We start from the raw sequence: 42,832 nt of genomic DNA on the forward strand, positions 1-42,832 counted from the left end.
AATCACTTTTTTTTAGTGGTCACTTTTTGGGGCTGGCCTCTCCGATGCGATCGCACCTCTGAGTATTCTATCTCAGGAAGAGGGCATTGCTCCTACTGGTCACTTATTTCTGCCATCCTGCACTAGTCCTCAGTCAGCCCTTTTTAGACTATGGTACGCAGCGAGATGGCAGACATGTTTGTAATGACAACGGTATAATGGTGGGAATACATGTTTCAGACAACATATTAGTATGTAGAACTGTTTTGCGGCGTTAGTACGCGGAATTATAACGGAACGCTGTTAGATCCAAGTTGCTGAGAAAGCCAACCACAAAACGCAGGGTTTGGACAAAATTTATCCTCTGCTCTATCAACTACTTTTGACCACACCCGGATTTAATCGATAAATACAGAATCACCCATAGCTAGGCCCCAAATTTTGCCTATTCTCTGATTAATGACTTGCTGGAACAAGAACCAAATCTACTGGCAGATAAGCTTCCGGCTGATAATAATCGTAATAACTAATAAAATATTCCACAGAATTATCAGGGAAAAAATCACGCAACTCATTACACAATTGAGCCGCTAAAGTTTTATTATGAGCTAAAACTAATGTCGGTCTGCCTGCTTTTTCTATGACAGAAGCTATGGAAAAAGTTTTACCAGTACCTGTAGCTCCTAGTAATGTTTGAAATTTATGTCCAGCTTGAATATTAACAGTTAATTGAGCGATCGCTCCAGGTTGGTCACCAGTAGGTTTAAAGGGAGCTTGCAAACAAAATTTTGCCATAATAATTTTAGCAGTATTTATATTATTCTCAATTGTATATTTTAATTTCAAACTTAGGAGCCATGTAAAAATAAGTTGTACAAATTTTATCTGGGATAAATTGTGAAATATAGCTTCTATCAAAAAAACTGTTCAGGTTATTTTTGCACGAGTCCTTAGGATTAATGCCACTATATTCGGTAAACTTATCCAATTTTCGCCAGTTGATGTCCCTCCATTCATACATCGGTTTTGGTTCCGTGTTCATAAATCTACAATTACATCTGTGCTAAAAATCTTGCTTTCAACTTTAACCTACCTCTCAACCGCACTAGGAGTAAACCGAACTTCTATCCGACGTCTGCTCTGATTTGGATTACGATTTGCCCCCGCAAAATCTCCCCCAGGGTTATATAATTGTGCTGCAGAATAAGCTCGAAATTTTAACCCCAATTCTTTCAAACGAGGGTTTTTTTGAAGTTCTTGTACAACAGATAAAGCACGCATCAAACCTAAATCTGCATTTGAACCTGGTACTAAACTATTAACAGATTCATTACCCTTAGCAACTTGTTCTAACTGAGTATCTAAATTACTTCCACTTCTCTGATTTACTTGACCATCAGTATGACCTATTACTTCAACAACATAACCTTTATATTCCTTAGCAAAATCCTCTATTTGTTTGATTAAATCTCCCTCAATAAAACTTTTTAAATCTCCCGATATTTCCGCACTTCCTGATTCAAATCTTCGAGACTTAGAATCTCTAATTACTATTACAGGTGGAGACTTCAATTTTTCAATTTCTGTTTCTAGTTGTGTGACTCTATTTGACTTTTGCTCTAGTTCATTTTCAGAGGTAGTTACTAATCCTTGTAATTTTGTTACTTGATTTTGTAAGTTACCAATTTGTCCTTGTAATCCTGTTACTTCACCAGTCTTTTGTTGAATTTGATTTTGTAAATTAGTAATTTCTTGTTGCAGTTGTAGGGCGCGATTTTCGTTGGCATCAGAAATTGACTCTATAAACAGAGATTTAATAATAGCTAATAGCAATAATAAACTTAATATCATAAAAGAGTTAGACATTAAGTCTGTAAATGCCGGCCAAATTTCTAGGTCGCGATTATCTTCAACAAGTCGTGAACGATGACGCATAATTATTTTAATTCCTATTAATAATCAAATTATTAAATATATTAGACTCCTGGCAAAAGTCGGGAGCAGGGAACAGCAGTGCGACCCCGCGACGACTACAGTTGCAAGCGGTCGAGGGATGGCGTTTTGCTCCGCAACATATAAAGTGTTAGCGTTTGCGCAGCATGACCATAGGAAAGCTCCTCTTCCGGAGGAAAGAGGCAGCGACTCTGTCAAGGGTGGGTCTCCTCGCTGTCCGACCATCGACAAAGAGAGGGAATGCACACTCCTGTGAGGGAGCAGGGAACAGAGAACAGGGAAAACATAGCAGAAAACATAAATAGACATCTGGTAAAAATCAAAAATCAAATCAATTCTTATCCATAAATTATCAGGTAGTCCTGCATGGGTTTTGGTGAGGATATATATTTTTTAATTTTTCCCACACTCCCACACTCCCCCCATCTCCCCAAATTCCCCTCCTGGGAGGGGGAGGGGCGAGGGGTGAGTCCCCATCTCCCCACACTTCCTTTACTATTATATGCACCACCACCAATTATCAATTATTTCTCCCTGTTGCCAGATGAGCTATTGCCTGTTGCCTCTTTTCTGGAGATGTCTAATCTATAGAGATGCTTAATAAACAAGGGTTGAAGAAGGAGACAGGAGACAGGAGACAGGAGACAGGAGGAAAATTACATGGGGATTCGCTCCCCCAAGTAATTTTGAACACCCCCGTTGACGGTGGGGTATTAAACCCACAAAGAAAATGATAAAAAAAGATTTATTTTTTACTTTGGCAATAGTTCTATTTGTAGATAACTTATTTCAATAATTGATAATTGATAATGGATAATTGATAATTACCTCTCCCTAAAAGGAAGAGGATTGAATAAAAGGAAAATTTTTTTCTTGTTTCTCCTTTAAAGGAGAGGCTTTAAACCTTAATTATTCGGTAAAAAAAAGGGGTACTTAAAAGTCTTGAGCTTCCCAAGAGAAGGTTTGAAGCAGCGAGCTGTCACACCTATTTATTTGCTAATTTATCGATAGTATGTGTCAACCGATAAATTTCATTTTTAGTTTCTTGCATTTGATTGATATATTCCTGTAAATTTGTGGCGATGACGCTTAAATGGGAATTATTCAGATTAGCTTGATTACTCATACCTTTTCCTATTTGGTCTCCTAAAGATTTAATGCTCTGACTAATACCATCTGTAGAATTATTCAAGGCATTTGCTAAAGTTTTTAGTTGAATTTGTACTTCATCTAAATTATCTGCTTTAGATACTACTCTTCTTTGTAAACTATCCAGAGTTCCCACCGCTAATTGAAAACCTTGTGATGCTTCTTGTAATTGTCGAATCATCTCAGCCAAAGATTTTTGATTACTTTGATGAGATTCTAATAGTTTTAATGAAGTTTGATTATTACTGGTAATTTGTTCTCCAAATTTTGCTAGTCTCTTACTATATCCCTGTAGTTCAATTACTACTATTTCTATTGCTTGAACAGCAGTAGCTAGAGTCGAAGTTGATTGAGAAAAATTACTTTGAATATTGGCTAATTGTGCTGTTGAATTAGCTAACTTTTGCGGAAATTGACTATGTTCAAATATCTGTGCTATTTCTAGAAATCTATCCCCTGCTATCTGAAAATCTTTAGAACTTTTTGCCACTGTAGCAGCAGCTTCTCCTAATCGCACAAAAGTCTGTTCTGCTAATTTACTGGTAGTAGTATTAGCATTATGAATTTCTTGAATTTTATCTTGCAGAGCTGACTCTACTCCTACTCTGACTGTTTGACCAAATCTTGTTAAAAATCCTTCAAAAGAATAAGCAACAGCTTTTACTACTTTATCAAGCTGAGTTTGACCTTCTATTGTTTGTAAGTAAATGTTATCTAAATAGTCTTCTATTGAACTGATTAATCTAGTTTTGGCAAGGCTAGTATTAAAAATGAAATTAACTGATGTAACTACTGCACTAAATAATATTGCTACTAAGCTGCTAGTAAAGGCAATTCCCATGCCTTGTAATGGTACTTGTAATTCCCTGAGCAAACTACTAACATCAGTAGCATTAGTATCACTAACTGTTTGACTTAAAGAAGTCAAGTTAATGGTAATGCCGATAAAAGTACCTAATAATCCAAAAGACACCAGTAGATTAGGTAAAATTCGACATAAATATTCTATTTGTTCATAAGATATTAATCCAAATAATCTTTGTCTACTATAAACTTGGTCTATTAATGCTCCTGTATTAACTTGCTCTAGTTTACTACTTGCATCTGTAAATCTGCCCTCTAAATATTCGATAAATCTTGGCTTATTTACTGACTGCTGATTAATTAGTCTTCTAACTTTATTTCCTTGATTTACTAAGTCAAAATGAAGTATTATTCTTAATAATATAGCAACTACAGATGGAACAATTACTAAAACAATTACTAGAGGGATTAAATAAGATGGTATTGGTGGCATAGTAACATCTCTGATGTTTCAATAGTTAATTAATTGAGAATTATAATAATTCTGCTTATCTCTCGATATCAGTCAATTCTAAACAAAGCTAGTGTAGGAGCAATATAGTATTCAATAATTACTAATAGATAAATAGAGCAGGCAAAAAAAAGACGTTGCATTTTTAATCAAAAAACTCCTAAAAGCAATTAATATAAACTTTTGAGCTAATTTACAATTTGATACATAGTGCCCAAAAATTACTATGTTCTACTTAATGAATAATTGGTAAAAGTATTACTTACAATTGCTTAAATTAAGACAACCATTTTGACAAATCTCGGTCTATTAGTTTTTGTAATTTTATGATATCAGGTTTATACATCTCGAATATGACTTTTCTCATTTCTGAGGGTAGAGGAGGCCGAGATAAATTTCGACTTATTAGATTTGTCCACAATGCTCTTCTTTTTTCACGGTTAGGAAATAAAGTTCTCATAATTGGACGTAAAGCTTTTCTAAGGAAATTATCTTTATAAATAAAATTATAAATAGTCTTATTTTTTGGGATTCCTGAAGAAGCATCTTTGAGGTACAAAGCTACTGTCTACATTTAAAAATGTAAATATATCCTTGACAACCTTTAGAGAATCTGAGGTAAAATCTTCAAATAAAAAAAGTTTAATATTTTGAAGGTCAAATATATCAAAATATTTTTTTAGGTAATAGTAGTACAACCCTTTTTCAAAATATTGCTCGGGATATCCTTGCTTTTGGTCAGCTTCTATTGCTTTTAACAAAGATTTTTCACCTTCGTGTTTATTGTTTCTTTGATTAAATAAATAATCAGAATAGACACGAGACACAGGATCGCGTAATAAAGCAATTAATTTAACATCAGGTAATCTTGATTTAATTACTAATAGGAGCTTGTTCATTAGCTATGTAAGATACAGAAGCTTATCCAATAGCTTTCTCTTGTGGTTTTCTAAACCAATACTTGTACCAATCTATAGTATAAACTGTAATCTTTCCTTTTTGATTAGTTATAATGCTACCTTCATCATACAAGAAAAAATTAGGTTCTTTCTTTTTACTAATAAAAATATCTGGATGCTGAACAAGATAGTTACAAAGCGAAGTAGAGCCTGATTTACTAGAGCCAAAAATAATAAAATTAGGTAATTTATGATTTAGACATAATAACTAATTTACTACAAATAATCACTACATACTAACATATAGCGTTTCTCAAGTTACTGAGATACAGTTGTTTTTCTATTCCCTACTCCCTACTCCCTAAAACACAGGAATTTTGTACCTCACGCTTCTTGGAAATTGCTATAGCTCTTTTTGTTATTGTTGAAAATAGAGTTTATTAGTAAAAATTAAGACTTTTGTTTGATATTCATAGAGTAACTTTAATGCCAGATATTAGAACAATAATTACTAAAAAAATTGAGAGAGGGGACAGTCATTAGTCCCTAATATTTGATATTTGAGCAATGACTAATCTCCCTCACCATTACCTGCAATTTGATTGGCTTCCCAAGGCCCGAATTTAGATTGATAATAGGCCAATATTTGGTCTACTTTTTGACGGACAGCATCTTCAGCATCTTCTGTATACTCTAAGCACAGACTTCCTATTTGGCTTTTTTCATAGTCAAATGGTTCTGAGACAGGAAGAAAAAATAAGTCCACTTCTACTTTGCCGACTTGACGCAAATGAGCTGCTACTTCTCGATATACTGCTAGTGGTAGTCCTTGACAGCTAATTTGATAACGTTGTTGTTTTTGTTTCGCAGTCTGCATCTTGATATTTACCTTCCCAATATATCGCCCTCTAAGCTATGATCTACCAATTGTTCCGTTGTATCTGGTAAATTACAACAGTTGATACTATCTAAACATACTTTGCCCCACTGCAAAGCCCAACGAACCAGTTCTACTCGATTATGGGTTGAAGTCTTACTCAGAATATTACTGATATGATTATCTACCGTTCGCTTACTAATTTCTAGCTTCTCGGCGATTTTTTCATTAGTCAACCCATCTGCCACTAGCTCCACAACTTGAAGTTCCCTTTCTGAAAGGGATATTTTGGTTTGAGACTCGCAACCAGTCATAACTTTTGTCTATATATGTATATCTGCCTAATTATAATTTTAGAGACATCTTGACAAAATTCACCTTAATGACAATCTATAAGTGGGAAAAGTATGAAAAAGCTGAGGGAGGATAAAATTAGTTAATTATGTTTTTTCAAAAAAAATTATTGATTTTAAATATACCTTAGATTTTAATCACCACTAAAATATTCCGAATTTCCCTACCTATATATAACTTGAGATACTCTAATCAATATGACCCATCTTCATGTTCTCTGTCTCGGTGAAATTTTATTTGATTGTTTGGCCGACAGACCCGGAATACCTCTAAATCAAGTTCAGTCTTGGACAATCTACCCTGGTGGTGCCCTGGCCAATGTTGCTTGTGGTTTAGTCAAACTAGGGACTCCTAGTGCTTTAATTAGTGCAGTAGGTCAAGATACAGAAGGCAAAACACTGGTAAAATTTTTGCAAGAAGTGGGAGTAGACACTACTGGTATCCAGCAAAATTCTGACGCACCAACACGGAAGGTTTATGTATTACACTCTACAACAGGGGAACGTGAATTTGTTGGTTTTGGCGATCGCCAGACAACAGAATTTGCTGATACCCATTTACAAGCTGAACTTTTGCCAGAATCTTTATTTTTAAATGGTGATTTTTTAATATTAGGAACCCTTGGACTAGCTTACCCTGAAACTAGACAAGCAATTTACCAAGCTCTTGAATTGGCTGACCAATACCATCTCAAAATCATGGTAGATGTCAACTGGCGTCCTTCATTTTGGCCAAATCCAGATGAAGCTAAAGAGCTTATATATTCTTTACTAAAAAGAGTGGATTTTGTCAAACTCTCTATAGAAGAAGCTAAGTGGTTATTTGAATCTACCGAACCTGCTGCAATTACTTACCAATTAAATTCAGTGGAAGGGACATTAATAACTGCTGGCGATCTAGGTTGTGCTTATTACTTGTCAGAAAATGAAGGGAAAGTACCAGCTTTTTCAATAGATGTGGTGGATACTACTGGTGCTGGTGATAGCTTTGTCGCAGGTTTTGTACATCAGTTGCGCCAATATGGTATTCGTCAACTACAGCAACCAGGGGTAGCAAAAAAAATTGTTACTTATGCTAGTGCGGTGGGTGCTTTAAGCGCTACTAAAAAAGGAGCGATGTCTGCTCAACCTACTGTAGATGAAGTTGAGGCATTTTTTAGTAGCTATTTGGGTCACTAAGATAGATAATTAAAGACGACTTCAGTAGAGGTTATTGGCCTTTCTGAAGCTCGTTGTCAAAAATTATTACAGTTTAAAAATAATGGGACTTTTCGATCAAATTGTTGGTGCTATTAATAACCCTAATCAAGAAGCTAGTACGAGTCAATTGAGCAGTATTCTTGGTACAGTGCAGCAACTAAGCGGCAATCTCGGAGGAGATTCTGGTGCAACTCAAGTTGCTATGTCAATGTTGGGTGGTTATGTACGTTCAGCTTTACAGCAGAAGCGAGAAGAGTCTGGTAATGGAGCAGTTCAAGCAATTATCAATCAGTTTGCAGGTACAGATCCTAATCCCCAAGCTGTTGAATCTCTATTTTCAGCTAATCAAATTACTGGAATTGTTCAGAGTATATCTGAAAAAACAGGTTTTGACCTCTCACAAATCCAGAATTTATTGCCTACTTTAGTGCCACTAATTCTGAATTTATTGAAAACGGGTAATGACACTCAAAATCCTAATCAGGCATCTAATAATGTTTTAAATAGCTTTTTGGATGCTGATGGAGATGGGGATGTTGATATTTCAGATATGATGGGGATGGCAAGTCGTTTTTTGAAGTAAAGGAAAAGTGTTAGGTTTTAGGTGATTGAAGAAGGAAGAAGGCAGAAGGCAGAAGGCAGAAGGAAAAATTGCATGGGGATTAAAACCCCAAATAATTTTAAGCACTCCCGTTGATGGTGAGGTATTAAACCCGTGAAAGAAAAGATAATATTACTACTTTTACTGGACTATTCAAGGCAGGAATTGTACCAAATTCATTTCTAAGCTGCATAGAATAATATCTTGATCGGGGTTGACTGTAGATACAGATAGACAAGTTAACTAGCTATTAGCTTTTAGCATTCAGCTATCAGCTTTTTGAGCTTGGGATAAATAAGTTGCAAAAAGACTTTAAAGCTTTTTCCATCAGGGAGAAAAAAAACAAATATTTGAAGGTAGAATGATTACGCAAATATTCAAACAATTTTGCTCTCCAAATACTTTTTTTTAGATAGTTTTCTATATCCCTGAATTTCCTATCCTCTACCCCCTGCCTTTCCCCGACTTCACTACCTAATATAAATAAAAATTTCTACAAACTATTCCTAATATAATTGATAATATCTTCGGGAGATTTTACAGCATCTATATCTATTATTATCGCTTCTTCTGGTTCTTCAAGATCGTCAAATTGACTTCTTAACATTTCAACTTTCATAAAATGATTTTCTCGTTCCTTTAGTCTTTGGGCAAACAAATCAAAAGACCCTTTTAAGTAGACAAGTTTAATATTTTGTGAGTCTTTTATCAGTAGATGACGATAAGCTTTTTTCAGAGCAGAACAGGCTAATATAATATTTTTATTATTCTCTAACCATTGCTCAATTGCATTTCTCATTTCTACTAACCAAGGAATTCGGTCTGCATCATTTAAAGGATTACCACTACTCATTTTTTTTATATTAGCTTGGGAGTGAAAAGAATCAGCGTCATAAAATTCATAACCTAGAGATTTTGCTAATAATTTTCCAATAGTAGATTTACCAGAACCAGAAACTCCCATTATGATAATAATCATTGTATTAATTCTCAAAAGTTCTTAAATATTAAAATGGCAATAGAAATAGAACGTAAGTTTTTAGTTAAAGGCAACGGGTGGCGTAATCAAGGTGTTGGGCAAGTTTATCGTCAAGGTTATATGTCTACAGAAGATGGCATAACATTAAGGGCAAGAATTGCGGGAGACCAAGGCTATTTAACTATTAAAGGACCTTCTGTGGGTAATTCACGGTCAGAATATGAGTATTCTATTCCAGTTGAAGATGCTCAAGAGATGTTGAATACTTTGTGTAGTTCGCCCTTAATTGAAAAGGTTAGATATAAGGTTTCTCATGGTAATTTTATTTGGGAAGTTGATGAGTTTGCTGGAGATAATCAAGGTTTAATTGTGGCTGAAGTTGAACTTTATAATGAAAATCAAGAAGTTGAATTGCCAGATTGGATAGGGGAGGAAGTTTCTCACGATAAGAGATATTCTAATTCTAATTTATCGAAAAATCCTTGGAAAAATTGGTCTTCAACAATTAATAATTAATAATTAATAATTACCTACCCTCGAAAAGAAGAGGATGGACTCAAAGGAAAATTTTTTCTTGTTTCTCCTTTAAATAAGAGGCTTTAAACCTTGATTATTCAGTAAGTTTAATGGAAAAATATCAGGAAAAAGTTCATAAATAGGGAAATTTTTGGCATTTTTTGAAGAGTTTTGAATTATAGCGTCTGAGTTATGAGATGGTAGATAAATTTTCTGTGTGGCGATCGCTCTGATGTAGATGATAAATTAATTGATGCTTTTTTCGACTATAGCGCCTGGGTTATAAGATGGTAGATAAATTATCTGTGTGGCACTTCCTTTAGTGTGAATGATAAATTGATGATTTTTTTAACTATAGCGCCTTAGTTATGAGATTAAAGTATCATAAACTTTTGCGATCTTAGCAATATGAAAGTAGCCAGGAGTCAAAATTAATTAATGCTGTAGTTGGTAAATTTCCACTAATCAAATATCAATCAATATTAGATTTACTGGAAAAATTTAAACAATATATTCATTTATTTCTACATACATAATTCAATTATGACTCCTGACTCCTAAATTTTTTATTGATAAACTGGCAACAAATTTACATAAATTCTCGTGGGTCGGTAACATATCCAGTCAGTGCGGAAGCTGCTGCTGTATAGGGAGAAGCTAAATAAACTTGTGCCTGTTTATTCCCCATTCGACCAGGGAAATTACGATTAGTTGTAGACACACAAATTTCTGGTTCATTTAATCGCCCAAATGTATCTTTTGGTCCGCCTAAACAAGCAGCACAAGAGGGAGCAGCAGGTTCAATACAACCAGCATCTAAAAATATTTCTGAGAGGGTTTTTCCATCATGTTTTAAGTTAAATAAATCCTCATAAACTTTCTGAGTTGCTGGTACTAAATAAGTAGGAACTTTCACCTGATGACCCTTAATAAGTTTAGCTGCATGAAGAAAATCAGAAGTTTTTCCACCTGTACAAGAACCAATATAAACTCGGTCAATTTTGACATCTTTACAGTTACGAGCAAGTTCCTTATTATCTGGAGAGTGGGGTTTGGCCACCACAGGTTCTAATTTTGTCACATCGTAGGAGCGATCGCTATAAAATGCCGCATTTTCATCTGTCTGAAATGACTCAAATGTTTTATCTGTTCGACCTTGTAAATATTTAACAGTAGTTTCATCGGCAGCGATAACTCCATTTTTACCACCTGCTTCAATGACCATATTGCAGAGGGTCATTCGTTCTTCCATTGTCATCTGTTTCACCGTCTCTCCAGCAAATTCCATTGTTCTATAAGTAGCGCCGGAAACAGAAATATCTCCAATAATTTGCAAGATTAAATCTTTTGCTAATAAATAATTCGGCATTTCTCCATTCAAGACAAACCGCATAGTTGCTGGCACTTTTACAAGTAGTTTGCCAGTACCTAAGATAAAGGCAGCATCAGTATTGCCTATACCTGTGGCAAATTGTCCAAAAGCACCTGCATTACAAGTATGGGAGTCTGTGCCAAACAAAACTTCCCCTGGACGGGTGTGCCCTTCTTGGGCGAGAGCAACGTGGCAAACTCCTTTGTAGTCTGGGTTAGCTTTGAAGTCTGAGCGATCAGTAATGTCGTAAAAGTATTTGATGTTTTGTTCTTGGGCAAAGTCTCGTAAGATATCTACATTACGGTTAGCTCGTTTGTCGGTGGTGAAAATATAGTGGTCTGGGATGAGAACGATTTTTTCCCGGTCCCAAACTTTGGCATCTTCGCCAAATTCTTTTTTGAAAATGCCAATAGTACCAGGACCACACACATCGTGGGTCATTAGTACGTCTACGTTGATCCAAATATTTTCTCCTGGGGTAACGGTAGATTTTCCTGATGCTTTGGCCAGGATTTTTTCAACCATAGTCATTGCCATAAATGCTTCCTCTACTGGTGATAATTTAATTAGTTTACAAATGTATTTTAGACAACCTCATATTGCTTCGGGCAAAGTCATTTCAGTTATCAGTTATCAGTACCTCATGGAATAGGGAGGCAAGAAAATACTGAAGTTGATTTTCTCTTGGTCGATTGGATATGGCGAGGAAACCCGTTCTTACAGACCCGCTCCGCTAACGCCATCCCTCGACCGCTTTTTCATCCCCTTAAAAGGGGAGACTATTGACCTTACTTTTTGGTCAAGGGCGAGGAGGTAATTCTGAGAGTGCCTCAAAATGTCAGAAAGACTCTAGAAAGTAAGCAAAAAATCAAAATTTAAAATTTAAAATTTACAACATTCTACTCTTGACTTCTGATTTCAAAATTGGTTGATTTTTGTGATTTTGAAAGCTAAACATGATACAAAAACAGTCAAATCAATTATTTTAGCGATCGCCTAATCATCAAAATATATTAAAAGATAGTTGTTGTAGGATATAGATGAATGTCCTAACCTAATTTGTGTAGTGCAATAACATTTTTAATTAAGGACTTGGAAGTAGGAAAAAAAATATACTTGTATACTTGAGCAGTAAATATGAAAATCATTTTGCCTATCTATTTAACCTGACCATAAAATATATAATTAATTGTACTTAATTACTTATCACGCCAAGTTGAATAATTGAGCATAAGGGAAAGGAAGCTAAAGTAAGAATAAGACAGGATAAGTTTTTTTTCACGCCAGGAAAACGGAGTTTTATCGTGCTATTAAGCTTACTGATAACTGATAACTGAAATGACATGGGAAATTATAGTACGGTTAATTTTACTTGTGACCATAATTAACTGTAAGAGTTGGCTTTAACAGTATTGAAAGTTGCTGATGATTATGATGATAAAATTGTGGAAAGTTGGGGAGGTAAACGAGGATTAGATATTTCACCTCAATAGTCTATAAATTTATTAGTAGTTTTAGTATTAATTACCGAATAATTAATAATTAAATAATTCTGGTTTAAAGCCGACCCTTTGAAGGGAAAAAAAAGAAATAATATTTCCTTATATTCAATTCCGTAACGGTTTTAACCAGAGGCAATTATCAATTATCCATTATCAATTAATGAAAATGACTTTAACTAATTTAGAAATTTTTGAGCAATTAGATGAACTGGTAAAAGATTTACTATGGATGAGTGAATCTGATTATCCTTTTGAAGTTTTTATTTGGGAATTTGGAGAGGGAATTTCATTAAATAATGAAATTGTTTTGAAAATTACTAAACATTCTTTAGAGACTACAGTTAAAGTAATAGAATTTGAAGTTTTTTTTAGATTGGTAATTAGAGAAAAAGATTGGCATAACGCAGAAGAATATGAAGTGGTAAGGAAATATCAAAAACTTGTCAGTATGATGAAACAATATTTGAGTGATTTAAAGGTTTATAAGGTGGGTGAGGTGAGAAAAGATGTTTATATAGTTGGTAAGACAAATACAGGAGATTATGCAGGTATAGCTACAGTTTCTATTGAAACTTGAATAGGGAAATATTTTTACCATTTTTGTTTATTCCCTGTTGCCTTCTTTAGTTTAACAACTTATCTGGAAACTATATAATATATACTTGAAAATTTTGGTAGTGGTAAAGTAATAATTTTACAGCTTACCTCCTGACAATGGAAAGGATTCATTAATCAATATCCTTACATATTTAGGACTACCAAATTTTTTAATTTACAACCTACAACCTACTAGCTTATTCAAGTCAATTTTGAACCTATTAATTTTAACTTATCTACTGCCGATCAACTCTACTTTCAATTACATCTTGAATTTCTTTAGGAACTTTTGAAAGAAAATCATAACCAGTCTCAGTTTCAATTTTATCCACTGAAACTCGGTAAGCTTTCCAGTCATTTCTAATCCGATTTGAATTAGGCATATCCACTGTAATTACTCTAGTATTTTTATCAACTCCCCTCAAACCAGAACCAGGTTTTACCACTACTATAATTTTCCATGTACGACTAGGAATAGTTACTTTACCTTTGGCAATAGTTGCTTTTTTTCTGTAACCTCCAGCAATAATATAAAGTTCATTTCCTTGTTGTACAAGTTCACGAGAATATTGTTCTAATCCCCGCCAAGTTTCACGATTATTATCTGGACTCTGAGGAATTATATTTGTCATTAAAAATGTGGCTGAATTATCTTCTTCATTAGCAGTACGATCTGCGGAAGGAATTAAATGTCCTCGGTCATAACCAGTATTTCGATAATCACTAGGTCTGACCTGATACCAGTCTTCAGGTAAACTATCATCAGGGCGAAAATCATCCTGTCTTTCTACATTTCCTAACCAAGATTTATTCAGTTGCCAACTTACCCAATTTGCTGTTCCTTTATCCCGGTTATATGACAATACATATTGAGTTTTTTCTAGTAAATAATTATCTGTATTTTCAATAGAAGTTGTGGCATTACTTGGATTTCCTAGAGTTATATGAACTTTAGGAGAAGGTTTTAACAGTAGAGAACATCCACTGGCAAGTGTAAGTACAAGTATTATGATTAAAGTAGTAAGTTTTTTTGATGAAATTAACATTTGTTTGGTCGATCGATAAAAAGTTTTTTTCTGAAGTATAGAATAGCAATCTTAATTTTAGTTTTGAGATATTCTAGACTTTTAAGGAATAGATAATATGGGGATATAAAAAACTGCAGCAATCAAATTGTCGTGAATTATTTTGGATTATCATAGTCTTATTAAAAGTAAAAATATGACTTATTTAGAGTTAAAATTATTATTGTCTAATTAAAACTGGAAGTAATGAATCTAGAAAAAGCAATAGCTAAGAAGTAAGCAGACAAATCTATTCTATTAAAAAAATCACCAACTGAAGCCAGATGCTGGAAATACTGAAGTTTACTTTTTTATCCCCTTGAAAGTGGAGACTCTATTTTTTGGTCGTAGAGGAATTGTATGAAAAATCTCTACATTGCTGTTAATTAATGTTATACCAATTTGATAAATATTATCTACAAATAAATGGGTTATTTTTGAGGAGTTAGGTAGGGGAGGTGTTGGATTGGCGACGTACATAATGAATAGTTTTTATACTATTTATTAGGTCGGAATTTATCTTTTTAGTCCAAGGTAAATCTCCGATAAAGTCTTTTAATTGCCCCTATTATTCGTAACATTCTTTTTTCATGCTTGGTATTACTTGATATTAGGCGATCGGATAAATATTTAAATTAAAATATTATTTTACTATGGCAAGGGTTGGTAATAAAAGAAAATAATTCATAACTTTGTTAATCTTAAATATCTCCAGGAGGCAAAAGCAATAGTATCTTAATTTGGGGCGTTGCTGAAGCGCGTGTATGATATTAACCTTAATTACTTAGGAGTCAACCCACCCCTCGCCCCTCCCCCTCCCAGGAGGGGGAGAACCGAGTCAGGAGTCAGGAGGGAAGAAAGAAGAAGAAAGAGGAATAGAAGGAGAGACGTTGCATATTTGTGGGATGAATTGTATGCTTGGACAAAAAATAAGTATGAAGTATTAAGGATGAGATTTTCCTGTTCAAAAAAGATTCATCCCTTGATTCAGCAACGCCTAATTTGGAAGTATCAATTTAGGAAAACTAGGGTTTGTCGCAAATCTCAAAAATTAACTCTTAAATTTTGAATGTAGCTAAAAATTACTAAACTATTATTTGGAGTAATGTGATTGGGAGAATATTAATAGTAGTGTTTTTCTGTACCATTCTATTGCTAATTCTTCCCCGCAGTCTCTAACTAAATAATCAAATCCTGGTTCAGAGTTCGCTTCAATTAACCAGAGTTTATTATTTGTATCTAGAGCTATATCTAATCCCGTATATTTTAATTCACAATTTTGAAATATGGGTTTACAGAAATATTGTATTTGTTCTAAAAAATCTATATCCAATATAATCTTAGCTTTTGCTCCTTCCCAATGTAGTCTACTTAAATTTCCGACAAATTTTGCTCCAGTAATACTCTTCTCATATACACAATGTAAATCACCTTCTAGAAACAAAGCTCTAAATTCTTTCTGAATATGAATATATTCTTGACTAATAGCAATATAATCGTATTTATAATTGCTTAAATCATAAATTGTATCAAGGGAGTTTATGACTTGACTTCTATCATTACACTTAAATACATTTCTTCCCTTTGAGCCTTTGTTTTTTTTCAATACAACAGGATAGTCAAAGTTTTGCTCAATATTATTTGCTATTTCTTCTACATTAGAATCTTTCACATAACTAGAATATAACTCATTACAATTAGGATTTAAGTAACCCTTAGTTTTGGGAATATTGATATGGGGTTTAAAATATTGATAAAAGTATTCTTTGTCACGACATAAATGAGTAACTGATGATGAGTTTAGTGGTGTTGCCCAATTCACAAATACATGAGATTTACCTTGATTTTTGACAACTACTAAATTTCCAGATTCATGTAGAATTTCATATTCATAGCCTAGATGATTACAGGCTTTAATCAACATTGAAATGTTTTGGTTCATAATTGAAGAAGGAAGAAGGAAGAGGGAAGAAGGAAGAAGGAAGAAGGCTGAAAAGAAAATTACTTATCGATAGTCAACGACCGGCCACTTGCTGTCTACAAACCCCAAACGATTTTAAGCATTTTTGTTAACAACTGATAACTGATAACTGATAATTTATATAGCGTTTCTCAAATTAGTGAGATAAAGTTGTTTTTCTTTTTTTCTATCCCCTGTTTCTCGAATTACCGAATAATTAAGGTTTAAAGGAGAGGGTTTAAAGGAGAAACAAGAAAAAATTTTCCTTTTAGTCAATCCTATCCATTTTCAAGGAGAGGTAATAATTAATTATTAATTATTAATTGAATACTCCCTAAAACAAAGGAATTTTTACCTCACCAATATGATAATTGCTATAACTGATAACTAAAATGACGCTGGGGTATTAAACGCAAAATAAAAGATAAATTAATTAATCAATACAAAAAACCTAATTAAGAAATTCTGCCATACCTAAATAGCGAATTTCTTGGGGAGTAACTTCAAATCTACAGGGCAAAATTTCTACCCCTTCTTTAACAGCTTCTCTCAAGAGTTCACCATAACCAGGCTCAGCAATATCTCCAGGGGAAAACTGATAACAATCTCCACGATTTATAAAAAATAAACATACTGCTCTTTCCCCTTTTTTAACTACTTCAATTAATTCTCGTAAATGCTTTTGCCCTCTTTCTGTAACTGTATCTGGAAATAAAGCAATTCGTTGATTTGCCCAAGTCGTATTTTTTACCTCAAGATAAATATTTTGACTATCGCTAATTAACTTAAAATCTACCCTACTTTTTTTGTCTTTTCCATAAACAACTTCTGGTTTAACTTCACAATAATCTCCCAATTCAGGAAATAAGTATTCTGCCAAAGCTAACTTAATAACTCGATTAGGTAAAGCCGTATTAATTCCTACCCAAGTCGGTTCATTATCTGTTACTTGAATTAATTCCCAAGTATAAGCCAACTTTCGTTTAGGGTTATTACTATGAGAAACCATCACAGGACTACCAGGGTTAGAAACTCCAGTCATCGGGCCTGTATTTGGGCAGTGAGCAGTAATTATTTCTCCAGACTTTAACTCTATATCTGCCAGAAATCTTTTATAACGTTTAATCAAAATCCCAGGCTCAAGAGTAGGATAATTATAGGAGAATTTGGGCGGATTATTCATAATTATTTGACAAGAAACGATGTGACTTTTAAATTAGTTGAAAAAAAGTTGATTAAAATCGAACTGTCAAATTACTTTGAAAATAAAACCAATAGGTTATTGACAATATTTCTTAGACTTGAGTAAAATAATAATTATAGACTTTGATGATTTTTTATAAGTTTAACATGACTTTAACACAAACAATTGGTCAATTGCTAAAAAATCCTACTCGCCTACCTAAAAATGTTATCTGGCGTTTTCCTAAATCAAAATCTCATCAAAGACATATATTTGTTTTTGGCGCTCCTAGAACTGGAACTACTCTCATGAAATTAATATTAGGAGTACATCCAAATTTAACCGGTCCTGGTTATGAAACAGGTATATTTATGTATAAAGAATTATTTAGTATACCATTTTCTGAAATTACTAAATCAGAAATAGAAGATATTCAGAAACAATCGCAAGATATTGTAGATTATTTTGACAGATTGGCTGAATGTACTTTAAAAAAAGTTGGCGGAACAAGATTTATTGAAAAAACACCACCCCATGTATTGAGAATAGATTTTTTAGCTAAATATTTTCCTAATGCACAATTTATCAATATGTATCGGGATGGTCGAGATTGTTATTGTTCAGCTCGTAATCATGTAAATGTAGTTCAAGGAAAAAGCATTGAAAGATATGCTAAATATTGGAAAAAGTGTGTAGATGCTAGGCTAAATCAAGGAAATAATCCAAATATTTTAGATGTTAAGTATGAAGAATTAACCTTAGACCCAGAAACAGTAATTAAGCAAACCATGAATTTTCTAGAAGAAGATTATCATCCTAGCCAATTAGATCCAAATCAATATTCTCAAAATACAATTACTAACAGCAAAAGACCAGAATTTTCTCAACTATCTAAACCAATTAATAGTTCCAGAATAAATAGATATAAACAAGAATTAACTTCAGAGCAAATAGATAAGTTTAATCAAATTGCCGGAAATCAACTCAAGCAAATTGGATATGAAGTTTAATCTCAAGAAAATTCAGCTAATGCAGGAACAATATTTTTCCCAAAAAATATGTTCCTTTTCTGATTACAATCTTCAAGATAGAATTGAGTTAATTGTTATTCACTAATACCAATTCCCAAAAATAATTCTATACTTCATTAAGACTTCAGTTATTAAGCGATAATAATGGTTCAGTAATGTTTGTAACGATTCTTGGCATTGATCTAAGATATGTTATGTCTTTGAACCCTACTCCCTACTCCCTACTCCCAAGGAGATGTAGCAAGACTTTTGATATCTGGTATAAAACATTGGTCAAGTTAGTCTTAAAAATAATATTTTTTCAAATTAATTGAAATACCTGAGATTAGAAGCTAAAGAAGGATAAGACAGGAGAAAGTTTTTTTTTCACGCCAGCAAAACGGAGTTTTATCGTGCTATTAAGCTGACATAGGACATGATAGTATAATTAATTTACTTGTGACTATAATTAACTGTAAGAGTTGGCTTTAGTACCACCTAACTTCCCTCCGTCAACCTTAGTATCTAATTTATAATTATTAGGAAATAAAATTTTAGCTATAGCTTTAGCAGTTCTTTATTCTCGCCAATGCCAGTGATTATCATGCCCTTTTTCTCGAATATGAATTATACCCTCATCTATAAGATTAGAAATTTCATCAAAATTAGAAAAGGTAGAACCAATTTTTTTCGGCCAATTAACTTGATTTTTAATAACAGGATAATCAGAAGCAATAATATAGCATCCACAAGAAGCTGCATCAATAATTACTCCACTTGGTCTGTAGTAATAGCGGTCTTTTTCATAATGAATTACTACAATATCTATTTCATTTAAAACCTGGATATAGTTTTCTTGTTTAGTAGTGTCATAAAGAGTGACATTCAGTTCATCTAAATATTTTGGTTTTTGACGAAAAGGTGTTCCAATTACCAGTTCGCATTTATGCTCTGAAGACTTAATATATTCTTGTAATTTATCGATTGCCTGAATAATTGGTTTATCTCGACGAATCATTCCCACAACACCAATTTTAATCAGAACATTAGAGGATAATCTTTCTCCGGGTAAAAATTTAGGTTTAGCTTCACTGGTATAACTGGAGAAATATTATAGGAATGAGATTATATTAACTCTATCTCCAAACAAATCTCAGATTGTTTTTATCAATCAACTTTTAGAGAGTTGAGTTTCTCTTTCTAACCTTACTAACCTTAAATTTTTCCCGTTCTCAAATTAAGTTGAAAGTTCGTTCAGTTAGAAAAACATCAGATAATTGAAGTAAAGTTTGCTTGGGAAAGTTCTTTAACCTCATCGAGTTTACTTATAATTTTTTCGTGCAAACTTTGTCTTTTATCGATTAATTTATGGACTAATTCCACTAGATCATTTTGATTGGGAACGAATAGTTTTTTCGGTTCAATAAATAAAGGTTCAAGATTAAGAAGAAACGTTTAAAAGCAGAATAAAAATTGACAAACAATATCCAAGCGTTAATATTTTTAATAATCCATAAACCAATTAAATTATCACTAATCATTCAGCAAACCAATTAAATTATCACTCATCATTCAGCTTAAGCACAATTAGTTATCAGCAAATAATGAATAATTCCTTCTAAAGTTAAAAGAGCTTAATTTGCCAGTTATAGTCATTTAAAATAATAATCAAACAGTTTTTTAGCTGAAACCCTTTAACAGCAAGAAACATTCGTCTCAATCTCAACTAAAATGACGATACTTTTAATTCTCTCTCAATTTCAAAAGTTGCTTTTATTTCCTTCTATCAGTTATTAATGATAGCTAATAGCTAATAGCTGAATTCTGATGATTGTCAGTTAAATACTCATAAACTATTTTGATGATTTGCTATATTTTTTTCATCATTCAATTAACTCCTAAATAAAAAGCAGCAAAAAAAACAAATCTCCGGTTCCCTATCCCTGAATACTGAATCGTGATTAAACTTATTGAAGCAACATCACTATTTGTAGTCGTGTCTAAATCAGAATCACAAAAATCTTCTCGTTCCCTAGCAGGAATAGCAGGTATCGTAGCAATAGCCACATTAATCAGTAAAATATTTGGCCTAGTACGTCAACAGGCGATCGCCGCCGCCTTCGGAGTAGGTGCAGCAGTGGATGCCTATAATTACGCTTACGTTATCCCTGGCTTTTTATTAGTCCTATTAGGAGGAATTAATGGACCATTTCATAGTGCCATAGTCAGTGTCTTGGCAAAACGGGATAACTCAGAAGCAGCACCACTAATAGAAACCATCACAACTTTAGTCGGTGGAGTCCTATTATTAGTAACAATTGGTCTGATTATTTTTGCCCATTCATTAATTGACCTGGTAGCACCAGGTTTAAGCCAAACAACAACAGGTCTAGAAATTCGAGCGATCGCCATCCAACAATTCCAAATCATGGCCCCAATGGCTTTACTAGCAGGATTAATAGGTATTGGTTTTGGTGCTCTTAATGCTGCGGATATGTATTGGTTACCTTCTATTAGTCCGTTATTTTCTAGTGTGGCTTTATTAGGAGGAATTTTTATCTTAGTTTTGCAATTAGGAGAAAAAATTATTGAACAAAAATATGCCATGATGGGAGGCTTAGTTTTAGCCTGGGGCACCCTCATCGGAGCCATATTACAATGGTTAATTCAAGTTCCCGCATTGTGGCGAGCAGGTTTAGGAAAATTACGATTAAGATTTAATTTCCGCAACCCAGGAGTACAAGAAATTACTAAAGTAATGATACCTGCAACTTTGTCTTCGGGAATGTTACATATTAATGTTTATACAGATTTATTTTTTGCTTCTTATATTCCTCAAGCTGCTGCTTCTTTAGGTTATTCTGGTTTATTAGTACAGACTCCTTTGGGAATTATTTCTAATGTTATTTTAGTTCCTTTTTTACCAATATTTTCTCGATTAGCTGCACCGGAAAATTGGCAAGATTTAAAATATCGAATTCGTCAAGCTTTGGTATTAACAGGAATTACCATGTTGCCTTTAAGTGCAATTATGGTGATGTTAGCTTTGCCGATTGTGAGGGTAGTTTATGAACGTTATGCTTTCGATCTATCAGCTTCAAAATTTGTTGCTTCTGTATTAATGGCTTATGCAGTAGGAATGTTTGTTTATTTGGGAAGGGATGTTTTAGTCAGAGTTTTTTATGCTTTGGGAGATGGAGAAACTCCTTTTAAGGTTAGTGTCTTTAATATTTTTCTGAATGTGTTGTTAGATTATTTGTTAATTAATGCTTTTGGCGCTCCTGGTTTGGTTTTGGCAACTGTGGGAGTAAATTTAATTTCAATGATAATTTTTCTCTTGTTATTAGATAGGAAACTAGGAGGTTTACCTTGGGGAGAATGGTTAAGACCTTTTACTGGTTTAATTATTGGAACTTTGGCAACTGGTTTTGTTTGTTGGAGTGTGCTTTGGGGTTCTCAGTTAGTGTTGGGAACTGAGGGATTTTTTGTGCAGTTATTGGAACTTGGTTTGGCAAGTTTTTCGGGGTTAGTTATTTTTGGTTTGATAGTAATGAAAATGAATTTGCCAGAGGTTGATATTTTTGTTAGTCGAATTAGACAGAAATTGGGAATTTGAGTTGACATCCTCCTAGCTTTTATCTTTTTTTCTCCACTAACAAAGCGATCGCCAGTTCAACTACTACCCGTAAGTCACAAGTCAAAAGCTAAAGGTATTTTTAACTAAGTTTTTCCGACAGAAACCTTAAATAGGTAGTGCTATGTATCGCATTAAGAAAAAGGTTGATATTTTTATTCCTTTGTGACTACTACATCTATATAGATATATAGGTCAAAAGTAGTTTTGATAATTTACCCTTTGGTTAGTGCTTCATAAAATGAAATTAGCTATACGCAATAGTCGGAAATTCAGAACAACCCTCAGACTTGGAGTGCTTCAGGAAATAAAACTACTATTTCTCTATAGGCAATAGTCGGAAATTTCACAACTTCCCTCAGACTTGGAGTGCTTCATAAAATGAAACTACTATCTCTCTATACGCAATAGTCGGAAATTTCACAACTTCCCTCAGAGGCGGAATTTTTCATAAAATGAAACTACTATTTACCAGAGGCAATAGTCAGAAATTTCACAACTTCCCTCAGAGGCGGAATTTTTCATAAAATGAAACTACTATTTACCAGAGGCAATAGTCAGAAATTTCACAACTTCCCTCAGAGGCGGAATTTTTCATTTCCTGAAGCTTATATTTACCATAGGCAATAGTCAAAAATTCACAACTCCCCTCAGAGTTGGAGTGCTTCAGAGAATAAAATGATTATTTTCCCATCCACAATAGTCAAAAATCTACAACACACCTCTGAGTTTAGTGCTTCAGGAAATGAAACTACTATTTCTCATAGGCAATAGTCAAAAATTCACAACTACTCTCCAAGGCGGAATTTTTCATTTCCTGAAGCTTATATTTGCCATGGGCAATAGGCAAAAATTCAGAACTAACCTCAGAGGCTGAGTGCTTCAGAGAATGAAAAGACTATTTCCCCATACGCAATAGTAGAAAAGTTGAGAATAACAAGACAGAAAAACCTTAAACTATCCTTTTTCATTCAAGAGGAACTAGAAAAGACACCAAAATATCCTCAACACAATATTTTTCAATGGCCTAGAATGACTATCAGGTGCAGGAATTTTATCTTACATAATAGGATTTATTGATACGGGATATCTGATTAAAACAACAAATGATTTTACCTCCGACATAGAAGAAATTGTTAGAGAAAATAGAATTGTAGAGGATATCAAAGAGCGTAGATAGAGATAAAATTTGAAGTAAGCATTCAGCGGCAAACTCTCAGTCATAAGGTATTAACTTATTACTTTTGAAACAGGAATTAATATTGAAACTTTTACTTTGAGAGCGGTTCTCATATTAATGAAATAAAGTATTTTTTCTTTCCTATTGGTACTTAGAAATTTTATGGCAGAAAAAATACCTGAATTTCAGTTTAGGTAAGGGAATTACTTCAATAAACTAAAAATAGCTAGAACTTTTGCTAATTAATGATTCATGCCTTTTTGACATCAAAACATCTACTTGTCTATATTTGAGCCTATTTTTTACTTCTTTTTTGTGTAATTCCCACTATTCCCTACTCTCTACTCCTTACTCCCTAAATTTAAAAGAGCAGACATATTTCCATCTGCTACTAAAACCATAAAAATATCATTATTCGTCACAATAACCTTTTCAACTTCAATTGTTTTAACCTCAATATTTGCATCAATTTCCGAAGGCAACTTTATCTTCTGGATATATTCATTAGCTTCATCTTTAGCTCGAATTAATTCTTGGTCTAAAGGGAAGGAAAGACGTTCTTCAATTTGCTCAAGTAAAACAGGTTTCAAAAGCGAATCTGCTGTTGATAATAAAGTATTTTTTGTATCAACATCATAATCCAGTTCAACCACTTTCAGATTATTAGACTCTTTATCATAAAAAATCTTACCCCAAAGATATAATATTCCTTTTGCTCCCTGAAGCAAACTGCCTTTATCAGTCTTAAAATCAACCTTAACAAGAATTTTTTCACCTGATGCAGATAAATTAATTTCATTAACAATGAGTTTCAGATTTTCATCAACAGACAAAGACTTACCCCTAACTTTAGATTGAAGAGTATTATTAAATTCATCAAGGGAAACTTGCACAGGTAAATTTATTAAAAACTTATCTATTATCTGCTCTTGAATAGTAAGATTAGGCAACGGTTTAAAATTAATAACAGGAGCTTCTTTACATATACAAGTATCGACAAACATCTTAATAGCAATTCCAGATTGAACATTTGCACCATCACTCAAATTAAACTCTTTGAAACTAATACTTTGTGGTTCAGTTTTAATCCAAATTGAAGGGTCTTGATTTATTTTTTCTGACAAATGCAAATTATTCCATTGTTTTGTTACTTCTGCTTTTAGGTTTAAATTTTTAACAAGTTCAGCGATTAATTTAGGCTTCTCTTTATTAATAGCCTTATCCACCTGTTTTTTCAGAAGACTACGAATACTAATAGTACCAATATTTTTTATTGGTACTTCTGCTTTAGTTAAATTAGTCGATACATTTAGATTCGGTTGAATATTCCATTCATTATCTATTCCTAAAAAAAGATCGCCAAAAATTGTACCTGCAATATTTGTCTCCACACTAACTGGTATCTCAAAAAGACGTAAATTAACTTCACCTTTTACTCTTGCAGTTCCTAATATTGGTACTGAAAAAGTTATCAGATTATTTTGAGTACCAATACTTAATTCTTTGCGATTAATTTCGTAGGTAAGATTATCATTAGAGAGCAAATCTGTAGGATCAGCTTCTGTACCCACAAATGTCTGAGGAATATTCAGATTCAATGCTTTCTCAATATCAGTCAAAGGAATTTTTACAGGTAGATTTAATATACTTTCACTACGCTCAGGTTGAAATGTATTAGCTGATGTCAACTCCGGCAGTTTAGGTTGAATATTTATTCCCTTAAAAGCTGCTCTCGAAGAAAAAATAATAACAATTAGCACGAATATCATTAAAATAAAAAATTTTATTACTCGTGGAATAGAGGATATTTTCATTGATTTTATTTGTATAAACTTAAAATATTGAAACTTTGCTTCCCCCCTCAAGTAAATAAGCCGTGGGGTAAACATTCAGTCGTCAGCTATCAGCTATCAGTTATGAGTTATTAACTCATATCTTGGAAGGACAAATTAGTCTCCAAAGAGTGAAATATAAATGAAATTGATCGTTAGCTAACCTTAGTAATTTATACTAAATGAATGCATAGATAGTTACAGTAAAATGATGACAAAACAGTTAGTAAATTTGCTGAAAACGTCGGGAAAAGAATCAAATTATCCCTTGATAAAAAACAATTTATTATAGTTTAATAATTATTTTTAGTCAATCATGGAACTGTTTTAATCTCAGAAAAAATAAATATTATAAATTCTTACCTCCTGAGTTCTGAGTTCCCCTCCTGGGAGGGGGAGGGGCGAGGGGTGGGTTGACTCCTAAAAACAAAGCCACTATAGCAATATTTTATGAAATTAGTATTATTATTACGTTCCAAAGCTGAATGCGAGCGCATTCCCTAGGAAAAGCTAAAACTAATATCTGAATGCTTACGCCGTGGGTTTGACAAATTAGAAAAATATAAGCATAATTTTTCCCATTCCCTACTCCCCTTTCCCCCCTTGTTTACTGTAACTATATTATTTTAGTTCGCAATAAAATCACAAATAAAAATAGATTAACAATAAAGATTTAGCCATCAGCTAGACTCTTACATAGGAACCGCGTTATCAGCTATAAGCTATGAATTATTAACTCATTATCCAGGAAATAGGAATTAGTCTCCAAGAAGTTAAATATGAATCAAATTGATCCTTAGCTAACCTTAGTAAGTTATTACGTTCAAAAGCTGTTTGCGAAGGCATGATCCAGGAAAAGCTGAATGCTAATAGCTGTTTGCGCAGCAGTCCGCAGGAAATGCTTACTATTAACATTTGACAAAACAGAATTTTTATGAATAGAATATTATCCTTCCTGGTTAAATACTCACTAAGAATCAAAGGTATTCTGAGTGGAAAAACTCAGCAAGTCAACTTATCTGAAGTATGTAGAGAAAATTGTCTAAAATTATGTCAAAAGAAACATTCGATTTTGTTATCCCCCTTTACAAAGTGCGTTGGAATACCCAAGCTGTTATAGAAGGAATTACTCACCACTACAAACCTCGAACTATCCACATAATAGCTCCAGAAACTGAGGCACAATTATTAGAACAAAAAGCTAAAGAATGGCAAGTTACTTCACTTTATACCCACAAGGAAGAATACTTTTTTCAAAATAATGGTCTGACAAAAGAAGCAATTTGTTCAGAACTTGATTTAGGTAAATCACTTTATAATCCTGGTTGGTTTTATCAGCAGTTATTAAAACTTGGTGCTTATGAAGGTATTGATAACCTAAGCGAATGGTTTGTTGTTTGGGATAGCGACCTACTTCCTGTTAATACTTGGCAACTCATAAGTACTCATCAAGAAACTACACAACACAAATTTGCACTTTTACAACACAATAAATATGGTAATCCTCATATCGTATCAAAATGGGCTAAATGGATTACCTCGGTACTTGGGGTTGAGCCACTTACAGACCATGAAGGTACATTTATTCCCCATCATATGTGGTTCAAACAAGAACATCTAAAATCATTTAAAAACCAAATAAAAAGCTATTTTCAATCAGACGAAAACTGGTTATTATTGATGATGCGCTCTGCTAATCAATTTGAAACCTTTAGTGAATATTGGTGTTACATTTCATGGGTAGCAGCAAAAGCTCCTGCTGACCTAGCTTTTTATCCATACGAAAATTACGGAGCTACAACTGAGCGATTTTTTGATGATGGTACTGGTCTATTTTCTGCTGCACTGAGAAGTTATCAGTCGAGGGTATTTTCCACTGAAATTAATAGTTACCAATCAATAGTATCTAATCCAGCTATCTTTTCTCCTTCATATATAGATATAGAATCTTTTATTCGAGAAAAATACCAACCAGATGCGCTTCCCTCCTCTTTATCTTTTGAAAGTAGTCCGCGACATCTCAAGAAAGATAGAAAAAATACCCATATTGAAGAGCAACGTTCTCAATGGAACCCGCGCAAATTTAAATCTGACCTATGCCTAAATTTAGGCTGTGGAGGGAGACATCTAGATGGTTATATCAATGTAGACAAATTTGGAGAGCCTGACATTAGATTAGATTTAGAAACATTTCCTTGGCTGTGGGAAGATAATAGCGTGGCAGAAATTGAAATGAGTCATGTATTAGAACATCTCGGACAACAGACAGAAATCTATCTGAAAATTATTCAGGAAATATACAGAATATGTAAACCAGGGGCAAAGGTGCATATCAAAGTTCCCCACCATCGCCACGATAACCTCCTACATGACCCTACTCATGTACGTCCAATTACTCCCTATGGTTTAAGTATGTTTTCTCAAAAACTAAACAAAGAGCGACAGGAAAAAGGGTATCCTACTACACCACTGGGTATATATTTAGGTATAAATTTTGATTTGATAGAAGTTCGCTATATTCCTAGTCAACTTTGGTATGAACATGAAAAAGATAGGATTGACGATACAGAATATCTTCTCCAACAAAGTTCTCTATACAATAATCTTGTCCAAGAATTAGACATGACATTAGTGGCAATAAAATAGTGAAGGAAAAAGGAATCCTTTCTAGCTCATAATTCCTACTCCTGTAAAATCATACTTTTATTCAGCAACGCCAATTTTTTTGTATCTCTACTTATGAGAAATATTGGCACATTAATTGTCTCAATATCAAACATTTGTAGAGGTCGCACTAGAATAGCAGAAACTATAATTTTTGTCTCGAGTATTGCTGAGGAATTAACAAACAAACTGCAACAATTAAAATTAATCCTTCCAAAACAAATATTAAACTTATTCCCATTTTATCAATCAAACTACCAGTAAAAGTAAAGCCAAGAATTCCTCCGACTCGGAGTGCCGTCCTAAACAGAGAAAAACCTCTTCCCAAAAAATCTGGAGCAACTAAATCTGCTACTAGAGCAGAACTAGGACCTAAAGCAACATAAGACAAGAAAGATATTCCACAAGCAGCTAAATAAAATTGCCATAGAGATACTGCACTTGCAAGGGAAAAAATACCAAATGCACCTATTAAATAACATGAAATTAATATTGGTTTATGACCAAATTTATCACTCATCCAACCACTGAGAGGGGAAAATAAAAAAGAAATACTAGCACTGAAACCCATCACAAAAGAAATATGTCTCAACAGAAAACCTTGCTGGTTCATAGCCAAAGAAATACCTAAATTACCCCCAAAAGAAACCGACCCCATTATAACAGTAGCTATTAGCATCAATAAAAATTCTTTCGACCATTTTTTTGTTGACTGTTCAGTTCTTTTCTCTGACAAGAAAGTATTAGAGACAGGTTTATCCTCCAAAAATAATTCCGATAAAGCAAAAAAGCAGGAAAACAAACAAACAAATTTAAACATAGTCGAATAACCCCATAGATCGGCAATAGGACCAAATGTTAAACCTGCTAATAATCCAGCCAAAGCTGCTACAACAGAAAATATGCCAAATACTTTTCCTCTTTCCTCTGGGTGACTAAATAAACCTACTAGGGTAATATTAAGATTAATACCAATACCGAGATAAAAACACCAAACAATACTTGTCAAAGTAGCTAGTTGCCAAATATTATTAACTTGACCTATTAACCAGATAGTTGGAATACTAACTACCGTACTAGCAATAAGCAAAACTTTTTTATTTCCCAGTTTATCTCCTAACCAACCACCCAAAAAATTCCCAGTAATTAAAGCAATTTGCAAAAATGACATATAGTAACCTACTAATTGGGAATTAGCATCTAAATATATTGCATATACTGGCAATAGAGGAGATAAACCTCTAGCTACCATAGCTACTGCAAATCGATGTAAACCAAGAGCTAACATTTGTTTTTTCTTCATCTTAAAGCTATAAATTGAGCATTTTTTTTACTATCGAAAAATTAACTTATTGAGGTCGTTCAAATGAAAACTCAAGATTCTTCTTGGTATTGCATGGTAGATGGCATAGTATATCCTAAATTTGTTACTGAAGAAAAAATAAATACTATACTGACTCGCTTCAAAACCAGAAATGAAGATATTTTTTTTGTTTGTTATATAAAATCTGGTACTACTTGGCTACAGCAGATTCTTTTACTTTTAAATAATCAAGGTAATCAACCTAATTTAACAATGAAAGAAGCTTTTCCCTGGCTAGAATTTTGTTTACCTCCATGTTCAGATATTGCTAGAGAACATTCTTACGAGTATTTTGAATCTCTCCCATCCCCTCGAATCTTAACTTTTCATGGCTGGCCTCATTTAATACCCGAAGGACTTCCGAATACAAAATACATATTTTTAATCAGAAATCCTAAAGATGTTGCTGTTTCCATGTACCATCATTTGAAAGGAAAAAAGAGTATATCTTATCAGGGAAATTGGGATGACTTTTTTGAATTATATTTATCAGGTCAAGTTCATTATGGAAGTTGGTTTGATTTTCACTTGCATTGGGAAAAATTTTTATCATCTCGTCAACAAGTCTTATATCTTACATACGAAGAATTGCAGAAAAATATCAAAATTTGTCTGTGTAAATTAGCCGTTTTTTTGGAAATTAAAGGATCAGAAGAAGTTATAGATAAAGTAGCAATTGGCAGTAGATTAGACGAAATGAAAAAAAATGATCAAGCTGATTGTAATTGGATGATAATTAATCAAAATGAAGCTCCACATTTAAGAAAAGGAATAGTAGGAGACTGGCGTAATTATTTTACAGATGAACAAAATCAACGTTTCAATAACCTATATACTCAAAAAATGTCTGGCTCTAAATTTAAAGATTATTGGGATGAATCTATTTTAGGAATTACCCTATAGCAATCCTATTTAAGTTGTAATATTTTGGTGGCAGTTAAGAGTTAGAATGTTCCAGGTTTTCAGATCAAATTAGCTATTATCAAAATTGTCACAACCAATCTAGGATTACCCTAGAAAATTAGTAAATAAATAGAAGTAGAAAAAATATATTTAATCTGGAAGAGTAAGTCAGCAATAGCTAAGGAAATTCAGTACCTTGAAAACTTTTGCCGTGAGTTAAGCTCGCCTTTATAAAATATAGATATAAACTTTCTATAATTCTCAAAAAACATCAACACTAAAGCAAGTTTTAGGCATAACTAAATATTCCTTTTTTAACTTAAGATAGTTACCCTAAACTACCAAACACTTTCAATCATAATCAAAAATTAGATAGAGATATATTTTTCTGAGTTAACTTCTTTGATGAAAAAACTTTAATGAGGTAGCGATCGCCTAATTTGTTTGAGAGTTAATTAGGAGTCATTGAGTCACGCCTATCAGAATATAAAAGGATTTTGATTCATCTTAAATACTTAAATATAGTGTTTCTCAAGTTACTGAGGTACAGTTGTTTTTCTTCTTTGGTATTCTCACCGAACCAGAATGACTACCCCCTACTCCCTACTCCCTAAAAATTACAAATTTTTTACCTCACTCTTCGTGGGAATTGCTATATTTTCAAATATCTCATAAATCATTCGGCGATCGCTATATAACTAATTACTATAGTAAAATTATCAAGAAAATATCATCTATTTAACTATGAACTTTGCAACCAGAATGAATGGCTTAGGTGGCGATGCTGCCATTGAAGTTTTTACTAAGGCAAAAGAGTTAGAATCTCAAGGTCGAAATATTATTCATTTAGAAATAGGTCAACCTGATTTTAAGACTCCTCAAAATATTCGTGAAGTTGCTTTCCAAGCTATGAATGATGGTTATACAACTTATACTCCAGCAGCAGGTTTATTAGAGTTAAAAGAAGTAATAGCAGAACATATTTCTCAAACTCGAAATATATCAGTTAATTCTGATGAAGTAGTAGTAATGCCAGGGGCAAAACCAGTTATATTTTTCACTCTTTTAGCATTAATAAATCCTGGAGATGAGGTTATTTATCCGAACCCTGGATTTCCTGTTTATGAATCAGTCATTAATTTAGTGGGAGGGAAACCTATTCCATTACCTTTATTGGAAGAATTAGACTTTCAATTTAGTATTGATAATTTAGCTAATTCTATTTCTGAGAAGACAAAATTACTAATTCTGAATTCTCCTCATAATCCAACTGGAAGTGTATTAACTCCCGAATATTTAGAAGCTATAGCTGAACTAGCAGTTAAACATAACTTTTATATCCTCTCTGACGAAATTTACTCCCACTTAATCTACGATTCAAAATTTACCAGTATCATTAGTTTTCCTGGTATGAAAGAACGCACAATTTTATTAGATGGGCATTCAAAAACTTATGCTATGACTGGTTGGCGTTTAGGTTATTCTGTTTCTCCCAAACCAATAGCAGAAAAATTAGATCAGTTGATGTTAAATTCTAATTCTTGTGCTTGTTCATTTACTCAAATAGCTGGCATAGAAGCTATCAAAAATTCTCAGGAATTTGTCAAGGAAATGTTCGCCGAATTTAAACAAAGACGTGATGTTATTGTGGAGGGTTTAAATTCTATTCCAGGTATTAATTGTCGAAAACCAGCAGGTGCTTTTTATACTTTTCCCAATGTGAAGCAACTGCCGATAAGTTGCGAAAAACTGGCAGATTATTTATTAGCTGAAGCAGGAGTCGCCTTATTACCAGGAACTGCCTATGGAAAATTTGGAGATGGATATTTAAGATTATATACCCGCAAATTCCATTGAAAATATTCGCGAAGGTATTAGTCAGATAAAAATAGCGATCGCTAAACTATAGCTATCCTCTTTTAGTTGTAAATTTTTCTGTTAAATTTCTCTAGGAATGAAAGAAATTTTACCCATATTTATTCCAGCAAAACTTTGTCATTCTCAGATTTTGCCATCGGAGAAATTCTTGGGATGAAAATCTGATTCTTTGTTTGACTGGTTATTTTGGTTTTTGGTTACTCAAGCTAACCTATGAATGCTGGAAAATAATATATCCATAAGTTGTCAAAAACTGGCAGATTATTTGTTACCTGAAATTGGAGTTGCCTTATTACCCAGAACTGCCTATGGAAAATTTGGAGATGGATATTTAAGATTATATACCCGCAAATTCTATTGAAAATATTCGCGAAGGTATTAGTCGGATAAAAAAAGCGATCGCTAAACTTCTGATTCTTTGTTTGACTGGTTATGTTGGTTTTTGGTTACTCAAACTAACCTATGAATGCTGGAAAATAATATATCCATAAGTTGTCAAAAACTGGCAGATTATTTGTTACCTGAAATTGGAGTTGCCTTATTACCCAGAACTGCCTATGGAAAATTTGGAGATGGATATTTAAGATTATATACCCGCAAATTCTATTGAAAATATTCGCGAAGGTATTAGTCGGATAAAAAAAGCGATCGCCAAACTATAACCTAATAAGGAAGAAGAAAGAAGAAAGAAAAAAGAAGGGATAAACAGGGTTTGCTGAAAAAGTATTTTTAAGAAGTAGGGGAGAAATTTTTTTGCCCTACTCTTACCTTTTATACTAACTTTTTGAGCGTTTTCGACTCTTTATACCATTTTGAAAAAAGAATGTTACGAATAGTAAGGGTGATAAAAATATTTTACAGGAGATGTCCCTTTGACCAAAAAGATGATTTACGAACTAAAAAATGGTATTGAAGCAATTCCCATGCGACTCCTGACTCCTGACTCCTGACTCCTAAAAATTCCCCCATCTATTTGTAGCAAACATTTATCAAATTGGTATTACTTCTTATTCCTTCCTTAAAAAGGGTAAAATGATAGATATAGCTATCTAAAATGAATATGAACTATAGCATAATAAGGTTTGCTTTCCTGCGGAATTGTGCGCAAACAGATAAGACCAAAACTTTTATGGTATCGATCTATAGACTTATTTACTAAATAATTAATAATTAAATGATTAAATTTTTAAATTTTTAAATAATTAAAGCCTCCCCTTTCAAGGGGTAAAAAATAATTTTTTTCCTTTTAGTCAATCCTCTTCCTAAAAGGAAGAGGTAATTATCAATTATCAATTATCAATTATCCATTAATGAACTATTCTTAACTTTCCACAATTCCTCATTTACAACAGACTCAAATTCCCACTGTTTTGCTTTCAGCGCTTCCCTCAGTCTTTCAGAGGGTCGAAATACAAATATCTCTGACTCATTCTCAACTATTTCAAAATTTGGAGAATTGTTCAATAATAATAGTCGAACGTCATCATCTAATATATAACTGAGTGAAATTAAATCTCCCCTGTTAGTATAATTAACGCCCAAGTCACTCAATAATATTGGGGAGTCGCTAGCGTTAATTTTTTTAGCAACCTCCCCATTAAAATAACTAGGGGCATTATGCCACCAAGTATCAGAAATAGCGCTGACAGTGCAGGATGTAATACTCGCTGTCAATAATATCCCTAAAACTACTCGCCAATATTTTTGACTCAAATATTTCCCTAATAAATAAGCAACTGATAAATATATTGCCGGAAAACAGGGAATTAAATAACGGGTGATGGCAGAACGTTTTCCACCTTGCACTAAATCAGGTATTACTAATATTATAAATGGTATAAAAATAGAAGTCAGAATAAATAATTTTGTGGAAAGATTACAATAACGACAAACCATATAAATTCCCCAAGCAATAATAATTAAAAATAGCAATCTCAGTAAATATGTGCCGATATTATAAAAACCAAAATCTAAGTCAATAAACATACATGAAAAACTCAAAATCCACTTTTTTAATAAAAAATCGAAGCTAACTGATACTCTTACCCAATTTGTTGCATAATAGGCTTGTTGCAGATTATTAATTACTACAATTATCCAAGGAAGATAGAGAATTATTATTCCTACTGAGGCCATGAAATAATCCAAAGGTAATGTTTGAATCAAAAGTTGAAATTTTGATAAATTAGATTGATTTTCAGGAGAAATTCTGACTACATAATTTGAGAAAAACCAATTGCTAATTACAAATATGCCATGGGAGATTAGAGTGAAACAAAAAAACAAATGAGTATATAAACCAACAGCAGAAATAACAATATATAATCCCCATTTTTTCCAACTGCGAGAATCTAGAGCTTTCAATAATAAAATACTACTAGCAATACTCAAAACAGTAACTAAACTATATTGCCTAGCAGTTTGAGCAAATAAAATTTCAACAGGTGATACAGCTAAAAATGTAGTTGCCAGTAAAGCAGTTAAATGGGAATTAAAAAGTTGCCTAGCTAGAACATATATTAATGGCAAAGATAATAAACTAATTAATGCTGGTAAACTACGAGATGCAGCGAGGGAACCACCAAATTTTTGCATCCATAAGCGAGCTATAAAATAATATAAAGGTGGATGATGGGGATTTTCAATTGTTAGAGAATTGAGAGTTCCTATTAAAGTGCTTTGTGGTTTAATTTGTTGATATTTTTGTAGTTGTTTAGCTGGAATAATTTGGTTTTGAAATGATTCTCGGTCAATATCATCTCCGCTAAAACCAGCAGCTCTTAAAGAGGTATATACTTCGTCATGCCAATAGACTTTTTTATCAAGGTAGAGAAAGCGGAATCCTATTCCTAAAGTTATGGTAATAATTAGTAAAATAACTATGGGTTGGGATAGGAAATTTTTGTTGATTTTTATAGTCATTTTTTTGATTTAATGGGGAGATATTGATAACTGATAACTAAAATGACTTGCCCCTAGTGCTATAGCTGACCAACTTCCATTGCTTCCTGTTTCGGTTTTCTTTCAAATATAAATCTTGGCTTCAAAAACACTCGCAATAATAACCATAAAGATTTTAATTCACCGGGTACTTTTAATCGCTGCCATTGTCCAGGCCGACAGAATAATAATTCTATTAATTGTCGTTTTTCAGATAAATTTACTTCCTCAAACCTTACTTTTATACAAGGAAAATTTTCACTCATTTCTATATTAGTTACATTACCTTGTAAATAAATTTCTTCTGGAACAATTTTCAACTTTAGTGGCAAATCTTCTACCAATAAACCATCAGAAATTTTCTGATTAATCTCTATCTCAGCACCCACCTCTGATATCTGTCTAGTAGTACCCCAAAGTATTTGGTTACCAATTTTTAACTTCACTACCCTTCGCAGATTAAACCATTCATATATATCTTGCTTTGGTACATCTATTAATGCTAATAATGCTACCCAAATCATCAATATATTATAAACACTCCAAAATAATCCCAAATTAAAACTTTCTATCTGTTCACCCACCTCCCAACTTGGATTTATATAATTGCCATATACATTAAATCCTAAACTTACACTATTTAGCACTAAAAATATTACCAAAGGCAAAGACAAACTTATATTAAAATAGTAGTGATCGCTTTTAATTCCTTTTGGTGTAACTTTAAATCTTTTTGAGAATGGATTTAGAAAAGTTTTAATTATTGTTATTGCTTTAGGAAAAGCCAAAATAGTATGATTCAAACCAGACAAAAGTAATGACTGGGAACGATAATTTAGCCAAGAAAATACAGTGAAACTTGCCAAATAATAAGGCAAAAAGAAATATAAGTATTCAGCAGCAGAAGCTTTAATTGGAATCACATCAAAAACAACATAAGCTATTGGCATAAACAGAAAACCAACATAACTAATGCTAGTAAACCAACTAAAAAATGTTTCTAAAAACGACAATCTTTGACCAATACTTAATCCAGGAATTGTCAAAGGATTAGAACTAATAAAAAATCCTTGTAAAGTTCCCCTTGCCCATCTTAATCTTTGAGTAGCATAAGAGGAAATATTTTCCGCAGCTAAACCAGCACTTAATTTTTCCTCTAAATAAACTGACTGATAACCTTTAGCTAATAAAATAACTCCTGTAAAACAATCTTCACAAATTGATTCTGTTACAAACCCTCCTACCGACTCTAAAGCTTTACGTCTGACTAAAAAAGAAGTTCCTGCACACAAAACTCCATTTGCACCATCTTTCATTGGTTGAATTTGTCGGTAAAATATTTCTTCTTCTGGAGTTAAGATATTTTCTAAACCTAAATTTCTAGCAATAGGGTCAATATTATAAAAAGTTTGAGGAGTTTGTAATAAGGCAAGTTGTTCATTTTGGAAAAATCCTAAAGTCCGAGTTAGAAAGTTTTTTGTAGGAATAAAGTCAGCATCAAAAATAACAATAATTTCACCATTTGTTTTGGTAATAGCGTGGTTGAGATTTCCAGCTTTTGCATCAGGATTATCATATCTAGTTATATATTCACAACCTAATTTTTCTGCTAAATGTTTCACTTCCGGTCTATTAGTATCATCCAGTAAATAAACTTTTTTATTCTCATATTCTAAAGCTTGGCATCCAATAACAGTACGCTCTAAAATAAACTCTGCTTCATCATAAGTGGGAATCAAAATATCCACAGATGGTTCAAAAGTTTTGTCTAAAATTGTCTGAGAAAAATAATCTGCTTCCTTTTTACGATTTTTAACATTGAACATCAACAACCAACCTAGAACACCACTACTTATTGTCACAATTTCTAGACCTAATAAACCCAGACTAAATATACCGTTTATAGGGTTATTTAGATTTAAAGTAGAGAGCGATCGCCAGGATAAATAACGAATAGTTAAACCCAATAAAATTCCCACTACCAAAACTCGCGACCAATTTTTCGGAGTAGGGGAAATTTTCATAATTCCTTGAGCAATTAAAAATAGTAAAATTGTCGGCAAAACTAAATATTTACTATTATCTGTTGGTACTTGTACCCACATGGGCGGATTTTCTTGAAAATAATGAATTTGAGTAAAAAATGTGTCTATTTGAGCAATTCCAGCAAACCAAGCCACTATAATAGTTGTTAATAGTGTTATTACTCCTATTACCAAGAGTGTTGCCAAACGTAATTTAACAAAAATCAGACTATTTATACGATTCCCTATAAATTTCTTGGCAATATTTAAAGTTGTCACCATAAATCACCTATTTTAACTTAAACTTAATCAAGATAATATAAAGAATATTATCTTCTTAAACTTAGTTTAATGATAATTTATCCTGAGATTTTCCTGAGAATTGGTGACTTTGTAAGCCATTAAAAAACTTCATATTCACCCTAAACTTAGGGCAGACAATATTCTTCCTAACTCAATTTCCTCTAGGCTCAAAATTAAGCCAAATTTACATGAAATGACAACCAACTATAACAATATGATTTAAGTTGTGAGATATTGGATACTTTTAGGGAACACTTAACTGGGAACAGGGAACAGAGAAAAACAAAAAAATGAATAAATATGAATATGATAACTGCTATATTCTCTACTTTTAAAGAACACCTCAATTCTCACGTCTGATTCCTGATTGCTATAATTATTCTAATAAAACTAGATAGTAATTCATTCAATACAGAATTGGGTTGTCTATTTAGTTGATTTTTAATAGACAACCCAATTACTAATTATTATCCCCAAATTTTATAACTCATCATTTAATTCCAAGCATTCTTGCCTAATTTCCCTAAATAATTCTTGCTGAAGCACTACAAAACTGTTAAAACCTACCAAAATCCATTGAATAATTGTTTCATAGTTACCAGGAGAATACCTAATCACTAAATTGATTGCTTCTAATGCTTTTTGGAAATGTTTCTGTTCTACCCCAGAATTAGAGTAAGAACCATGTATAACAATCCAAGACCATCCTCCAATATCATGTCCTTCAAAGTTGACTTTTCCATTACCACCCTTGAGATATTTACCAAAACCTATTTCTTTATTTTCGTGTCTAACAATTCTATCAGAAGAAGTAATTTTGCGATTACTGTATAACTGGATTTGATATTACTACTCCCTTTTAGGGAGAGGATTGACTAAAAGGAAAAAAATTTCTTTTTTCCTCTGGAAAGGGGAGGTTTTTAACCAAGGTATTTAATTAATAATTAATTATTTGGTAAGTCCTGATTGAATTTATAAATCAGCTCTAAACTCTGCCAAAACTTCTATCAGCTCACTTTGACAGGGCATTGGCAACAAGTTAATCAGAGAAACTTCTTGTCTACCCGCACCTAACTTAACAGGAATATTTTGCAGTATTTCCACAACTTTACCTTCAGAAGGTACTTCCTCAATCAGAATAGGATAAAACTTTTCTGCCAAAGTTAAATGTAGTTTTGCATCAGATAAATAGAGATGCCAACCAGCAATATCAATATAAACTTTATCCCCTATTTCTGCTGCTAAACTTTCAATTATTTGTGTTGTACTACCATTACTCATAACAACAATAAAACCTAATTTTTTTACCTACAGAATCACTAAAATTCTTTTATACAGAATCCTCAGTAGTAGATGAATAATCTGCCAGTGCGAAAATATAAATCCCGTGAACTAACAATAATGATACCCAAACACCTGTTACCCAGATAGCCCAAGGCCAAGTCGCTGCTGTGAGATTACGGAAAAACCACATACCAGAATTACTAGCAGCAAAAATAGCCACATGAATAGCAAAATTCATTCGGTCGTCTAACTTTCGGAATTCTGGGTCATTACGGTCAGGTTTACGAGGCCAACGAGGAGGCATAATACTTTATAAATTTATTTAATTACAGTTCAGTTTCTTTAATTATTCTAAAGGTAAGCTAGCAATTTGGAGATTATTTGCTAAAGAATATTGACTACTCCCCTGGCTCTTGCCGAGGGGATTCTCAGCAGATACTACGCAACAGGATAAATCCGTGTTGCTCCGTCTGTTCTTAGCTGAAATACACTCTCTGGGGACAATTTCATTGTGCCCCTACACAGTCGGCTTAGGAGGACTGAGTCAGGAGAAATGGGAATTATAGAGGAGGTAGGAGGAAGAATAGTCCCTTGATTTTTCAGCGTTGTGGTAATGATTTTTAGATTAAGTATCAACGCAAAACATCAGTTTTTCAATTTTACCTTCAGCTAATAGACATCTCCAAGAATCAAAAATCAATATCTATATCCCAAAGAAATTATCAATTCTTTACCCCTACTCCCTATGGGTGGAGTAGATGTCTAATTATCATTACATTTAAGCAACGCCGATTTTTCTGCGCAACTATGCGCCTAAAATGCTAATTTTTTGAACCTAAGCGACTTAAAAGCTGGGACTTTTTTCAACAAAAAAAATGCTAAAACCTTTATATGTCAATGCTTTTAGATTTAATCAGCAAACCCTAATTAACATTTAACCGCTGCGGGACATGGAAAGCCTAACATTCCCATAGGAAAAAACGGAGTGACTCTACCTTCTCCGGGTTTCCTAGCCATACCCAATTGACCAAGAGAAAAGAAAATGCAGAATTTTTTTGCCTCCTGATTGCAGGAGGTACCGATAACTGAAGTCCGCAGTTCCGACCTTATGAGGCTAACTGAATTGACCCAACTATTGGCGTAGCCTTTCCGGAGAAAACGGATATCTGATAATTACGCACTCGATGCATGACTTCTAACTCAATTGATAATCCCCAGACTTACCCCCACTCTTACTCAACAGACGAATCAACTCAATAGAAATAGACTTTTCCAAAGCCTTAGCCATATCGTACAAAGTCAAAGCAGCCACAGAAACTGCCGTCAAAGCTTCCATCTCCACCCCAGTTTCCGCCTTAGTTTTCACCATGGCCCGAACCTGATATCCAGGTAGTTGTGGATCGGCAATTAACTGAACATTTATTTTTTGTAATGGCAAAGGATGACACAAAGGAATCAGTTGAGCCGTTTGCTTGGCCGCCATAATTCCAGCCAACTTAGCAGTTCCCAAAACATCACCTTTTGGCGCATTACCAGCTTGAATAGTTTCAAATGTTTCTCTTGACATCCGTACTTGTCCACCAGCTTCAGCCTGACGCACAGTAGGCACTTTAGCAGATACATCAACCATTTGAGCTTCCCCCTTTTCATCCAAATGAGTTAAATTTTTTGGCGCATTACCAGCTTGAATAGTTCTTGATATCCGTACTTGTCCACCAGCTTCAGCCTGACGCACAGTAGGCACTTTAGCAGATACATCAACCATTTGAGCTTCCCCCTTTTCGTCCAAATGAGTTAAACTTTGCTCGAATTTAAAAAAATCTCTTGTCATTTTATTCAAGTGTGCTATTATTTATTATTAGTGCGGAAGAAAAGCTTTTTAATTAAGCTTGATCCAAAACTAAAGATGACGGGGGCCTGTAGCTTAGTGGATAGAGTGCGTGGCTACGGACCATGAGGTCGGGGGTTCGAATCCCTCCAGGCCCGTATTAAGAATTAATAGCATAAGTATCTTGTCCCTGACCAGAAGCAAATCTGATGGAATGGGGCAAATCTTTGTTTGACATGGTGATAAATGTAGCTAGTGCTAAACAAACAAGACAAGCATCTAGAGCAAACATACTTCTATAACTAAAACTAAATTGCTCTGCCACCAGACCAAAACAAGGACCAGCTAAAGCCAAACCTAAATCAAATCCACCAATACAAAGAGAGAAAAATTTACCTCTTTGACTAGGAAGACATCGGTCTGTGATTAAAGTAATCATCATAGGAAGAACCAAGCCACTAGAAGTCCCTCCGAGAATAGCTGCGAGTAAAATGGTGTTGCTGCTATTTGCTGTCCATAACGTTAACATACTCAACAAACTACAGGCGAGACCTCCACTGATAAAAATGCCGCGACCAAATCTATCTGAAGCTCGTCCAGTAAAACAGCGGATGATAAAACTAGCGATCGCTCTAACTGTATAAAAAAGTCCTGCATTCAGAGAAATTCCACTTTCTTGAATAAAAAGTGGTAGAAAGGTAACTGTTGTACCAAATACTAAACCCACCATCAACATCACAAAACTAGGGACTAAAACTCTACGACTCCCTAATATTTGCCAGAATTTTTGTTGCTGTAACTCATTTAAAACAGGATTTAGATCGGTTTGATTTTTTCCTACTGTAGTGTTTTGTTCCCTGACAAAAGAACCACATAATAAACTCATAACTCCCAGAGTAGAACAAAGGATAAATAAAGCCACATAACCACTCGCCTCTGCTAAAAAACCTCCTATCGCTGGGCCAATTCCCATACCTATAGGAGCTGCTAAACTCATATAACCAATTAATTCTCCCCTACGACCGGGAGGAGACAAGTCAGCGACCAAAGCACTATAACCAATAGTAACTCCAGCAATACTAATACCGTGAAAAGCACGAACTCCCATTAATAAAGGAAAAGACTTTAGTAGTAAGTAACCGAGTGGGGCGATCGCCGCTACACTTGTGCCAACTATTAGGACTAACTTCCTACTTCTTGTATCAGCTAATGGTCCTAGAAAAAATCGTGATAGTAATAGTCCCACAGCGAAGCAACCCATTACCAGGCCAATTTGTTGTTTTGTTCCTCCAATAAAATTTATGTAAAGAGGTAAGGTGGGTAGTAAGGTGGCTATACTTGACCAAAATAATAAGCCTGCAATGAACAACATCATTAGGCTGCGCTGGTTTTGAGGCTCAAGTGTTCGGAATACTTTCACAGTTAATTGACCCTGACCTAAATAACTTGTATTCCTATATTTTGTAACACATTGTTAAGATTTGCCTGTCTAAACTTTCTTAAATACCACTGTGGTTATATTTTTGTCAATTACTGGTTAAGGAGGGTGGTTAACGAAGTCAGAACTCATAACTCAGAAGTCAGAAGTTATTTTTGTCAAGGGGATTTTGAGCAACCCTCCTTGAATATTTCTGCTTTACACTATTGTTATATATTTGTCAATTATTGGTTAAGGAAGGTGGATAAAATTAGTTTGCTGTGCTAGTAAAAATTTAGGGCGATCGCTACAAAAACAACGAAATCATGGGCATTTGGAGCTTTATTTTGTTATTAAGTCATAGCTTACATCAAATTATACTATTTTTGATAATATCACAAAATTGAGAATAAGCTCTGAAAGTATTGAAACTTGGTGGGTTTATTCAGGAATTTTTTTATTTTTTTTATCAGGGATTGATGACAAAATTTTGATTTTTTAAATTAAAAGTTGAAATATATAATTAAAACTGTTCAGATATCTATAGGAGGGAACAGGGAACAGGCAACAGTAGGAAAAATATTTCCCTGTCTAAGGTTTATTATCAGCATAAGTCGTAATACCATTTCTTTGTAACAATGCGCTTAATAATTGTTGCTCAGACTTTATTACACTGACTATTCTCATCTTTATATTAAGTGCAACTTGATGGAGAAATGGTATAACCAACCCATTCTTTTTCTTTGTTATGTATGTAAATACCTATAGAAAGTTTTTGAAGATAAGTCGGTAGACTTACAGCAAATTTCAGGAAGCGTGAGGTGCAATTCAAGACTAATCTATAATTTTTATTCATTCTTTATTCTCTCACAGGAGTGCGTATTCCCTCTCTTGGTTGATTGGATATCGGTACTTTGATATTTTTCACAGTGAAAATGCCTTCAAAGCTAGTGCAGGATGGCAGAAATAAGTGACCAGTAGGAGCAATGCCCTCTTCCTGAGATAGAATACTCAGAGGTGCGATCGCATCGGAGAGGCCAGCCCCAAAAAGTGACCACTAAAAAAAAGTGATT

At 33.5% G+C, this 42,832-nt stretch carries 34 protein-coding genes, 1 tRNA gene and 1 pseudogene; 12 read left to right on the plus strand and 24 right to left on the minus strand.

From position 1 onward, the window contains the following. Positions 1-465 precede the first annotated feature (465 nt). From F6K06_RS26440 to F6K06_RS26450, 3 genes and pseudogenes are all read right to left on the minus strand, one after another. Positions 466-774, minus strand: a pseudogene (locus F6K06_RS26440) (DEAD/DEAH box helicase family protein); the annotation flags it as partial. Between the two features lie 294 nt (positions 775-1,068). Beyond that, positions 1,069-1,914, minus strand: coding sequence for an OmpA family protein (locus F6K06_RS26445; protein WP_124143778.1), 846 nt, complete (start codon positions 1,912-1,914; stop codon positions 1,069-1,071). A 356-nt stretch (positions 1,915-2,270) separates the two neighbouring features. Further along, the gene (locus tag F6K06_RS26450) at positions 2,271-2,456 is read right to left on the minus strand and encodes a hypothetical protein (protein WP_287243590.1); all 186 of its coding nucleotides are present in this window, start codon (positions 2,454-2,456) and stop codon (positions 2,271-2,273) included. 69 nt (positions 2,457-2,525) lie between these two features. Between F6K06_RS26450 and F6K06_RS26455 the strand changes: the two genes are divergently transcribed. Continuing rightward, positions 2,526-2,666 carry a hypothetical protein gene (locus F6K06_RS26455; RefSeq protein WP_287243592.1) on the plus strand — a complete coding sequence of 47 codons (141 nt, stop codon included), beginning with the start codon at positions 2,526-2,528 and terminating at the stop codon, positions 2,664-2,666. Positions 2,667-2,917: 251 nt separating this feature from the next. Here the strand turns inward: F6K06_RS26455 and F6K06_RS26460 are convergent, their stop codons facing one another. The 5 genes from F6K06_RS26460 to F6K06_RS26480 form a co-directional block, all read right to left on the minus strand. Beyond that, complete coding sequence (locus F6K06_RS26460; RefSeq protein WP_287243593.1) at positions 2,918-4,378, minus strand: hypothetical protein; 1,461 nt, start codon at positions 4,376-4,378, stop codon at positions 2,918-2,920. 295 nt (positions 4,379-4,673) lie between these two features. Beyond that, positions 4,674-4,856, minus strand: a complete 183-nt coding sequence (locus tag F6K06_RS26465) for a hypothetical protein (RefSeq protein WP_124154801.1) — start codon at positions 4,854-4,856, stop codon at positions 4,674-4,676. A gap of 58 nt (positions 4,857-4,914) precedes the next feature. Continuing rightward, positions 4,915-5,295, minus strand: a complete 381-nt coding sequence (locus tag F6K06_RS26470; RefSeq protein ID WP_124154800.1) for a sulfotransferase domain-containing protein — start codon at positions 5,293-5,295, stop codon at positions 4,915-4,917. A 571-nt stretch (positions 5,296-5,866) separates the two neighbouring features. Beyond that, positions 5,867-6,172 carry a hypothetical protein gene (locus tag F6K06_RS26475; protein WP_124154799.1) on the minus strand — a complete coding sequence of 102 codons (306 nt, stop codon included), beginning with the start codon at positions 6,170-6,172 and terminating at the stop codon, positions 5,867-5,869. Between the two features lie 8 nt (positions 6,173-6,180). Then, positions 6,181-6,486, minus strand: a complete 306-nt coding sequence (locus F6K06_RS26480; protein ID WP_124154798.1) for a response regulator transcription factor — start codon at positions 6,484-6,486, stop codon at positions 6,181-6,183. A gap of 237 nt (positions 6,487-6,723) precedes the next feature. On the opposite strand from F6K06_RS26480, the gene F6K06_RS26485 reads away from it, so the two are divergent. Both F6K06_RS26485 and F6K06_RS26490 read left to right on the plus strand, forming a co-directional pair. Continuing rightward, positions 6,724-7,704, plus strand: coding sequence for a carbohydrate kinase (locus F6K06_RS26485; RefSeq protein ID WP_124154797.1), 981 nt, complete (start codon positions 6,724-6,726; stop codon positions 7,702-7,704). An 82-nt stretch (positions 7,705-7,786) separates the two neighbouring features. Further along, positions 7,787-8,308, plus strand: a complete 522-nt coding sequence (locus F6K06_RS26490; RefSeq protein WP_124143785.1) for a DUF937 domain-containing protein — start codon at positions 7,787-7,789, stop codon at positions 8,306-8,308. Positions 8,309-8,819: 511 nt separating this feature from the next. On the opposite strand, the gene F6K06_RS26495 is transcribed toward F6K06_RS26490, so the two are convergent. Next, the gene (locus F6K06_RS26495) at positions 8,820-9,305 is read right to left on the minus strand and encodes a gluconokinase (RefSeq protein WP_124143786.1); all 486 of its coding nucleotides are present in this window, start codon (positions 9,303-9,305) and stop codon (positions 8,820-8,822) included. A 33-nt stretch (positions 9,306-9,338) separates the two neighbouring features. Here F6K06_RS26495 and F6K06_RS26500 point away from each other — a divergent pair, with 33 nt between their 5' ends. Next, positions 9,339-9,821 (plus strand): CYTH domain-containing protein, encoded by a 483-nt coding sequence (locus F6K06_RS26500; RefSeq protein WP_124143787.1) that lies wholly within the window; start codon positions 9,339-9,341, stop codon positions 9,819-9,821. A 589-nt stretch (positions 9,822-10,410) separates the two neighbouring features. Here F6K06_RS26500 and F6K06_RS26505 read toward each other — a convergent pair. After that, positions 10,411-11,730: a 3-isopropylmalate dehydratase large subunit gene (locus F6K06_RS26505; RefSeq protein WP_124143788.1), complete on the minus strand. Its 1,320-nt coding sequence runs from the start codon at positions 11,728-11,730 to the stop codon at positions 10,411-10,413. Between the two features lie 1,131 nt (positions 11,731-12,861). On the opposite strand from F6K06_RS26505, the gene F6K06_RS26510 reads away from it, so the two are divergent. Further along, positions 12,862-13,272 carry a nuclease A inhibitor family protein gene (locus tag F6K06_RS26510; protein WP_161564376.1) on the plus strand — a complete coding sequence of 137 codons (411 nt, stop codon included), beginning with the start codon at positions 12,862-12,864 and terminating at the stop codon, positions 13,270-13,272. Between the two features lie 256 nt (positions 13,273-13,528). Here F6K06_RS26510 and F6K06_RS26515 read toward each other — a convergent pair whose 3' ends face one another. Next, complete coding sequence (locus F6K06_RS26515) at positions 13,529-14,338, minus strand: DNA/RNA non-specific endonuclease (protein WP_124143790.1); 810 nt, start codon at positions 14,336-14,338, stop codon at positions 13,529-13,531. A gap of 766 nt (positions 14,339-15,104) precedes the next feature. Between F6K06_RS26515 and F6K06_RS26520 the strand changes: the two genes are divergently transcribed. Then, on the plus strand, positions 15,105-15,425 hold the full coding sequence (locus tag F6K06_RS26520) for a hypothetical protein (protein ID WP_124143791.1): 321 nt from the start codon (positions 15,105-15,107) through the stop codon (positions 15,423-15,425). 24 nt (positions 15,426-15,449) lie between these two features. On the opposite strand, the gene F6K06_RS26525 is transcribed toward F6K06_RS26520, so the two are convergent. Further along, entirely contained in the window at positions 15,450-16,298 is an 849-nt protein-coding gene (locus F6K06_RS26525; RefSeq protein ID WP_124143792.1) for a RimK family alpha-L-glutamate ligase, read from the minus strand. A 469-nt stretch (positions 16,299-16,767) separates the two neighbouring features. Then, complete coding sequence (gene sfsA / locus F6K06_RS26530; RefSeq protein ID WP_287243599.1) at positions 16,768-17,499, minus strand: DNA/RNA nuclease SfsA; 732 nt, start codon at positions 17,497-17,499, stop codon at positions 16,768-16,770. Positions 17,500-17,666: 167 nt separating this feature from the next. Here sfsA and F6K06_RS26535 point away from each other — a divergent pair, with 167 nt between their 5' ends. Beyond that, the gene (locus F6K06_RS26535; protein ID WP_287243600.1) at positions 17,667-18,509 is read left to right on the plus strand and encodes a sulfotransferase; all 843 of its coding nucleotides are present in this window, start codon (positions 17,667-17,669) and stop codon (positions 18,507-18,509) included. A 577-nt stretch (positions 18,510-19,086) separates the two neighbouring features. On the opposite strand, the gene F6K06_RS26540 is transcribed toward F6K06_RS26535, so the two are convergent. Continuing rightward, entirely contained in the window at positions 19,087-19,527 is a 441-nt protein-coding gene (locus F6K06_RS26540; RefSeq protein WP_287243602.1) for a hypothetical protein, read from the minus strand. Between the two features lie 978 nt (positions 19,528-20,505). Here F6K06_RS26540 and murJ point away from each other — a divergent pair. Then, positions 20,506-22,125 carry a murein biosynthesis integral membrane protein MurJ gene (gene murJ, locus F6K06_RS26545; RefSeq protein WP_287243607.1) on the plus strand — a complete coding sequence of 540 codons (1,620 nt, stop codon included), beginning with the start codon at positions 20,506-20,508 and terminating at the stop codon, positions 22,123-22,125. Positions 22,126-23,664: 1,539 nt separating this feature from the next. Here murJ and F6K06_RS26550 read toward each other — a convergent pair. Both F6K06_RS26550 and F6K06_RS26555 read right to left on the minus strand, forming a co-directional pair. Then, positions 23,665-25,212 (minus strand): DUF4403 family protein, encoded by a 1,548-nt coding sequence (locus tag F6K06_RS26550; protein WP_124145459.1) that lies wholly within the window; start codon positions 25,210-25,212, stop codon positions 23,665-23,667. A gap of 302 nt (positions 25,213-25,514) precedes the next feature. Beyond that, the gene (locus F6K06_RS26555; RefSeq protein WP_287308910.1) at positions 25,515-25,652 is read right to left on the minus strand and encodes a hypothetical protein; all 138 of its coding nucleotides are present in this window, start codon (positions 25,650-25,652) and stop codon (positions 25,515-25,517) included. A 553-nt stretch (positions 25,653-26,205) separates the two neighbouring features. Here F6K06_RS26555 and F6K06_RS26560 point away from each other — a divergent pair. Continuing rightward, entirely contained in the window at positions 26,206-27,801 is a 1,596-nt protein-coding gene (locus F6K06_RS26560) for a DUF6492 family protein (protein ID WP_287243604.1), read from the plus strand. 163 nt (positions 27,802-27,964) lie between these two features. Here the strand turns inward: F6K06_RS26560 and F6K06_RS26565 are convergent, their stop codons facing one another. Then, positions 27,965-29,122, minus strand: a complete 1,158-nt coding sequence (locus F6K06_RS26565) for an MFS transporter (protein WP_124145458.1) — start codon at positions 29,120-29,122, stop codon at positions 27,965-27,967. A 63-nt stretch (positions 29,123-29,185) separates the two neighbouring features. Here F6K06_RS26565 and F6K06_RS26570 point away from each other — a divergent pair, with 63 nt between their 5' ends. Both F6K06_RS26570 and F6K06_RS26575 read left to right on the plus strand, forming a co-directional pair. Continuing rightward, complete coding sequence (locus tag F6K06_RS26570) at positions 29,186-30,085, plus strand: sulfotransferase domain-containing protein (RefSeq protein ID WP_124145457.1); 900 nt, start codon at positions 29,186-29,188, stop codon at positions 30,083-30,085. Positions 30,086-30,829: 744 nt separating this feature from the next. Continuing rightward, a complete protein-coding gene (locus F6K06_RS26575) occupies positions 30,830-31,942 on the plus strand; it encodes a pyridoxal phosphate-dependent aminotransferase (protein WP_205127398.1) in 1,113 nt (370 codons plus the stop codon). Between the two features lie 1,317 nt (positions 31,943-33,259). On the opposite strand, the gene F6K06_RS26580 is transcribed toward F6K06_RS26575, so the two are convergent. From F6K06_RS26580 to moaC, 6 genes are all read right to left on the minus strand, one after another. Further along, positions 33,260-34,885: a glycosyltransferase family 39 protein gene (locus F6K06_RS26580; protein WP_124145456.1), complete on the minus strand. Its 1,626-nt coding sequence runs from the start codon at positions 34,883-34,885 to the stop codon at positions 33,260-33,262. A 59-nt stretch (positions 34,886-34,944) separates the two neighbouring features. Next, complete coding sequence (locus tag F6K06_RS26585) at positions 34,945-37,209, minus strand: glycosyltransferase (protein ID WP_192901136.1); 2,265 nt, start codon at positions 37,207-37,209, stop codon at positions 34,945-34,947. Positions 37,210-37,710: 501 nt separating this feature from the next. Next, positions 37,711-37,848, minus strand: coding sequence for a hypothetical protein (locus tag F6K06_RS26590; RefSeq protein ID WP_161564571.1), 138 nt, complete (start codon positions 37,846-37,848; stop codon positions 37,711-37,713). A gap of 354 nt (positions 37,849-38,202) precedes the next feature. Continuing rightward, complete coding sequence (locus tag F6K06_RS26595) at positions 38,203-38,511, minus strand: DUF3181 family protein (protein WP_124145455.1); 309 nt, start codon at positions 38,509-38,511, stop codon at positions 38,203-38,205. A gap of 49 nt (positions 38,512-38,560) precedes the next feature. Further along, positions 38,561-38,818 (minus strand): 2TM domain-containing protein, encoded by a 258-nt coding sequence (locus tag F6K06_RS26600; RefSeq protein WP_124145454.1) that lies wholly within the window; start codon positions 38,816-38,818, stop codon positions 38,561-38,563. 891 nt (positions 38,819-39,709) lie between these two features. Then, positions 39,710-40,204 (minus strand): cyclic pyranopterin monophosphate synthase MoaC, encoded by a 495-nt coding sequence (gene moaC, locus F6K06_RS26605; protein ID WP_275670389.1) that lies wholly within the window; start codon positions 40,202-40,204, stop codon positions 39,710-39,712. A gap of 223 nt (positions 40,205-40,427) precedes the next feature. Between moaC and F6K06_RS26610 the strand changes: the two genes are divergently transcribed. Next, a tRNA-Arg gene (locus tag F6K06_RS26610) sits at positions 40,428-40,500 on the plus strand. Positions 40,501-40,502: 2 nt separating this feature from the next. Here F6K06_RS26610 and F6K06_RS26615 read toward each other — a convergent pair. Continuing rightward, entirely contained in the window at positions 40,503-41,714 is a 1,212-nt protein-coding gene (locus F6K06_RS26615; RefSeq protein ID WP_124145461.1) for an MFS transporter, read from the minus strand. Between the last annotated feature and the right edge of the window lie 1,118 nt (positions 41,715-42,832).

The sequence above is a fragment of the Okeania sp. SIO1H4 genome, assembly GCF_010672695.1.
In the GTDB taxonomy this organism is placed as follows: Bacteria; Cyanobacteriota; Cyanobacteriia; order Cyanobacteriales; family Microcoleaceae; genus Okeania; species Okeania hirsuta.

What these genes read in the sequence shown, in the direction of transcription:
- F6K06_RS26505 (WP_124143788.1), bottom strand. Translation starts at nt 11,730, where the DNA reads ATGGCAATGACTATGGTTGAAAAAATCCTGGCCAAAGCATCAGGAAAA.
- F6K06_RS26475 (WP_124154799.1), bottom strand. Translation starts at nt 6,172, where the DNA reads ATGCAGACTGCGAAACAAAAACAACAACGTTATCAAATTAGCTGTCAA.
- F6K06_RS26490 (WP_124143785.1), top strand. Translation starts at nt 7,787, where the DNA reads ATGGGACTTTTCGATCAAATTGTTGGTGCTATTAATAACCCTAATCAA.
- F6K06_RS26535 (WP_287243600.1), top strand. Translation starts at nt 17,667, where the DNA reads ATGACTTTAACACAAACAATTGGTCAATTGCTAAAAAATCCTACTCGC.
- F6K06_RS26510 (WP_161564376.1), top strand. Translation starts at nt 12,862, where the DNA reads ATGACTTTAACTAATTTAGAAATTTTTGAGCAATTAGATGAACTGGTA.
- F6K06_RS26580 (WP_124145456.1), bottom strand. Translation starts at nt 34,885, where the DNA reads ATGACTATAAAAATCAACAAAAATTTCCTATCCCAACCCATAGTTATT.
- F6K06_RS26515 (WP_124143790.1), bottom strand. Translation starts at nt 14,338, where the DNA reads ATGTTAATTTCATCAAAAAAACTTACTACTTTAATCATAATACTTGTA.
- F6K06_RS26485 (WP_124154797.1), top strand. Translation starts at nt 6,724, where the DNA reads ATGACCCATCTTCATGTTCTCTGTCTCGGTGAAATTTTATTTGATTGT.
- F6K06_RS26460 (WP_287243593.1), bottom strand. Translation starts at nt 4,378, where the DNA reads ATGCCACCAATACCATCTTATTTAATCCCTCTAGTAATTGTTTTAGTA.
- F6K06_RS26465 (WP_124154801.1), bottom strand. Translation starts at nt 4,856, where the DNA reads ATGAGAACTTTATTTCCTAACCGTGAAAAAAGAAGAGCATTGTGGACA.
- F6K06_RS26595 (WP_124145455.1), bottom strand. Translation starts at nt 38,511, where the DNA reads ATGAGTAATGGTAGTACAACACAAATAATTGAAAGTTTAGCAGCAGAA.
- F6K06_RS26600 (WP_124145454.1), bottom strand. Translation starts at nt 38,818, where the DNA reads ATGCCTCCTCGTTGGCCTCGTAAACCTGACCGTAATGACCCAGAATTC.
- F6K06_RS26445 (WP_124143778.1), bottom strand. Translation starts at nt 1,914, where the DNA reads ATGCGTCATCGTTCACGACTTGTTGAAGATAATCGCGACCTAGAAATT.
- F6K06_RS26525 (WP_124143792.1), bottom strand. Translation starts at nt 16,298, where the DNA reads ATGAACCAAAACATTTCAATGTTGATTAAAGCCTGTAATCATCTAGGC.
- F6K06_RS26500 (WP_124143787.1), top strand. Translation starts at nt 9,339, where the DNA reads ATGGCAATAGAAATAGAACGTAAGTTTTTAGTTAAAGGCAACGGGTGG.
- F6K06_RS26455 (WP_287243592.1), top strand. Translation starts at nt 2,526, where the DNA reads ATGCTTAATAAACAAGGGTTGAAGAAGGAGACAGGAGACAGGAGACAG.
- F6K06_RS26470 (WP_124154800.1), bottom strand. Translation starts at nt 5,295, where the DNA reads ATGAACAAGCTCCTATTAGTAATTAAATCAAGATTACCTGATGTTAAA.
- F6K06_RS26585 (WP_192901136.1), bottom strand. Translation starts at nt 37,209, where the DNA reads ATGGTGACAACTTTAAATATTGCCAAGAAATTTATAGGGAATCGTATA.
- F6K06_RS26555 (WP_287308910.1), bottom strand. Translation starts at nt 25,652, where the DNA reads ATGCGCTCGCATTCAGCTTTGGAACGTAATAATAATACTAATTTCATA.
- F6K06_RS26550 (WP_124145459.1), bottom strand. Translation starts at nt 25,212, where the DNA reads ATGTTTACCCCACGGCTTATTTACTTGAGGGGGGAAGCAAAGTTTCAA.
- F6K06_RS26575 (WP_205127398.1), top strand. Translation starts at nt 30,830, where the DNA reads ATGAACTTTGCAACCAGAATGAATGGCTTAGGTGGCGATGCTGCCATT.
- F6K06_RS26480 (WP_124154798.1), bottom strand. Translation starts at nt 6,486, where the DNA reads ATGACTGGTTGCGAGTCTCAAACCAAAATATCCCTTTCAGAAAGGGAA.
- F6K06_RS26540 (WP_287243602.1), bottom strand. Translation starts at nt 19,527, where the DNA reads ATGATTCGTCGAGATAAACCAATTATTCAGGCAATCGATAAATTACAA.
- F6K06_RS26615 (WP_124145461.1), bottom strand. Translation starts at nt 41,714, where the DNA reads ATGTTGTTCATTGCAGGCTTATTATTTTGGTCAAGTATAGCCACCTTA.
- F6K06_RS26560 (WP_287243604.1), top strand. Translation starts at nt 26,206, where the DNA reads ATGTCAAAAGAAACATTCGATTTTGTTATCCCCCTTTACAAAGTGCGT.
- F6K06_RS26495 (WP_124143786.1), bottom strand. Translation starts at nt 9,305, where the DNA reads ATGATTATTATCATAATGGGAGTTTCTGGTTCTGGTAAATCTACTATT.
- sfsA (WP_287243599.1), bottom strand. Translation starts at nt 17,499, where the DNA reads ATGAATAATCCGCCCAAATTCTCCTATAATTATCCTACTCTTGAGCCT.
- F6K06_RS26570 (WP_124145457.1), top strand. Translation starts at nt 29,186, where the DNA reads ATGAAAACTCAAGATTCTTCTTGGTATTGCATGGTAGATGGCATAGTA.
- F6K06_RS26565 (WP_124145458.1), bottom strand. Translation starts at nt 29,122, where the DNA reads ATGAAGAAAAAACAAATGTTAGCTCTTGGTTTACATCGATTTGCAGTA.